Source organism: Daejeonella sp. (assembly GCF_030684675.1).
Classification (GTDB): Bacteria; Bacteroidota; Bacteroidia; order Sphingobacteriales; family Sphingobacteriaceae; genus Daejeonella.
On the sequence record NZ_JAUXXZ010000036.1, the window covers coordinates 1 to 57,671 of the forward strand.

Annotated in this window: 45 protein-coding genes (1 of these 45 running past the window's edge); 18 read left to right on the forward strand and 27 right to left on the reverse strand. The window is 40.7% G+C overall.

Translation table 11 applies throughout. The features are described 5' to 3' along the window. Nucleotides 1-724: 724 nt before the first annotated feature. The 15 genes from sprA to Q8M41_RS07680 form a co-directional block, all read right to left on the reverse strand. Nucleotides 725-7,705 carry a cell surface protein SprA gene (gene sprA, locus Q8M41_RS07610; protein ID WP_305364653.1) on the reverse strand — a complete coding sequence of 2,327 codons (6,981 nt, stop codon included), beginning with the start codon at nucleotides 7,703-7,705 and terminating at the stop codon, nucleotides 725-727. 93 nt (nucleotides 7,706-7,798) lie between these two features. Continuing rightward, nucleotides 7,799-8,383 (reverse strand): Holliday junction branch migration protein RuvA, encoded by a 585-nt coding sequence (gene ruvA, locus Q8M41_RS07615; protein WP_305364654.1) that lies wholly within the window; start codon nucleotides 8,381-8,383, stop codon nucleotides 7,799-7,801. 45 nt (nucleotides 8,384-8,428) lie between these two features. Next, on the reverse strand, nucleotides 8,429-10,759 hold the full coding sequence (locus Q8M41_RS07620) for an NADP-dependent malic enzyme (protein ID WP_305364655.1): 2,331 nt from the start codon (nucleotides 10,757-10,759) through the stop codon (nucleotides 8,429-8,431). Between the two features lie 91 nt (nucleotides 10,760-10,850). Continuing rightward, entirely contained in the window at nucleotides 10,851-12,074 is a 1,224-nt protein-coding gene (locus Q8M41_RS07625; RefSeq protein ID WP_305364656.1) for a lytic transglycosylase domain-containing protein, read from the reverse strand. Nucleotides 12,075-12,137: 63 nt separating this feature from the next. Then, nucleotides 12,138-13,577 (reverse strand): Asp-tRNA(Asn)/Glu-tRNA(Gln) amidotransferase subunit GatA, encoded by a 1,440-nt coding sequence (gene gatA, locus Q8M41_RS07630; RefSeq protein WP_305364657.1) that lies wholly within the window; start codon nucleotides 13,575-13,577, stop codon nucleotides 12,138-12,140. A 192-nt stretch (nucleotides 13,578-13,769) separates the two neighbouring features. Further along, nucleotides 13,770-13,973 carry a twin-arginine translocase TatA/TatE family subunit gene (gene tatA, locus Q8M41_RS07635; RefSeq protein WP_305364658.1) on the reverse strand — a complete coding sequence of 68 codons (204 nt, stop codon included), beginning with the start codon at nucleotides 13,971-13,973 and terminating at the stop codon, nucleotides 13,770-13,772. 10 nt (nucleotides 13,974-13,983) lie between these two features. Then, nucleotides 13,984-14,412: a twin-arginine translocase TatA/TatE family subunit gene (gene tatA, locus Q8M41_RS07640; protein WP_305364659.1), complete on the reverse strand. Its 429-nt coding sequence runs from the start codon at nucleotides 14,410-14,412 to the stop codon at nucleotides 13,984-13,986. Between the two features lie 75 nt (nucleotides 14,413-14,487). Next, nucleotides 14,488-15,753 carry a murein hydrolase activator EnvC gene (locus Q8M41_RS07645; RefSeq protein WP_305364660.1) on the reverse strand — a complete coding sequence of 422 codons (1,266 nt, stop codon included), beginning with the start codon at nucleotides 15,751-15,753 and terminating at the stop codon, nucleotides 14,488-14,490. Nucleotides 15,754-15,767: 14 nt separating this feature from the next. After that, on the reverse strand, nucleotides 15,768-16,571 hold the full coding sequence (locus Q8M41_RS07650; protein WP_305364661.1) for a DUF4292 domain-containing protein: 804 nt from the start codon (nucleotides 16,569-16,571) through the stop codon (nucleotides 15,768-15,770). Beyond that, nucleotides 16,549-18,285, reverse strand: coding sequence for a tetratricopeptide repeat protein (locus tag Q8M41_RS07655; protein WP_305364662.1), 1,737 nt, complete (start codon nucleotides 18,283-18,285; stop codon nucleotides 16,549-16,551). Before Q8M41_RS07655 ends, Q8M41_RS07650 begins: the two co-directional genes overlap by 23 nt. Before the next feature lie 4 nt (nucleotides 18,286-18,289). After that, on the reverse strand, nucleotides 18,290-18,721 hold the full coding sequence (gene dut, locus Q8M41_RS07660) for a dUTP diphosphatase (protein ID WP_305364663.1): 432 nt from the start codon (nucleotides 18,719-18,721) through the stop codon (nucleotides 18,290-18,292). A gap of 13 nt (nucleotides 18,722-18,734) precedes the next feature. Further along, nucleotides 18,735-20,219 (reverse strand): oligosaccharide flippase family protein, encoded by a 1,485-nt coding sequence (locus tag Q8M41_RS07665; protein WP_305364664.1) that lies wholly within the window; start codon nucleotides 20,217-20,219, stop codon nucleotides 18,735-18,737. 26 nt (nucleotides 20,220-20,245) lie between these two features. Beyond that, a complete protein-coding gene (locus Q8M41_RS07670; protein ID WP_305364665.1) occupies nucleotides 20,246-20,518 on the reverse strand; it encodes an acylphosphatase in 273 nt (90 codons plus the stop codon). A gap of 8 nt (nucleotides 20,519-20,526) precedes the next feature. Beyond that, a complete protein-coding gene (locus Q8M41_RS07675) occupies nucleotides 20,527-21,471 on the reverse strand; it encodes a nitronate monooxygenase family protein (protein WP_305364666.1) in 945 nt (314 codons plus the stop codon). Between the two features lie 43 nt (nucleotides 21,472-21,514). Beyond that, nucleotides 21,515-22,690: an amidohydrolase family protein gene (locus Q8M41_RS07680; protein ID WP_305364667.1), complete on the reverse strand. Its 1,176-nt coding sequence runs from the start codon at nucleotides 22,688-22,690 to the stop codon at nucleotides 21,515-21,517. A 208-nt stretch (nucleotides 22,691-22,898) separates the two neighbouring features. Here Q8M41_RS07680 and rlmN point away from each other — a divergent pair, with 208 nt between their 5' ends. From rlmN to Q8M41_RS07695, 3 genes are all read left to right on the forward strand, one after another. Beyond that, complete coding sequence (gene rlmN / locus Q8M41_RS07685) at nucleotides 22,899-23,942, forward strand: 23S rRNA (adenine(2503)-C(2))-methyltransferase RlmN (protein ID WP_305364668.1); 1,044 nt, start codon at nucleotides 22,899-22,901, stop codon at nucleotides 23,940-23,942. Between the two features lie 188 nt (nucleotides 23,943-24,130). Next, nucleotides 24,131-26,980 carry an excinuclease ABC subunit UvrA gene (gene uvrA / locus Q8M41_RS07690; RefSeq protein WP_305364669.1) on the forward strand — a complete coding sequence of 950 codons (2,850 nt, stop codon included), beginning with the start codon at nucleotides 24,131-24,133 and terminating at the stop codon, nucleotides 26,978-26,980. A 292-nt stretch (nucleotides 26,981-27,272) separates the two neighbouring features. Then, nucleotides 27,273-28,778 carry an NAD(P)H-hydrate dehydratase gene (locus tag Q8M41_RS07695; protein WP_305364670.1) on the forward strand — a complete coding sequence of 502 codons (1,506 nt, stop codon included), beginning with the start codon at nucleotides 27,273-27,275 and terminating at the stop codon, nucleotides 28,776-28,778. A gap of 702 nt (nucleotides 28,779-29,480) precedes the next feature. Here the strand turns inward: Q8M41_RS07695 and lipA are convergent. Further along, nucleotides 29,481-30,359 (reverse strand): lipoyl synthase, encoded by an 879-nt coding sequence (lipA, locus tag Q8M41_RS07700; protein ID WP_305364671.1) that lies wholly within the window; start codon nucleotides 30,357-30,359, stop codon nucleotides 29,481-29,483. A gap of 150 nt (nucleotides 30,360-30,509) precedes the next feature. Here lipA and Q8M41_RS07705 point away from each other — a divergent pair, with 150 nt between their 5' ends. Further along, entirely contained in the window at nucleotides 30,510-30,920 is a 411-nt protein-coding gene (locus tag Q8M41_RS07705) for an OsmC family protein (protein ID WP_305364672.1), read from the forward strand. 34 nt (nucleotides 30,921-30,954) lie between these two features. Here the strand turns inward: Q8M41_RS07705 and ytxJ are convergent, their stop codons facing one another. The 3 genes from ytxJ to Q8M41_RS07720 form a co-directional block, all read right to left on the reverse strand. Continuing rightward, nucleotides 30,955-31,290: a bacillithiol system redox-active protein YtxJ gene (gene ytxJ / locus Q8M41_RS07710; RefSeq protein ID WP_305364673.1), complete on the reverse strand. Its 336-nt coding sequence runs from the start codon at nucleotides 31,288-31,290 to the stop codon at nucleotides 30,955-30,957. A 265-nt stretch (nucleotides 31,291-31,555) separates the two neighbouring features. Next, nucleotides 31,556-32,050: a 6,7-dimethyl-8-ribityllumazine synthase gene (gene ribH / locus Q8M41_RS07715; protein ID WP_305364674.1), complete on the reverse strand. Its 495-nt coding sequence runs from the start codon at nucleotides 32,048-32,050 to the stop codon at nucleotides 31,556-31,558. A 64-nt stretch (nucleotides 32,051-32,114) separates the two neighbouring features. After that, nucleotides 32,115-32,795 carry a tetratricopeptide repeat protein gene (locus Q8M41_RS07720; protein WP_305364675.1) on the reverse strand — a complete coding sequence of 227 codons (681 nt, stop codon included), beginning with the start codon at nucleotides 32,793-32,795 and terminating at the stop codon, nucleotides 32,115-32,117. Nucleotides 32,796-32,965: 170 nt separating this feature from the next. Between Q8M41_RS07720 and Q8M41_RS07725 the strand changes: the two genes are divergently transcribed. Next, entirely contained in the window at nucleotides 32,966-34,066 is a 1,101-nt protein-coding gene (locus tag Q8M41_RS07725; protein ID WP_305364676.1) for a DNA replication/repair protein RecF, read from the forward strand. 64 nt (nucleotides 34,067-34,130) lie between these two features. Continuing rightward, a complete protein-coding gene (locus Q8M41_RS07730) occupies nucleotides 34,131-34,421 on the forward strand; it encodes a DUF721 domain-containing protein (protein WP_305364677.1) in 291 nt (96 codons plus the stop codon). Here the strand turns inward: Q8M41_RS07730 and Q8M41_RS07735 are convergent. Both Q8M41_RS07735 and Q8M41_RS07740 read right to left on the reverse strand, forming a co-directional pair. Then, entirely contained in the window at nucleotides 34,418-34,612 is a 195-nt protein-coding gene (locus Q8M41_RS07735; RefSeq protein WP_305364678.1) for a hypothetical protein, read from the reverse strand. The two genes, Q8M41_RS07730 and Q8M41_RS07735, sit on opposite strands and share 4 nt — an antisense overlap. Nucleotides 34,613-34,668: 56 nt before the next feature. Further along, nucleotides 34,669-35,088, reverse strand: coding sequence for a nucleoside-diphosphate kinase (locus tag Q8M41_RS07740; RefSeq protein ID WP_305364679.1), 420 nt, complete (start codon nucleotides 35,086-35,088; stop codon nucleotides 34,669-34,671). A gap of 116 nt (nucleotides 35,089-35,204) precedes the next feature. Between Q8M41_RS07740 and Q8M41_RS07745 the strand changes: the two genes are divergently transcribed. Together Q8M41_RS07745 and Q8M41_RS07750 are read left to right on the forward strand one after the other, a co-directional pair. Then, nucleotides 35,205-36,215: a bifunctional oligoribonuclease/PAP phosphatase NrnA gene (locus Q8M41_RS07745; RefSeq protein ID WP_305364680.1), complete on the forward strand. Its 1,011-nt coding sequence runs from the start codon at nucleotides 35,205-35,207 to the stop codon at nucleotides 36,213-36,215. A gap of 154 nt (nucleotides 36,216-36,369) precedes the next feature. Further along, the gene (locus Q8M41_RS07750) at nucleotides 36,370-37,311 is read left to right on the forward strand and encodes an FKBP-type peptidyl-prolyl cis-trans isomerase (RefSeq protein WP_305364681.1); all 942 of its coding nucleotides are present in this window, start codon (nucleotides 36,370-36,372) and stop codon (nucleotides 37,309-37,311) included. Nucleotides 37,312-37,693: 382 nt separating this feature from the next. On the opposite strand, the gene bshA is transcribed toward Q8M41_RS07750, so the two are convergent. The 3 genes from bshA to Q8M41_RS07765 all read right to left on the reverse strand — a co-directional run bounded on the left by bshA (nucleotide 37,694) and on the right by Q8M41_RS07765 (nucleotide 42,433). Beyond that, nucleotides 37,694-38,830: an N-acetyl-alpha-D-glucosaminyl L-malate synthase BshA gene (gene bshA, locus Q8M41_RS07755; RefSeq protein ID WP_305364682.1), complete on the reverse strand. Its 1,137-nt coding sequence runs from the start codon at nucleotides 38,828-38,830 to the stop codon at nucleotides 37,694-37,696. Between the two features lie 158 nt (nucleotides 38,831-38,988). Continuing rightward, complete coding sequence (locus Q8M41_RS07760; RefSeq protein WP_305364683.1) at nucleotides 38,989-40,764, reverse strand: serine hydrolase; 1,776 nt, start codon at nucleotides 40,762-40,764, stop codon at nucleotides 38,989-38,991. A gap of 40 nt (nucleotides 40,765-40,804) precedes the next feature. Next, entirely contained in the window at nucleotides 40,805-42,433 is a 1,629-nt protein-coding gene (locus tag Q8M41_RS07765; protein ID WP_305364684.1) for an amidohydrolase, read from the reverse strand. 259 nt (nucleotides 42,434-42,692) lie between these two features. Between Q8M41_RS07765 and Q8M41_RS07770 the strand changes: the two genes are divergently transcribed. The 8 genes from Q8M41_RS07770 to Q8M41_RS07805 all read left to right on the forward strand — a co-directional run bounded on the left by Q8M41_RS07770 (nucleotide 42,693) and on the right by Q8M41_RS07805 (nucleotide 51,695). Next, nucleotides 42,693-43,682 (forward strand): c-type cytochrome, encoded by a 990-nt coding sequence (locus Q8M41_RS07770; protein ID WP_305364685.1) that lies wholly within the window; start codon nucleotides 42,693-42,695, stop codon nucleotides 43,680-43,682. A gap of 257 nt (nucleotides 43,683-43,939) precedes the next feature. After that, nucleotides 43,940-45,796: a DNA mismatch repair endonuclease MutL gene (mutL, locus tag Q8M41_RS07775; protein ID WP_305364686.1), complete on the forward strand. Its 1,857-nt coding sequence runs from the start codon at nucleotides 43,940-43,942 to the stop codon at nucleotides 45,794-45,796. 17 nt (nucleotides 45,797-45,813) lie between these two features. Next, a complete protein-coding gene (locus Q8M41_RS07780) occupies nucleotides 45,814-46,563 on the forward strand; it encodes a rhomboid family intramembrane serine protease (RefSeq protein WP_305364687.1) in 750 nt (249 codons plus the stop codon). Further along, nucleotides 46,556-47,407: a rhomboid family intramembrane serine protease gene (locus Q8M41_RS07785; protein ID WP_305364688.1), complete on the forward strand. Its 852-nt coding sequence runs from the start codon at nucleotides 46,556-46,558 to the stop codon at nucleotides 47,405-47,407. The genes Q8M41_RS07780 and Q8M41_RS07785 overlap by 8 nt, the downstream gene beginning before the upstream one ends. Next, complete coding sequence (locus tag Q8M41_RS07790) at nucleotides 47,407-48,531, forward strand: endonuclease/exonuclease/phosphatase family protein (RefSeq protein ID WP_305364689.1); 1,125 nt, start codon at nucleotides 47,407-47,409, stop codon at nucleotides 48,529-48,531. Before Q8M41_RS07785 ends, Q8M41_RS07790 begins: the two co-directional genes overlap by 1 nt. A 50-nt stretch (nucleotides 48,532-48,581) precedes the next feature. Then, on the forward strand, nucleotides 48,582-50,042 hold the full coding sequence (gene cysS / locus Q8M41_RS07795) for a cysteine--tRNA ligase (RefSeq protein WP_305364690.1): 1,461 nt from the start codon (nucleotides 48,582-48,584) through the stop codon (nucleotides 50,040-50,042). Nucleotides 50,043-50,178: 136 nt separating this feature from the next. Beyond that, entirely contained in the window at nucleotides 50,179-51,051 is an 873-nt protein-coding gene (locus Q8M41_RS07800; protein WP_305364691.1) for a nuclear transport factor 2 family protein, read from the forward strand. 329 nt (nucleotides 51,052-51,380) lie between these two features. Next, on the forward strand, nucleotides 51,381-51,695 hold the full coding sequence (locus Q8M41_RS07805) for a phosphoribosylpyrophosphate synthetase (RefSeq protein ID WP_305364692.1): 315 nt from the start codon (nucleotides 51,381-51,383) through the stop codon (nucleotides 51,693-51,695). On the opposite strand, the gene Q8M41_RS07810 is transcribed toward Q8M41_RS07805, so the two are convergent. Next, nucleotides 51,692-52,657, reverse strand: a complete 966-nt coding sequence (locus tag Q8M41_RS07810; RefSeq protein WP_305364693.1) for a MoxR family ATPase — start codon at nucleotides 52,655-52,657, stop codon at nucleotides 51,692-51,694. The genes Q8M41_RS07805 and Q8M41_RS07810 overlap by 4 nt on opposite strands. 3 nt (nucleotides 52,658-52,660) lie before the next feature. Further along, nucleotides 52,661-54,025 (reverse strand): peptidylprolyl isomerase, encoded by a 1,365-nt coding sequence (locus Q8M41_RS07815; RefSeq protein WP_305364694.1) that lies wholly within the window; start codon nucleotides 54,023-54,025, stop codon nucleotides 52,661-52,663. Nucleotides 54,026-54,334: 309 nt separating this feature from the next. On the opposite strand from Q8M41_RS07815, the gene Q8M41_RS07820 reads away from it, so the two are divergent. Together Q8M41_RS07820 and Q8M41_RS07825 are read left to right on the forward strand one after the other, a co-directional pair. After that, nucleotides 54,335-54,943, forward strand: a complete 609-nt coding sequence (locus Q8M41_RS07820) for a hypothetical protein (RefSeq protein WP_305364695.1) — start codon at nucleotides 54,335-54,337, stop codon at nucleotides 54,941-54,943. Between the two features lies 1 nt (nucleotide 54,944). After that, entirely contained in the window at nucleotides 54,945-55,514 is a 570-nt protein-coding gene (locus tag Q8M41_RS07825) for a non-canonical purine NTP diphosphatase (RefSeq protein WP_305364696.1), read from the forward strand. Nucleotides 55,515-55,881: 367 nt separating this feature from the next. Here the strand turns inward: Q8M41_RS07825 and Q8M41_RS07830 are convergent, their stop codons facing one another. Then, nucleotides 55,882-57,671, reverse strand: partial view of an OstA-like protein gene (locus tag Q8M41_RS07830; protein WP_305364697.1) — the 3' portion only. It continues 238 nt past the right edge of the window; only the last 1,790 of its 2,028 coding nucleotides appear in the window; its start codon lies beyond the right edge, outside the window; the stop codon is at nucleotides 55,882-55,884.

Here is a 57,671-nt window from a genome sequence, read left to right on the forward strand (position 1 = left end):
CAAACGCTTAAAGGTTTCATTAAAATAACGCACCTTGCGTTGCTGAACTGTTAATCTTTCATATTCACTGACTGTTGCCATCTCATTTTGGTTTATTGTTTATAAACCTCTATTTTCGGTCAACATATTCAGGCAAGGACATGGAAAGCTTGAAATGGAATTTCCTAAAGATTCAAGAGGTTCCAACTTTCGGAATGACAAATCGTTGGATTGGTAAAGGAGATTCCAGCCTTCGCTGAAATCGGTCAGTTTAGTGCTAATTTAACTAACCAATCCGCAGCAAGATCATCCCTTTAGGGTTATGGTAGATTACACTTCTGCAGATGTTTATTAGTAAAACAATTTACAAAACGTGATAATATGTATTTTAAGTATAAAAACATACTATTTCAGCACTGCATAAAACAAAAAATGAGCAAAAGGAAACATCTATTATCATACAGTTCAGCACTGCGATTCCAAGGAAGGCTGGAATCTCCTCGCCCCCCCTCCCCAACAACAATGTGTGTCATTCTGCGAAAGCAGGAACCTCCTACAAGCATCATATACTTTCATATCAGCGTAGGCTTGAATCTGACAAAAACGCTTGTCAATCTGCAAAGGCAGTAACCCAAAGAGCCTGAGCGGACTCATGAACAATTGAATAGATTTCACTAGCTAATAAATATAATAACCAGTAGTAGAAAGGATGGAAAGGTGTGTGCAAAGCTTAGCTAAAACCCTATTACAGGTTAAACCTTAAATTAACTCCGAAATTGCTGAAGGACGTATTAAAAGTTTGCGAGGTATATGGTTTGGTAATATTGCCATCATAAAACAACCTCATAGTAAATCTCTGATTTAGTACATAATCAACTGATGGCCGGGCGGTGATGTTCTTCGCTCCTGATGAAACCTCTGCGTCTTCCACATCTGCCCGGTAAATCACCAGCTTACGGTCAGTTAAGGCAAAATCCATTTTAAAATTCATGTCATTATCAAGTTTCAATGACTTGAATAATCCAAAAGGGAAACGGAATTTAGTGGTACGGTAGCCCATCCCAAAAACTGCTCCGTCTTCTTTTTGTTGTGCTAATTGGCTGTTCGACAAACTAAAACTGAGAGCCCTTGATTTACGGTACTCCAGATTCAGCGTCATATTATTCTTCAGCCTTACATCCACCCCAAATAATGGCAGGAACTGCTCAAATAAGGTTATCTGTGAAAACTGATAAAAAGGAAGGAAGTTTCCGCTGGCATCTTTCACATAAGCTGCACCATTTGATTCCTGGTAACGTACCAGTGAATTAAATCCGTTCACGCTGTAAAGTGACCGATATGCATGATTAATATCAACAGAAGTAAAAATCTCATTGAAGAAAGAATATTTCGTAAGTCCGTTATAGCTAAATCTCCAGTTAGGAATTGGCACTTTGGGGAACCGATTGAGTGAAATTTTATTTGCATCCTTGCCGGTGTAGGCTGCCATGAAAGAGGCAATCAAAACATCCTGCGAGCTCTTGTTATAACCATCAGCAAAACCTCCGGCTGAGCCCGAAGAATTTGGATTCTGTGCTCCAAGGCGCTGTGAGATTATGGCTCTGTTCTCCTGAAATTGTTGGAACAGACGCGAAGAATTGTTTAACTTATTCTCCTTACTGAATGCGGTTTTCATCGAGAAAAAGGAAATATTAAAGTCTCCGGTAGTAACCGGACTCAAATTTTCGAAGCTATTACTTGAGGGAAGAAATTTGAAATTTGTTGAATAATTAAAACTCTGGCTTTTGGTGGCGGTCAGTTCAATTCTAAGGTCACGGATAGGCTCAATCAAGCCCCTGAAACTCATATCTTCTTTAATGGTATTAATGTATAGCTGGTTCAGTAATGAATCCCGGGTGATCCAGCCATTATCCAGCGAACGGGTTCTGATATCCCGCTGTCCACCGAAAATAAAATCATAACCCGGAGCATTTAAACTCAAATCCTGCCCAATGAAACCTGTTTTTGGAAGATATCCGGGTAGGAAGGTTCCCTCGGTTTTGGTATATGCCCCGCTGATATTTTTCAGACTGGTAATCAGATTAATCAGGAAGCCTGCCGCTTTGCTTTTATCAGCCTGGTTCATACTTCTGACAAAGCCGAATTTATTGTACAAAGCAACCATACTCAATGTAGGATTGAGCTGGACTGTGCGTGAATTCTGAATCGTATTTCCCACATTAATCCTTGGGTCATTCATCGTCAACAAGGGCTCTGTCTGCCAGTTAAAACCCGAACCATAACGGGCTGCCAGTGTAATCCAGTCCAGCCCCGGGATTTTATTAATAGGAACATTATAGGTCAGGTTCATGGTATGACCGTAATCTGTGGTCCGACCCAGCTTCATGAGGTTTTGCCAGAGTGTGTCGCGTTTTAACCCATTTATTCTGCCCTCAGGCTCATCAATAATAGAATAATTTGTTGCATTAAAATCTATCTGCATAGATCGGGTCAGGTTCCAGCTGATGCCGTAGAGACGTGACATCTGGAAGTTTTTATTAAAATTGGTATTGATCGGAAGGAAGTTATTGGGGTCATTATCCCGCAAAGTATTTTCAGAATACAATCGGTCAACATCTATCCGGAAATTCAGAATTGATGGTAAAAGACTGAAATTAAAATCCCTGATCAATGAAAGATTCTTTGATTTGATCAACTTCTCGAAAGGAGTAATACTTTTGGCTTGTTTGGAATAATTATACTGTAATCCGGCACGATAGGTCTTCTGAATGGTACTCTCATTGATGAAATCGCGGTGGTTAAACTCATTAAATGCATAACTGGCACTCAAATTTTCAATATCCCATAGTCGGGTTTTACTTTCAGGATTGGTTTTTATCTTTCTGACATCCGTAAAATTGATACTCTTCCTTGCCGTATAATCCTCAGTAATGAATTTCAATGAATCACGTACTTCTTTCGAAGAATTCTGGAGGGTGGTTTTAAACTCGGTATCCTGAATTCTTGGATCATATTGCGGTGATGCTACCTGTTTTGAGAAATTCACGTACATGGGTACTTTTAATCCGGTACGTTCTGGGAAGAATTTACCAAGTTCTACATTGCCGGAAAGATCAAAGAGCATATCGTCTTCCCTGTTTCGCTCGCTTACCCTGCGATCTATAGAACCGAAGCCAATAGTACTCTTGCTACCTGAGATCGTTACATCTGCGAAATCTGCAAGTTTTGCGTTCATCCTGGCGGTTGCAGCCCAGCCTCCACGTTCATCAAAATCGGTTAACCGCATCTCATTAAACCAGATCTGAGCTGATTTATCGAGTCCGTCATCAAGACCCGGACTTGCTAAATTTCGCAATGGATTACGAACACCGAGCATATAAACACGTACTTTACTTAGATCTGGCTGCCCTTTTACAGTGATGATATTCTGTCCATCCTGATAAACATAAGGGCGATTAATTGGCCATGGTTGGCCATTAAAAATAGCCTTGTTCCGAGCTGCTTTTGCTTCCAAAAACAATCTCAACTCCACATCTATTTTATTTTGGTCGGGCCAGATCAGACCTGGGGCACTGGTTCCCGGACTGGTAACTTTTAACGGTATCTCATAATCATAATAATTGTCCTGATTGTCAGTACCCACCCTTAGAAATGCCCGAAGGTCATTATCCCGTAACTGATCTCCCTCAGCATGAATGAACATTTCCAGACGCTTGTAGGAACGGAAATCATTCATCGTAGTTCTGAATGCAGCACGTCCGTATCCATCCCGCAAATTTCTGACACTTAATGCCAGTGATTGTTCATTCTTGCGGGATTCGCCTCTGAAATTTGTATAATCTATCTCTCTGGTAATTCCCGGAGGAAGCACATACGGTATCGGGGTACGTTTACCATTCTCCTCAATATTCACCGCACTGACATCAATTATTGAATTGTCGAGACCGGGATTGATTAGTGAAGGATCAGCGATAACCTTGGACGGGTTATTCTCGGAATTGTACCTTCTCCACTCTCCTCTAACCAATTGTAATTTTGCCAAACGCATTACAGTAGTGTCAGCAAAATCAGTCATGAACATCCTAATAAAGCGAATAGATTTGAAATCTTGAATATTTCCAACTTTTTGCAAATATTCTGCAATAGGAATTTTAAACTGAATCCACCTGACCGTTTCCTGTGTTCCATTAGCCAGTCTTACCGTTGCGGGAACGATGTCTGAAACATAATTAGTTCCTACCGAAAGCAGATCCTGAGGCCGGATAGAGACCTTGTACTGAAAATACTCATCTGCCTGTGTCGAATTGTTATCCCGGTTGATATCCTCTCCATCAGGAAATGATGTTGCTGCGGTATTCTCAATTCCTGTCTGATCAAGTGATTGCTGGGCGGTTTTTGAGTTTCCCTCGGAATTATTATATTTTTCATACCTCTTTAAAATACCTGCATTGGCCTGATCCAGGTTTGATCCCCTGTAATATTGATAATCATCTGATGCCGGATCACTTTCAATCGAAATTGCAGCCTGAGGATTAATACTGGCTTTTACCTGATTCAAAAAGGAACTGAATTGCTGTCTTTCGTCTGCAGTACTCAGTCCATCGATACCTATATCCTGAAACTGTCTTGCTGTAGGGTTATTGTCAAATGCCTGAATAACCGGTTGAAGTTTTGGAACCCTTCCCCAAATGGTGCTTTCTGTCTTTGCAGTATTCCCATCTATTGGTAAGCCATTTTCCATACTTTTCCTTCCATCTTTCAGAATATCTTCGGAAATATTACCCAGATTGAAATAGAGATCACCACCTGCACTGGTTGTATTGTAAATGAATGGATCAAGCATCCACATTTCGATGAACTCAATGTTCAGTGCTTCAAAGTCGTTCGTTTCTAATTTTCTGAATATCCCACCCCACCTGCTTCGCGGATTGGTGAGAGTACCTGAAGAAGTCAGGCCAGTGGTAGTGAAATTATATGGTCCCCTGATTGTAGGATAGAAAGCCAGATCGAAGGTTGGCAGAATGATTGCCTGACCGGTATTGGAATCCTTAAAAGGAAAAACCTCCCGTTCAAAAACCTGACGGACATAATGGTTTGATAATTCATTCTTATCCCGTCTGATATTATCAGGCGTAAGTGTATTTCCTGTCAGGAAAAATATCGGGTCGATATTATAAAAAGCAAGTCTGGCCCGGTTATAACCATATGCCAGGTCATTATTGAGCCTTGATTCAGGAAAAAATTGTGGGGTACCGGCGATTTGCCAGGATATTGCACTTTTTATGTCGATCATCGACCTGCTTGCCTCAAAATCGTCGAGGTAACTTGCCCCGTTCCTGCTTCCGGCAAAATTCAGTGCTCTTGGATGCCCCGGAACCAGACTGGCATATTCCCCATTAAATGTGATACTGGAAGGCTCCTTGGTATTGATGAACGGAATCTTATCTACCATCCGTGTCAGCCATCTGGAGGGAGAATTATAACTTGCATCTATACCCCATATCGTATTGGAAATGGCTTCCTCCCCAATATTCACTTTCTGAGTGAGCGGCTTTTCAGTCAGATTCATGAAGGTACCACCAAGATTCAGCTTATCATTTACACGATAATCAAAACGTGTACCTGTAAGCGAACGCTGCTGTAATCCAAAAAGTTCATTGTTTTCGAGTTTGATTCGTATTGGCTGACCTGAGCTCAAAAGAGCCGAATTTAAAATTCTGACCACACCAATATTATAATCAACCGTAAAGTCGACTCCTTCCTGCAATGGCATTGATCCTGCAACAACCTGTACCGAACCTTGTGGGATATTAATGGAGTTCAACTGAAATTCTGAACCACCCTGCGACTGATAGGTACCCCTGATCAGATATCTGTTCAATCTGGCAAATAGTTGCTGAGCGATCACTTTTGTGGAATCGTACAGAGGCTGATAAACATATTTATCAATCAGATTTCGCTCAGATACCGGATTAAAACGTTTAGCCAGGTCAGAACCAAAAGGTTCTACCAAAGGGAAGGTGATTCTACCATTCTGGGGGTCGATAGTAATACCCTCCAGAAAATCGAAATAACCATCCGGTTTACGATCGTTCTGCTGATTCAGATTATCCAGATTGGTCATCTGTATCCATAGTTTATTACTGGTATTCTGCCCCTCAGTGATCTGTGGTTTTTCTATGCCTGTTTCCTCATCAAGCCTGAAAATGTTTAGTTTAAAATCGTTGCGACTAACCTGATATGCCCCAAGAGTATAAATATTCTTCATCATCAGATCCCAGGTTGGCAAACTGGTTTTCAGAGTTTCATTCTTTAAAAGCTTAACATATAAAACTTCCGGAGTAGAGTTATTCACTGGATTATCCGTTGAAAACTCTCCTACCTGATATTCAACTCCATTGATTGTATATCGAAAAGCAACCGCAAGCACCTCATCAGCATTTAATTGGGTATTCAGGGAAATATATCCAAGGCGGGGATTTAATATATATTCCTTATCGGTAAGATTCCTGGCAAAAGTGAGTTTAGCGAAGTTATCAGTACCGCCGCCTGCTGCCTGAAAAAAGGAAATTGCATCATTGGAATTGGTCTGTCGTACTCCCGGCGGAAGAACCTGTAACAAATTATTTGACTGCTGACCGAAGCCCGGACCAGCAAAACCTGAAGGCAGAACCGAAAAACCCTGACCACCCTGAACCTGAAAAGTATTGTAAACCTTATTTTCACCCAAATCCAGTAAACCGAGAACATCTCTTGAATTTACGGTGCTGTTTGCCCGGTTGGTGATCCAGACTTCTATTTTTGTAATATTAATATTGGAGCTATTGAGCGGAATATTTTCAAGGGCTTTATTATAATTATCCCTGAAATACTGGGCCAGGAAATAATGCTTGTTGGTTTCATAATTATCCGCCGAAATACTGAATTCATTTTGCTGTGAACCATTGGTGATTGTAATTTCTTTCTGCTGTGATTTTTGCTGTGAAAAAATACTGGTTACATTTAATTTTCCGAATTGCAGTTGGGTCTTCAATCCAAACAAAGCCTGGCTGCCGCTGATGAGGGAAGAGCTTAATGGGAGACTTACGTTACCGGCCTCTATCTTTCTGATGATCTCATCATCTTTCCCTGTATAATCAAGCTTGACCTGATTCTCGAAATCAAACTGGGCTTCCGTATTATAATTGGTGCTGATCTTCATTTTTTCACCAATCTGCCCCACCACATTCATTTGTATCCGCTGGTCGAAATCAAAATTACCCTGCCTGCGCTGCCTTTCATTGAACAATGGATTCTCATTCCGGCTTAAACGACCAGAAAAAGTAAGATCAGCGGATCCCTGAGGGCGGATTTCTATTGTGTTTCCTCCAAATAATTTTTCAAAAGATTTACTGTTTACCATCACAGGCGGGATGAAACCTGGTTCACGAGCTTCCGAAAGTGGAAGATCCGCCAGTTCACGCCAGTAATTGCGCTTGATCAGTTCATTTTCATATCTCTGATACTCTTCTATACTCAGATACTGGGGAGCACGATAAAGCCGCTCTCCTATCTTTTCTCGTATGATATAACGTTTTGATACCGGATCAAATTCAACACTTCTCTGAATATTAGATGGGTTAGGAAGAATAATCCCTGTTTGCGGCTTGACCTGCAGTGTTTTGGAATCCTTAAAAGGATACATAAGTTTAACTGTGTCTTTTGCAGCAGGAGTATTCTGAGCCATTATCCGTCCTGCAAACAGAAGAAGGAAGACACAAAAAAAACTCTTCAGGCAAAAAGTAGCAGCACTTCTCAATTTAAAATGATATTGATTTAATTATAAGCTTTTAAGAGCAATTTTTATCAAAGCTTCGACAGATAAATTTTCTGCAGAAGCTTTGATTGCGCCTTCAAGCGACTTCTCAGCAATATTTTTGTTAAACCCTAACATAACCAAAGCTGATAACGCTTCATCCTTAGCCGTATTATGAACAGGCATAGAGATGAGTGAGTCAGGGCCTTCCTTTTTTAACTTATCCTGTAGTTCGAGTATCATCCTTTGTGCAGATTTGGGGCCGATACCTTTGATCCTTTGAATCAAAGGTACATCCCCTTTAACGATGGCTGCCTGGATCTCAGACGGTGTGATCGACGACAATATCATTCTGCCTGTATTGGGCCCGATTCCTGAAACAGAAATGAGGTGAAGGAACAAACGGCGCTCACCCTCCTCATAAAAGCCATACAAGGTATGTGCATCCTCCTTTACATGAAGCCAGGTATACAGCTTGCAATGTTCTTTCTCCTCCAACGCCGCATATGTATTCAGCGAAATATTAATGTGATAACCAATGCCACCTGTGTCTATGACCACATAGGTTGGGCATTTGAATACCAGTTTACCGTTTATATATGCGTACATCTTTTCAGATTAATATTAATTCAAAATAATTCAGCAGGTTAAAATCTATCCCTTTTTTAAAGCCCGTTTAAATATACCTTTTACCCGAGGATTGACAAGCACTGAGTTTTCCTGCTCCTTTGTCTGAACATCCACTACAGCTATCGTAACCATATTCACTATTTCACGCACCGAGCTACCCAACTGCAAAATATGTACTGGTTTATTCAGTCCCAGCAAGATTGGACCTACTGCCTCAGCACCACCTATTTCCTGCAATAATTTATAGGCAATATTGCCTGATTCAAGATTGGGGAATACTAATACATTGGCAGGCGCACCAACCAGGGTACTGAAAGGATAATTATCTTGAAGCAGGTCAGGATTCATCGCAAAATTTGCCTGCATATCTCCGTCAACGGTAATTTCTTTATACTTTTCATGCAATATTTTTACTGCCTGACGTACTTTTTCAGGGACTGCTCCATCATTCGATCCAAAATTTGAATAAGATAGCATTGCAACTCTTGGCTGAATGTTAAACTTCCTGACAGAATGATCAAGCAGGGCAGTAATGGCAACCAGTTCATCGACCGTTGGATTCTCATTCACTGTGGTATCTCCAAAAAATACAGGACCTTTTTTTGTCAGCATCATGTACATTCCTGCAACACGGTTAACTCCTTCTTCAATACCAATCACCTGAAGTGCAGGTTTGATGGTTGAAGGATAATCTTTGGTTAATCCTGAGATCAAAGCATCTGCTTCTCCGAACTGTACCATGGCAGCACCATAATAATTTCGGTCACGCATCAATTTTTTAGCCTCAAACAAGGTAATTCCACGACGCTGACGTTTTTTGTACAGGTATTCAGCAAATTTGGTGCTTTTTTCAAGTTCATCAAGCGGATCGATAATACTTACTCCATCCAGTTCCAGCTCATTCTCAAGCATGATCCGGCTAATCAGCCCTTTATTCCCAAGCAAAATCGGTATGGCAATACCTTCATCGCGAACAATTTGTGCTGCTTTTAGAATTTTATAATTATCTGCTTCTGCGAAAACAACACGCTTAGGTGCACTCTTAGCCTTATTCGTAATCGTCCGCATCAATTTATCATCAAGACCAAGACGGGCTTTCAATTCCTCATTGTAAGCTTCCCAGTCTTTTATCCCCTTGCGGGCGACACCTGAATCCATTGCTGCTTTGGCAACTGCGGGTGATACTGAAGTAATTAAGCGGAGGTCAATAGGCTTCGGAATGATATAATCTTTTCCGAATTTTATATTTTTTAAGTTATAAGCAAGATTAACCGATTCAGGAACCGTTTTCTTTGCCAGTTCAGCGATTGCGATAACTGCTGCCTTTTTCATTTCTTCATTGATTCCGGTAGCCCTTACGTCGAGTGCCCCTCTGAAGATATACGGAAAACCGAGAACATTATTTACCTGATTAGGATAATCAGACCGGCCGGTAGCCATGATAATGTCTTTACGGGTTTTAATTGCCAGTTCATAGGCAATCTCAGGATCGGGATTTGCCATCGCAAAAACAATTGGATTTTTTGCCATCGTTTTAAGCATCTCAGCAGTTAAGATATCCGGAGAAGAAAGCCCAATGAATACATCCGAATCTTTAACTGCTTCTGTAAGGGTATTAATCTTACGGGTAGTGGCGAATTCAGCTTTGGTACCTTCAAGATTCGCTCGGTCATTACGAATAACTCCTGAGCGATCTAGCATCACAATATTTTCTTTTCGGGCCCCAAGACTTACGTACAGGCGGGTACAGGAAATTGCTGCCGCACCGGCACCATTTACTACAATCTTAACTTTATCAAGTTTCTTTTTCTGCAATTCACAGGCATTGATTAGTGCGGCTGCAGAAATGATTGCGGTTCCATGCTGATCATCGTGCATAACCGGTATCGACATCACCTCCTTAAGACGACGCTCAATTTCAAAGCATTCAGGAGCCTTGATATCCTCCAGATTTATTCCACCGAAAGTCGGCTCAAGCGCTTTTACAATAGTCACAAATTCATCAATGTCCTGGGTATCCAGTTCGAGGTCAAACACATCGATATCAGCAAATATTTTAAAGAGTAATCCCTTACCCTCCATCACAGGTTTTCCGGCTTCCGGGCCAATATCTCCCAGACCAAGTACGGCTGAGCCATTACTGATTACCGCCACGAGATTCCCCTTTGCGGTGTACTTGTAGACATCTTCTTTATTTTCTGCAATCCGAAGGCAGGGTTCTGCTACACCGGGTGAATAGGCCAGTGATAAATCACGTTGAGAATTTGTTGGTTTGGTCGGTACAACCTGTATTTTTCCGGGACGGCCATGAGAATGGTAGTCCAATGCGTCTTGTTTACGGTTAGTTTTGCTCATTAAGTTTAGGAATTGGTCAGTTGGGCAAAATTACAATTCTTTTCGTTATGGCTGGAATAAACAAACACAAGCAGATATGAATCTCAGAAAATTAAGTTCTATTGATTTTAAGTCGCATTCCGGCACTTATTGACGACTTTTTAAGTCCGTTAAGGATTTTTATTTTACTTACCGTTGAACCCTTTTTTTCAGCTATCTCAGAAAGAGTATCCCCTGGTTTTACGGTATAGTATAAATATGGACTTGCTTTTTTTGACAGTTCAGTTCTTGAAGGAGCAGACTTTTTTACTGAAGCAACCAGAGGTGCCGGTTCAGCCATTTCAGCCGTTCCATTAAAAAGGTCATATAAAGATGTATATGTATTATTCTTTACTGAAGGAAGCACCAGTGGTACTGGTGTTGATGCAGACCCATTGACAATCTCCTTTTTAAAAGAAGGATTTAGAAGGAGTAACTCCTTTACATCCAGCTCTGTTGCGGCGGCTATACTGCTGATCGAAATCCTTTTATTAACCGGAATCACATCAGTCAATGTACTGAAGCCCGCAGGTTTAACAGAAATTTCATGATCCTTAAAAAACTTCATTGAATAAACGGTAGCTATAAAAGCAGGGACATAATTCTGAGTTTGAACGGGCAAAAACGGTCTTACCTTCCAAAAATCAGCTACTCCGCCGGATTTCGCAATGGCCCTGGTTACAGCACCGGTACCACAGTTAAATGCGGCAATGGTCAGAAGCCAGTCACCAATTCTGGCATGAGCATCAAACAGATATCTTGCTGCTGCATAACTTGCCTTCACCGGATCCTTACGCTCATCGGTATAATTATCCATGATCAATCCATAACCTCTTGCTGTTTGATACATAAACTGCCATGGGCCTACTGCTCCTGATCTGGAAACTGCCTGAGGGTTCAGTGCTGATTCTACAACCGTAAGGAACTTAAGTTCTTCGGGAATACCAGCCTCTTTCAATGCTTTTTCAAAAATTGGAAAGTAGTATTCAGATAAGCCGAGCATCTTCCCAATCTGTTCCTTTCTTCCCGTATAAATGTCAATATAGTGCTGAACATGCTCATTATAGCTCAATGAAACGTCCTTTTGGATAGACTCAAGTCTGTTTTTATAAACAAGGTTCTGATAGCTCAGGACTGGATCAGGTACAGTACTTGGGGTAAAAAAGGTATCTCTTTGGCTTACTAGATTACCGGAATGTTTCAGAAGAACCGAATCCTGTCTTAAACTGGCCGAGGCCTGGATAGAAAATATCAGGGATAATGTTGCAAAACATACAGTAATTATCGTTTTTCTCATATTTTAAAAATAGAGTACGGCAAATTTACCGGATTAAAAACCATTCCTATAGAAGCCAGAGCCTTATATTGCCTTCAGCAGGTTCTGAAATTTTTTTGAAAAAGCCAACAGATCAGCTTCCCCGAATCGCTTGCCTAAAAACTGCATTCCTAACGGCAAATTAGCAGTATTATTGCCCGCAGGTAAGGAAATTGCAGGAATACCTGCCAATGAAGCCTGTACAGTAAATATGTCTGCAAGATAATTCACCACCGGATCATCACTTTCCTCACCAATGTTAAAGGCTGGTGTTGGCGCGGTAGGTAGCATAATAAAATCATACTCTTCCAATATTTGATTAGTCTTGTCGCGAATCAATCTACGCACTTTTTGTGCTTTTGAATAGTAAGCATCATAATATCCGGCACTAAGAACAAAGGTTCCGAGAACAATTCTTCGCTTCACTTCAGCCCCGAACCCTTCTGAGCGGGAAGTCTTATAGGTTGATTCCAGATCAAAGGAACGTTTGCTGCGGTACCCATAATGTACCCCATCGTACCTTGCCAGATTAGAAGAAGCTTCAGCCATTGTCAGGATATAGTAGGTTGGAACAACATACTCCAGAAATTCAAAAGAAACAGGTTCGACTACATGACCGGCAGCTTTTAAAGAATTTATACTATTTTCAAAAGCAAGTTTAACTTCAGGATCAAGCCCTTTAGAATGCAGCGCTTCCGATAAATAAGCAATCTTTTCCTTTTTAACTTCCTTATTTTCTGAAGTATAAGATGGTACCGTCCTTTGGGAGGCTGTACTGTCGTAATTATCTGCACCGGCGATAATTTCAAGCAGAATAGCAGCATCTTCAACACAATTTGTGATTGGCCCAACCTGGTCGAAAGAGGAGGCATAAGAAATAATTCCATGTCTTGAAACCCTGCCATAGCTGGGTTTTAATCCCACAACCCCGCAAAATGCCGCTGGCTGGCGAACCGATCCGCCTGTATCTGTACCCAAAGCTGCAAGGCATAATCCAGCCTGAACAGCAACAGCAGCACCTCCTGAGGAACCGCCTGAAACCCTGGTTTTGTCGGCATTGTTTCTTACGGGACCATAATAAGAAGATTCATTGGAAGCCCCCATTGCAAATTCATCGCAATTAAGTCGCCCAATAATCAATGCATCTTCGGCAAGAAGCCGCTCAACAACCGTTGAAGAAAAAGGAGAAACATAATTTTCAAGTATTCTTGAACAGGCAGAGACTTTATGGCCCTTATAGCAAATATTGTCCTTTATGGCTATTACCATGCCTGCAAGTCTACCTGCCTGGCCGGAATTCAGCTTTTGATGAATCCGTAAGGCTTCAGAACGCACTTCATCTGTGAAGACCTCTACAAAAGCATTCAGCTCCCGCTTTTCGTCAATACGTTTTAAGTAATGTTCAACCAGAAGTGGTAATGTAAATTCTTTATCATGCTTTGCGAGAGCAGATTGAACTTTGGAAAGAGAAGAAATACCTTCCATGCCTCAAATATTGTGTTAATAGAAATCTAAATTTATGATTTTGCAACAAGATGTTAACAAAATTCATACCTGTTATTAAGCCAGGATTGGCTTTCTATCGTCTCTATAGATTCCAAATAAGGCAATTATTTTAAAATAGAAGTTTCCTCCGGCAAAGATATCACCGGAGGAAATATTTCCAGATTGATTATATTATTTAGTCTCCTGGTCTTTTGAAGTAGAAGCAGGAGTCTCACCTTCACCGTTTTGAGCAGTCTTGAATTCTTTAATTCCTTTACCCAATCCGCGCATAAGCTCAGGGATTTTTTTACCACCAAACATTAACAGCACTACCACGACAATTAAGATAACTTCAGTGGCTCCCAGTCCTGCGAATAATAAAATTGAATTTGACATAATAATTTATTTAATGTGCGATTTTTGTATGCTCAAGCCCCGTTTCATCGGGATTAGTTTGAATTTCTGAACCTGCATCAGCAGTATTATTTTCAGGTTCATATCCTGCAACAGGAGTGCTATTTTCCTGATCCAATTCTGTTTGGGATGCATAGCCATGCTCCAGAACAGCCTCATCAGGACTAGGATAGCCTGTTACAGCAGAGGTTTCAGTATCTACATAATCTGCTGCTGACTGAACTTCAGATTTTACCTGATCAGCAACCTCATTTACGCTATTGATATTATTATGGATTTCTCTTTTAATTCCATCAGATGCATCCTTAAACTCCCTGAGACCTTTACCCAATCCACGGGCAAGCTCCGGAAGTTTTTTACCCCCAAATAATAATAGAACAACGAGGAATATCAGGATCATCTCCGGCCCTCCGATATTCATAAACAATAACACAGAATTAAACATACTCATAATACTATTATACAAATATAGGCAAAAAATGCCTTTTTCTTAAAATTAATTCGCCAGCCAGCCGGCAGGATTCATTGGAGTTGCCCCTTTACGTACTTCAAAGTGAACTTCAGTGGTACCGTCAATAGCATCGGTAATCACCACACCGATATTTTGTTTTAACGTAACTTTCTGGCCTCTTGATACATTTACACTCTTTAAATTCGAATATACGGTAAAATATTCGCCATGCCTGATCAAAACAGCATAAGAACCTGAAATATTCTGAACTGCAGCGACCTCTCCGCCGAATACAGCACGAACCGCTGAACCCGGGGCTGTTTTAATATCAACCCCATTATTTTCGGTTGTTACATTTCGTCCGATGGTATGGTTTCCAAAATCTTCAATGATCATTCCATTCGTTACCGGCCATGGAAGACTCCCACGACTACCCAGAAAATCGGAAGATAGCTTTGCCGATTCAGGTGTTGCCGCCAGAATACTCGATCCGCTAGCAACTGGCTTATAATCAGGTGCATCTTTATTCTCTGCTTTCGCCTTGGCAGCTGCAGCTCTGGCTTCAGCCTCAGCCCGTTTCCTGGCTTCTTCAATTTCCCGGTTTATCGCATTCTGAATCGCCCGGTTTAATATAGCCGATTCCCTTTGTTTTTGGGTCAGTTCCTGCTTTAACTTTCTCTCCTGACTGGTAAGGCTGTTCAGAACCTTAGATTTACTATTCTTTTGAATTCCCAGTGTCCGCTTTTCTTTTTGCTGATCAGTTAAAATTTCGCTTTTCTCCTTTTTATTCCGGTCAAGTTCGCTGATCTTAACATTCAATTCTTTTTGAGTCCCTTCAATATACTGTGCCTGTTTCTTTCTGTATTCACTGAATTGCTGAAGGTATTTCAAACGTTTATAAGCCTGATTGAAATTCTGAGCGGCAAAAATGAACATGAGTTTACTATATGAACTCTGATTACGAAAAGCGAAAAGTACCATCGCCGCATATTCCTTCTTTAGTTTAAGCAATTGCGACTGAAGCGAACGTACTGTATTCGTATTATCTGAGATCTGATTATCCAATAATTTAACCTCTGAATTGATAATGCCTATCTTTTTCTCACGTAAGCGAATTTGGGCATTCAGAGCACGAATCTCCTTCAAGGAAAGGTTTTTATTATTAGCCGTCTGATTAAGGCTCTTATTCAAAGATTCTATTTCCCTTGTCAATGCTTCCTTACGCCTTCTCAGCTCTGAACTACTCTGAGCAAATACGGCACTTACAGAACAAAAAAATACAAGAAAAAGGATACACTTCAAACACTTCATTCTATCAAATATACTTAATTTTTAATCAAAAAACGCTCAGGAACCCTGAATGGAAGTTCTAAAGGGCCATCCAGATCTACTTTCAAAAACTTAAGATCCAGCAGAAACTTCTTGGCTTTAACTTTGGAATCCATGACCACTGTATGCGGAATTTGCTGCTGATTGACCAATATGAAATCAGAATAATTCGCAGTAAGTTCCTGCTTGGCTACCTGATCGTTCAGGTTCGTATACACTACTTTATTTTGTGAACTAAACCGTAAATTATAAGTCAATCCACCCAAAACACTTCTCAATTTAGCTTCATCACTCTCCATATTCAGCTCGGTTGAATCAGTGATGAATTCTGAAACAGTGTTTCCTACCAGGATAGATTGAAGGGTTCTGAAGTTGATCTGCTCGTTGGTAAACTCATAGATATAGCTGAATGGTTTCTTAATATAAACATTATCTAATCGATTCAGTATTTTGACACTATCCGGCGTGATCAGTGCCCTGGCCACCTCCAGTCCCGCAAGGGCCGTTACCGAAACCCATATCACCTCATTATTTTTGATACGGAAATTCATACTAACATCATTGCTTTTGTCATTGATGCTGAGCACCGCCTTTGATTTAACAGCGAGGGTATTGAAAACCATATCACTTTTATTAATGGATTTCAATTTATTCTTTCTGGTATTATCCTGCTCAGCAGGAACTGCAGGGCTCTCAGGAACTGCCGGAACTGGTAATATCACTTTTTTAGCCTTACAACTTGTTAAGGCCAGTAAAAGCATCATTATGTAAACCGCATTAATCAATATATTTTTTTTCATTTATCTTTTTATCCAGTGTCTCTGAGCGTGATCCAGTTTCTTTTGCCTTTTGCCATTGTATAAGAGCCTTCTCCCTTTCTCCAAGGAAATATAAAATATCTCCGTAATGTTCTATCTGTACTGCACTGTTCGAATTGTGCTCTAATGCTTTCTCAATCCATGTTCTTGCTTCAGCATATTTCTTAAGTTTAAACAAAATCCAGGCATAGGTGTCTTCTGATGATGCATTATCGGGATCCAGTTCGTTTGAACGCCTTGACATTTTTTCGGCTTCAAGCAGATTCTCCCCTCTTAACGATAAATAATAGGCATAATTATTTAAAACATAAGAATTTCTGGGATCAAGCCCGAGCGCTTTGGTGTAGGCTTGATCAGATTCCTTAAATTGCTTCAGGGAATTATATGAATCGCCCATAGTTGAATAGATCTGAATAAGTATCTCCTTGTCCTCAGTTTCCAGATCTAAAGCACTTTTTAAATAAGTTATTGCCTTCTCATGTTTTTGAGTCTGCGCGTATCCAATGCCCGTATATAAATAAAGTGCAGCCTGATTAGGGAAAATACTCAATGCATGGTCTCCATCAACAATTGCCTGTTGAAATTCACCACGACTAACTTCTATACGCAATAATTGCTCCCAAATCTGATAGACCTGATCATTAATTGCAAGCGCTTTCTTATAAGATTCCTGAGCCTGTGGGTATTTTCGCTCCTGAAACAGGACATCTCCATAAACGGCATGGGCTTTAGCCTCTTCTGGATGCACCCTCACCATGATTGATGCCAGCTCATTGGCGTATGCTCTGGCCTTCATATCCGCAAACATTGGGAAAAAGGAAAGTACTATCCTCACCTTCTCATCAATATTTAAATCAGGATCCTCAAAAGCCACCTTTAACTCAATAAATGTGTTTTCAAACTGCCTGAGTGCCTTATAATTATCGGCAAGGGCAAGTCTGACCATCGCATTTGCCGGTGATATCTCCTTTGCCCTGTTCAATATTTCAACCGCCCTCTGTCTTTCCCCTGCCTTGGCGTAAACCTCACCCAGATAAATATAATTTCTAAGGTCTTCTGGTTTTGACCGAATCTGTTTTTCCAGCTCATCAGTGAGTTTAGCCGATTTACCTTGCTGCATCAGAATACGTTGCCTGGCAGATACCAGATCTTCTGAAGAGCCAAATCTCTTTTCTATCTCTTCATAAGCATCTTCAGCATCCTCCACACGTCTTAGTATCAGTAGAGCATTTGCCCTGTCATAGTAATAGGCTTGATTCCTGGGTGATATTCTGGATAATTCCTCAAGCACAAAAACCAGATCATCAATTTTATTTGTTCTTTTATAAATATCAGAGAGCAATACCCAGTACCATTCATTTTCAGGGCTTACTGTAACAGCTTTTCTTATTAATCTTTCCGCATCCTCAGGCTTGTTATCTGCAAAACTGATAGTCGCCAGCTCATACAATGCCGCATCATTTGCCGGATCCAATTCAAGAACTTTTGAAAAACTTGATGCTGCCTGGGCATAATTCATTGAGAGCTTTTCCTGCAGTCCGTCAAAGAATAATTCCTTTACCCGAATACTGTCTCTCTGATTTAAACTCTTCCCAATAACAATTACAGGTTCAGTCTTTTCGGCTCTGTTCCGTTGGGCAGATACAGAAAATGCCCAAAGTACAAAAAACGATATAGCTATGCCCCCTTTAATCATGTCATTACAATCCAGTATGACCATAACCACCTGCTCCGCGAACAGTGTCGCTTAATATTTCAACCTGCTCCCAGCTTACCTGTTCGTGCCTTGAAATGATCATTTGAGCAATGCGGTCACCATTATTAATTTCGAAATCAGTATCAGAGAAATTGATCAGCAGGATTTTTATTTCTCCCCTGTAATCTGCATCAATCGTTCCCGGAGAATTCAGGATGCTGATACCATGCTTCAATGCAAGTCCACTTCTGGGTCTTATCTGAGCCTCAAACCCTATCGGTAATTCAATAAACAAACCGCTCGGAACCAACTTCCGCTCCAACGGTTTTAAAATCAGGGCTTCCGTTAAATTGGCTCTGAGATCCATCCCTGCTGATGCAGCAGTTTCGTAAGACGGCAATTGATGGGATGATTTGTTTATAATGCGGATATTCATTTCGTGCCGAGGATTAAATAATTTCCTTCCTTTCTGTGAAGAGAATCGTAACTGTAAATATAAGAAACAAGACATTTCCTACGATCAGATTACGTTTAAATACTACAAATGCTACAAAAACAATACAAATGGATGCCAAAAGGTAAATAATATTCTTTTTGAGCTTATATGGGATGGGATAATTTCGCTGACCCCATATATACGATAGAATCATCATCACAGTATATGCAGTAAGTGAGATCCAGGCAGAAGCCATATAACTGTACTGCGGGATGAAAATTATATTGAGGATGATTGTTAAGATTGCCCCGATCCCTGAAATATATAATCCATATCGTGTTTGATCGGACAATTTATACCAGATCGATAAATTGATATAGATCCCAAGACTTACATAACCGAATAATAAGATGGGAACTATCCTTAACCCCGACCAGTACAGCGCTTGCTCAGCAGCATCCTTACCCTTGATAAAATACTTCAGCAACTCAATATTTACCACCAGTAAAACGAAAATCAGGGAAATGGCGATCACAAAGAAATTCATGATCCGGGCATAAGTTTCGGAAGAGTTTTTGTTCTTAGAATGACTGAAAAAGAAGGGCTCAGCACCAAGGCGAAAGGCATTAATAAAGATGCTTAGAAATACAGCGATCTTATAGCATGCTGCATATATACCTACCTCCTGTTCTGCAATATCAGCAGGCAAAAGCTGCCCAAGAAATATCTTGTCAATATTCTCATTGATAATGAAGGAAATATTGGCGACAAGTACCGGCAGGCTATAAACGAACATTTCCTTCAGCATTCCGATATCATAGGTAAATGTCAATTTCAACAACTCTGGTATCAGTAACAGGAGAGTAATCAGACTGGCAATCAGGTTGGAAATAAACACATAGCCTACCCAACCTTCCCTGTACCAGCCGATCAAATATTCAGCACCAAACCAACTTTCCCTAATGACCATAGGAAATACAAATATGAAGAGCAGGTTCAAGCCGACAAAGGTTAAAATATTGACGAATTTAATAATGCTATAGCGTATAGGACGGCCATCAGCCCTTAATTTCGCAAATGGGATAACTGCCAGAGCATCGGCCGCGAGGATATAAATAAAATATTTAATGTAGCGGGCATAATCAGGATCATAAACGTCACCATTCTGCATCCAGGTAGCTATATCATCCACAAAAAGAACGGTAAAAAGCAGAAATATCAATGCCATAAACGAGACCGTAAAAAAAGTATTGTTATAGACTTTTTGCTTGTCGTTCTCGTATTTATTAAGGTATCTGAAATAGGTGGTTTCCATTCCGAATGCCAGTAAAGCATTGAGCATAGACGCCCAGCTGTACATCACAGAAAAAATACCGTAAACTTTCGGGGAGTAAAGCCCCACATAAACGGGCGTAAGAAAAAAATTTAAAAAACGGGCTATGACAGTACTTATCCCGTAAATAGCAGTCTGACCGGCAAATTTTTTAATTGCTGACAATGAGAGATAAGATTAGATCGTATAAATTATCTTTTTACTACTTCAAAATTAACATAGTTTTTCAATTGAGCTTCGCTATAGGATACATTTTCAACTACTGCCCTGTCCGAGCCCTTATTGCAAAATTCAAGAAAGAGTTCCAGTGAAAAATCGTCCCCTTCGGCTTCAATAAATACAGTTCCATCAGGTCGGTTGCGGGCTGTACCTTTGATTCCAAGCTGATCGGCAACTGCCTTACTCGTTGACCTGAAAAATACACCCTGCACTTTTCCAGTAATAATGATATCGAGATGTTTCATTGAATCCTCTAAAAACTTAATTTACTAATGCGTTCCTTTTCTTTGATAAATTCCTCCCATATTTCATTCAGAATCTGTGCGGCTGGCTTTATTTCATGTATATGGGAAGCCACTTGCCCGATTTCCAGTTCCCCTTCAATCATATCTCCTTCAAACATTCCCCTTTTTGCCCTGCCCCTGCCTAATAATTCCATCAATTCGGCCCGATTAGCCCCTTCAGCTTCCGCTTTTTCAACTGCCCTGTAGAAATCATTCTTGAGCAAACGTACCGGCATCAATGATTTCATACTCAGTTTGGTATCGCCCTCAGCTGCCTGAATTATAGCCTCTTTAAAGTTCTGATGTGCAGAAGACTCACTTGATGCTGCAAATACAGAACCGATTTGCACTCCCTCAGCCCCAAGAGCAAATGCAGCAAGCATAGTTTTTCCGCTCCCAATCCCTCCAGCGGCAATAACAGGTACAGATACTGCATCACAGATTTCTGGAATAAGGCATAAGGTAGTTGTTTCCTCCCGACCATTATGTCCACCGGCTTCAAAACCTTCTGCAACAATTGCATCAGCACCACTATCCTCAGCCTTTTTTGCAAATTTCTTATTGGCGATAACATGGACAACCTTGATATTATTTTCTTTCAGAAAGGGAGTCCATAGTGCCGGGTTACCGGCAGAGCTGAAAACGATTTCAACCTTTTCTTCCACAATTATTTCCATAATTTTTTCAATATCGGGATATAATAGTGGAACATTAACCCCAAATGGCATTGAGGTGGCAAGTCTGCATTTTTGAATATGCTCCCGCAATACCTCCGGATACATAGAACCCGCACCGATCAAACCGAGTCCGCCGGCATTTGAAACCGCCGAAGCCAGTCGCCAGCCACTGCACCAGACCATTCCAGCCTGAATGATCGGGTATTCAATATTGAAGAGTTTCTTAATACTGTTCATTTCAATCAGATCAGGACCATGGAGCAAGGTCAGTAAAATTGTCTTAAATGAGCTTCTTTATTGTTGAATGTGCGGTCAACTCAAGGCCACCCACATTTTCGATCAGGTTTAATCCCGGAGTTTTCCCCTTCTCAATCGAACCAAAACGTTTATCAATGCCTAAAAACTCAGCTCCATTAAGTGTAGCCCAGCGTATGGTTTGCGAAAAAGGCAATTCAGGAAAATACTCTTTTAATACCTTCAGTTCAGATAAAATACAAAGTTTATCATTTGATGCGAGGCTATCTGTTCCTACAGTGATCTTAAAATCATAAGCAAGAAACTTATCGATATCCGGTAGTCTCCCTTCAATATAAAGGTTGGCATTCGGACAAAAACACCAGGTAATTTCCTTGCCGGAAGCAGATGCAACACCAATATCCTCCGGGCTGGTATAGGTATTATGGACCAGCAATGTCCTTTGTTTTGCCGAAAACAGGGGTAAAATACACTGAATAGAGCTTTGATACCGGGCTTTGAAAAAGTTCAGATCCAGATTAAGCATCTTATAAAAATCAGGAAACCCCCCACTTTTATTCATGAAAAGATCAGTTTCCGCCCGGCTTTCCTGATTGTGCATACTGCATAGGTTTCGATGGCTTTCTGAATATTCACGAAGCAGTCCAAAAAGTTTTTCAGAAACAGAATAGGGTGCATGAGGTACGATAGATGCCGGCAGAGGCGCGAAATCGAATTTCAATTTGAGAGCTTTATTAAACACCGTTTCGGCTTTTTCGGGGTCAAAACCCAGCAACTCTACGAAGGTGTGGTAGTAAATTCTGCTGTTTTCCTTCACGGATTTTGAAAAATGATTATTTGAAATATCACCAACAGCCACAATTCCATTATCAGACATCAGCTGATCATTTGTTTTCATGGCTGTTAAAACCTCTTCTTCATCTGCTGTCCGTTGAGATATTACAGCTTTGACAAAGGTAACCAGCCCTGTACCTTGCGGAATTTTACCATGCAAATGCGAAAGCTCCAGATGACAGTGGGAATTTACAAAGCCTGGAACGATGATACCCTGATAATACTCGATTTTCCCTGGTGTCGTAAGACCCTGGTTTGGATCGAGAAGATCAATGACCTCTCCTGATTCATTTAGCACGACTACCCCGTCCTTGACTGGTTCAGAACTGGCCGGGAAAACATAGTCTGCGCTGAGGTATCTTAGCATGTGGCAAAAATAGGAGTTTTAGTGAGTATTGAGATAGATTCGCTTTCATTTCAAATAATGTGCTATTAATCAGAATCCCGTAAAAGAAACATACGGGCCCTGATATACTAATTTCAAATCAGCAGCCAATATTCTAGCCAAATACCTCTAACCAACTAACAACCAACCAACGAATCACTAACCTAAATTTCCGTACTTTTGCAAAGCAATGCCATTATCAGAGAAAAAAGACATTCGAAGCCTATCAATGGAGCAACTGAAGCAGGAGTTCATTGCAATGGGCGAACCATCATTCCGCGCTAAACAGGTTTATGAATGGTTGTGGGAAAAATCATGCACCGATTTTGATAAAATGAGCAATCTTTCGAAATCTTTGAGAGAGAAATTAAATCAAACTTTTACCATCAATAATGTTGAGATTCATCATTCGCAATTCAGTAATGACAAAACCATTAAAAGCACATTCAAACTGTTTGACAGCAATATTATTGAGGGAGTTCTGATTCCAGCTACCGACCGTATGACTGCATGTGTAAGCTCGCAGGTAGGATGCAGCCTGACCTGCAAGTTTTGTGCAACAGGGTATATGGATAGAAAACGTAACCTGAATGCCGACGAAATCTACGATCAGGTTGTGCTGATTGATAAGCAAGCAAAGGAAAATTACAATGTACCGCTGACCAATATCGTCTACATGGGTATGGGTGAGCCCTTGCTGAATTACGCTAATGTCATGAAATCCATTGAACGGATCACCGCTCCCGACGGACTGAATATGGCTGCCAAACGGATCACCGTTTCTACTGCCGGGATTGCAAAGATGATTAAGAAGCTTGGTGACGATGCCGTACGATTTAATCTTGCCCTTTCCCTGCATGCGGCAAATGATGAAAAGCGTAACACCATTATGCCCATCAATGAGCAAAATTCCCTCAAAGCATTGGCAGAGGCATTAAAATACTATTTCTCAAAAATCAAAAACCCGATTACATACGAATACATTGTTTTCAATGATTTCAATGATAATATTTCGGATGCCGAAGAGCTGGTAAAATTCTGCAGGCATATTCCGTGCAAAGTGAACATCATCGAATACAATCCAATCTCTTTTGCCGATTTTGAAAATGCCGGTGAAGATAAGATTGAAGCATTTGCTGCACATCTACGCAAAAATGGCGTCAATACCAATATCCGCCGAAGCAGAGGAAAAGATATTGATGCGGCTTGTGGGCAATTGGCGGTGAAAAGCTGAGAATCGATTTGCAGATGAGGGGATTTGTCTATTTGTCAATGACAATTAGCTACCCGATAGTACTATCGGGTAGGAAACTATCATAGGTGACTGACGAATTTATCTTGCATGGCGCTCAGGTAAATTCGTAAGTCGCTAGCAGAAAAAATCGCATATTTGCATAAAATTTTTGAGCGTGTATTCAATTTATGAATAAATCTAATCCTGACCTTGGAGAGCAAAGTGAAGTTGAAGTTTTCGGTGCCAGGGTACATAATTTAAAGAATATTGATGTTTCTTTCCCCCGGAATAAGCTGGTTGTAATAACCGGACTGAGTGGCAGCGGAAAATCATCGCTTGCTTTCGACACAATTTATGCCGAAGGACAGCGCCGATACATGGAAACTTTCAGCGCTTACTCCCGTCAGTTCCTTGGTGGTATGGAGCGCCCCGATGTTGATAAAATCTCAGGATTAAGTCCGGTAATTGCTATAGAACAAAAAACGACCAGCAAAAATCCACGCTCAACGGTTGGAACTATTACCGAAATCTATGATTTCATGCGTTTGCTATTCGCCAGAACAGGAGAAGCCTATTCTTATGTGAGCGGTGAGAAAATGGAACGCATGACTGAGGATCAGATCCTGAAAAGCATACTTGATAAATTTGAAGGGCAGGCAGTAAGTATTCTTGCGCCAGTGGTAAAAGGCCGTAAGGGGCATTACCGTGAACTTTTTGAACAAATCCGCAAGCAGGGCTATCTAAAAGTCAGGGTTGATGGAGAAATCCTGGATATCAGCCCTAAAATGCAGCTTGATCGTTATAAGATCCATGATATTGAAATGGTGATCGACCGGCTTCTGGTTAGTGCAGATGATAGAAAAAGGCTTTACGATTCCATTCAATCAGCTTTAAAAGTTTCAAAAGGAATTATAAAGGTCAGCGATAAGGAAAACAGGGAGTTCTTTTACAGCAAATTCCTGATGGATCCTGTTTCGGGGATTTCATATGATGAACCTCAACCAAATACTTTTTCCTTCAATTCACCCTATGGGGCGTGTGCGCGATGCAGTGGTTTGGGTTATATATTTGAGGTCGACCGGCATTCAGTAATCCCGAATCCGAAGCTGAGTATTATGCAGGGCGGACTTGCTCCTTTGGGCGAATACCGCGAGACCTGGGTCTTCCAGATATTAAAAGCACTCGCAAAAAAATATAATTTTTCACTCTCCACACCGCTTGAAAAATTTTCGGAAGAAATTCTGGATATTATTCTGAATGGCTCACATGATATTATTACCGTACCGGTTGAATACAATAAATGGAATGTTCAGAATTACCAGATCTCTTTTGATGGAATCATCAAAATGCTGGAGGAACAGACTGAGCGCCGTGGAGATGAGGTAGGCGAAGACCTCGAAAATTACCGGGTACTGAAAACCTGCCCCGAATGTCATGGTGCACGACTTAAAAAAGAGTCGCTTCACATCAAGGTGAACGAAAAAAATATTTATGAGCTGGCCTGCATGGATATTTCACAGCTCTTTGAATGGTTTGAAAATCTTGAATCACGATTAAATGAACGGCAGAATACCATTGCCCGTGAAATATTAAAGGAAATCCGTTCAAGAATAGGTTTCCTTCTTGATGTAGGGTTAAACTACCTTACTTTAGACCGGACAGCTAAAACATTATCGGGCGGCGAAGCCCAGCGTATCCGTCTGGCTACCCAAATCGGATCCCAGTTGGTAAATGTTCTTTATATTCTTGACGAACCAAGTATTGGATTGCATCAGCGGGATAATGCGCGACTGATATCAGCATTAAAAAACCTGAGGGATATAGGTAATACCGTACTGGTGGTTGAACATGATAAAGATATGATCATGCATGCCGACCACGTCATTGATATGGGGCCGGCAGCCGGAGAACATGGAGGTGAGGTTGTTGGCGAGGGAAGTCCGGAAGAGTTCGCCAAAGCTAAAACTCTAACAAATGACTACCTCAGCGGAAGAAAAGAGATCGCTATACCGGCCGAACGAAGAAAGGGTAATGGAAAATCTCTGATCATAAAGAATGCTACTGGCAATAACCTGAAAGATGTTTCTGTGGAATTTCCGCTTGGAAAATTGATCTGCGTGAGCGGAGTTTCGGGCAGCGGAAAATCAACTTTAATTGCTGAAACACTCTATCCTATTCTTAATCATCATTTTTTCAGGGCGAAGAAAAAACCAATGCCCTATAAAAAGATTGAAGGCCTTGAGCATATTGATAAGGTAATTGAGATCGATCAAACCCCTATCGGACGTACTCCGCGATCCAATCCATCAACTTATACCGGCGTATTCTCAGATATACGGAACCTGTTTGTGATGCTTCCGGAAGCAAAGATCAGGGGCTATAAGCCTGGTCGCTTCTCTTTCAATGTAAAAGGCGGACGCTGCGAAACCTGTCAGGGTGCCGGAATGAAGCTGATTGAGATGAATTTTCTGCCCGATGTTCAGGTGCCCTGTGAAGAATGCAGCGGCAAACGTTATAACCGTGAAACATTGGAAGTTCGCTACCGGGGTAAATCGATCAGCGATGTGCTGGATATGAGTATTGAAGATGCAGTTGCTTTTTTTGAACCAATTCCGGCTATTTATCGCAAGATCAAAACACTGCAGGAAGTCGGACTGGGATATATCCGCCTTGGTCAATCTTCTACAACCTTATCAGGAGGAGAAGCACAGCGTGTTAAATTAGCAACTGAACTTTCCAAAAAAGATACAGGAAATACATTTTACATTCTGGATGAGCCTACAACTGGTCTCCATTTTGAAGATATCAATGTGCTTCTGGGTGTATTGAACCGCCTGGTTGATCATGGAAATACCATTCTGGTGATCGAGCACAATCTGGATGTGATTAAAGTAGCCGACTGGGTGATCGATCTTGGGCCGGAAGGTGGTTCAGGTGGTGGGCAAATCCTCTTTGAAGGGAGTCCGGAAGAGTTGATTAAAGTAAAGAATAGCCATACCGGGAAATTTCTTGCTTTGGAGATGACAGCTGCTAAGTAACCCGCTATAAACCACCCGTTATTTACGAGTGTTTAAATCTAAATTCTGTCATCGAATTATCTGACTTCTGCAATTGCGAGGAGGACCTGTCATTGCGAGCGCAGCGAAGCAATCTCCTCACTATTGCTACTAAACTTCATGGGATTGCTTCGTCGTGCCTCCTCGCAAAGACATGCTATTGAGTATAATGCTGAGTTATAATTTCCCTGTGGTCGATGTTATCGCCGACCACTTAAAATTCCCTTTCTAGTAACTAATCATAAAATACCACCTCCTTTTACTAAATTTATACATGCTCCAATTGCTCACATCTCCCCAGATCCGCGAAGCGGATGCCTATACCATTAAAAGCAAGCCCATCAGCTCAATTGATCTAATGGAATCAGCTTCGGGAGCATTTGTTAAATCCTTTATGGATGAAGTTCCTGACCGCGATACCCTGATCACTGTTTATTGCGGCACCGGAAATAACGGCGGGGATGGATTGGCCATTGCACGCCTGTTAAAGGAGCAGGCCTACGATTCTATTTCAGTGAAAATCATGCGCTTCAGTCCGAAAGAAAGCCCTGACTTTAAAATAAACCTGGGTCGTCTGAAATTAACGGGGATTCCCTTTACAGAATTGTCTGACACCAAGCATTTACCCAAAGAAAATACTACTATTATTATTGATGCATTGATTGGCTCCGGACTTAATAAAGCTTTGAATGGTGATCTTCAGACCCTGATCAAGCATCTTAATAAATTAAAGAAGAGGGTAATTGCAGTCGATGTACCCAGCGGCTTCCCTACTGAGGGAATAATTGACCCAGACGCCACTGTACTTAAAGCAAAATTGACCATCACATTCCAGCGACCAAAAATCAATTTCTTCTTTCCTGAATCAACGCAAGCTACTGAACGGTTTGTTGTAGCAGATATAGGCCTGGATGAGACCTATATTCAATCCCAGCCAGGACCATGGAAACTTATTGAAGAAAAAGATCTTAAAGGCTTGATCAAAACCCGAAAACCCTTCAGTCATAAAGGCAGCCATGGCCATGCGCTAATAATTGCAGGTAATACCAGAACAATGGGAGCTGCGCTGCTCTGTGCCGATGCATGCCTGCATTCAGGAGCAGGACTAACCACCGCCTGCATCCCTGAACAAGGCATGCCTGCATTAAATGCCTATGCACCCGAAGTGATGACGCTGCCAAGATCAGAATTAGAATCTGAAGTAAACTCCGGTAAGTTTAACTCCATAGCTATCGGTCCCGGATTAGGAACGAATGCTCGCGCAACAGAACTGGTAAAACAAACATTCGAATTTAATATTCCCATGCTTATTGATGCGGATGCTTTGAATATTCTTGCTGCGAACCCGGCACTTCTGCATAAATTACCGGAACAGACTATTATTTGTCCGCATATGAAGGAGTTTGACCGTCTGTTCGGCACATCAGCAACCTGGTGGGATCGGGTAGCCTTAGCACTAAGAAAAGCTAAAGAATTAAATCTGATCATCCTTTTAAAAAACCAGTATACCTTTATTGCTTTGCCTGAGGGGGATATCCTGATCAATCCTACAGGCAACCCGGCTATGGCTGTTGGTGGGATGGGAGATGTATTAAGCGGGATGATTGCAGCGTTTTTAGCACAGGGATATACCGCAAAAGAATCGGCAATTCTGGCTACTTATATCCATGGGAAAACGGGTGATGTATTAAATCAGGAGATGGGAATGTATAGTATCCCACCCGGAGAGCTTACACTCCTTCTGCCTGAAATGATTCAGAGTTTCTGTGAGGCTTCTTAGGCTAATTGGGTTGAACTCCAGCGATTGTCGTCCCTGCCAAAAGGCTAGTATAATTTCACGCATTAATTGACGGATAGAGTTTCACAAATTTACGCTTGCATCGTCACAGGTAAACTGCCATTTTAGCTTCCTTGTATTCCAATGTATTAGTCAAAGTATGTATGAAATGACACCAATCCAGTCGTTCAATAGGCTCCAGCTTTAGCTGGAGTTAATGAGTTTGTTCGTTTTTGGGCCGGTCCGAACGGAGTTCATCCGGGCAGGCTTCAGCCCAACATTCAGCAACATATGATAAAAATTTGATTGCGCTTCAGCCCGATAGATAGAACATTAACAACCTCTAATTTGTTTGAAACCCAGCTTTTCAATAAAAGCCTTGTATTCTTCTTCAAATGATTTTTTATGATGATGCCTTTCCTGATTTTTAATGTATTCTCTTACCATTGCTAAATTGGATTCAGAAACAGAAATTGAAAGTTTTGGAATATTAAAAATTCGGGTTAGGGAATGTTAGATATGGATTATTTATCGGCATTTCGGTGCTAAAACACCAGTATTTGCACATTAAACTGCCATTATTTTAGCCTCCTAAATATTCAGATGGGTTAGTCAAAGTTTTATGACATGTCACTAGGCTGAACGATTAAAGAAACCTCATGAGGCTAAACTCATATTTGTGACCTGAGATCGGGATGACGGCAATTAAAATTCAAAAAGATGCTTTTCCGCATGGTATGAAGAGCGCACAAGCGGTCCACTTTCAATGTATTTGAAACCCATCTCAAGTCCGCGGACTTTGTATTTTGCAAATTGTTCAGGTGTGATCCAATCCACAACCGGATGATGAGTTCTACTCGGCTGAAGGTACTGACCCAGGGTAAGAATATGCACCCCGGCTTCAAGTAGGTCAGTCATGGCTTCATAAATATCCTCTTCTGTTTCTCCCAAACCAAGCATAATGCCTGATTTAGTACGTAAACCCGCTTCATTGATGCGACGAAGACACTCTAAACTGCGATCATATTTAGCCTGAATTCTTACCTCTTTTGTTAAGCGGCGAACTGTTTCGAGGTTATGAGAAACTACTTCAGGTCTTGTTGCCAGTACTCTATCCAGATTTTCCCAGATACCTCTGAAATCAGGAATCAGGGTTTCAAGGGTAGTTTCAGCGCTCTCTTTTCGGATTGTATTAATAGTTTCGGCCCATATTGTGGAACCTCCGTCCTTCAGGTCATCACGATCTACAGAAGTGATCACACAATGCTTTACCTGCATCAAGCGGACCGAATTGGCCACGCGATTAGGCTCATCTGTATCCACGGCAAGCGGCCTGCCGGTTGCAACTGCACAAAAAGAGCAGGAGCGGGTACAGATATTTCCCAGGATCATAAAAGTAGCAGTTCCTGCGCCCCAGCATTCGCCCATATTGGGGCAATTGCCGCTTTCGCAAATAGTATGAAGTTTATGGGTATCTACTAAGCCCCTTACATGTGCATATTCCTTCCCAACAGGAAGTTTAACACGCAGCCAGTCGGGTTTGCGCTGCATTTGATTCACTGGAATAACCGGTAGTTCGATCATACTGCAAAAGTAAAGAATTTTAACAAGAATTGTGGTGGGATAGACCTAATCCATTATTTTGACAATAGAAGTATTTAAATCCGGTAGCTCTTCAATCTTTGACAGGGATAATCAACAATTTAATTATTTTTGGGCATAAGAATCCGCAAAATGGCAACTATAGAAACTATTTACCAGGGAGACCTGAGAACCCAGGCAAGGCATGTTTATTCAGGCAACACAATCATAACTGATGCACCCCTTGATAATCAGGGTAAAGCAGAAGCATTTTCACCTACCGACCTGATGTCGGCTTCTTTGGGAAGCTGCATGTTTACAATCATGGGAATTGCCGCCAGAGAGCATGGGATAGATATTGATGGCAGCACATGTTCAATTACCAAAATCATGGCAGCAGAGCCAAGAAGGGTAAGTGAAATACAAATAACTTTCAACTTCCCGGAAATAATTTATACCGAGAAGCAGCGGACCATTTTGGAAAGATCAGCAAGAAATTGCCCGGTTGCCAAAAGTCTGCACCCTGATCTAATTCAAAATATTGTTTTCGATTTTAAAGATTAAACCAATTCAGCTTTTTGCTTTGGGCTTTAAGTCTTTAGCTTAGTTCTATCTGTTCTGAGAGATCTTCTGCAGATATCTCGCTATGTGAGGTTTCATAAATACATTCACCACCTTTTATAAGAAGAAGCTGTGGAGATTCGTGATGAACATTGAATGTGCTTGCAATAGCATTTGAAATATCCCTGTGGCTGATCAGATCGAGATAATATACAGGAGTTCCTTCTGGAATTTCAGCCCAATCGTGTTCAAACCTCCTTTTCGCCATCATGCTGACCGAACAACGGGTACTATGCTTGAAAATTACACTATAACCTTCGGCAGCAATGATATTCTGTAATTGTTCCTGACTATTGAGATCGATCCAGTTCATGATTGAAAATACTATGTTGATTGGCTTGCAAAAATACCACAAAATCGCGGGCAAGCCGTCAGAGTCGGGTCAAATTGAAGGATTCAGGAAAAAGAAGGATTAGCGCCTTGATTTTGGATAAGTGCCATAAGCCGGGCATAGTCTGGAAGAACATGCCTGTAATACAGTTGTGGCTATAAATAAGGCTATTACGCCTATAATTACTCTTTTCATGCTTACAGTTTTTTTAAAATTATTGATTTTAATTCAATAATCAATAAAATATTTATTGAGCGGCATTGGCCTGAACCTGTGCCATCATAATTGCGGTAACTGCTGCCTCTTCACCTTTGTTACCATGCTTTCCTCCGGCTCTGTCCTTTGCCTGCTGCTGATTGTCTGTCGTTAATACGCCAAATACCACAGGTTTGTTATGTTTAATTGAAACATTTACAAGTCCGTTTGCCACAGCATTACAAATAAAGGTAAAGTGCGGAGTTTCACCCTGTATTACACAGCCTAAACATATTACCGCATCCAGTTTTTTTGAAGAGAGCAAAATATCAGAACCACTCGTTAATTCGAAACTTCCCGGAACCTGAACTGTTAAAATGTTTTCTTCAAGCACCCCATTTTTTAAAAGTGCAGAACAAGCTCCATTATATAAGGCCCCTGTAATTTCAGCATTCCATTGTGCGACCACAATACCGATACGATAATCTTTACCGGAAGGGATCTCTATGTGAGAGAAATCTGACAGATTTTTAAATATGCTGGCCATGCTCTTAAATAATAAATGGCTGTTACCTGTAATATACGGTAACAACCATTATAAATGTTTTAAATTATAATCTTGCTTCAGCCCTTGCAATATAGGCATCTACTGAGGCAGCTTCAACACTTTCAGAATAATCAGTTTTGATTTTCTTATAAGTATCAACTGCAGATTTAAATTCCTTTTGCTCCTCATAAACCAAACCTAACTTTTTAAGGAAAAGCGGTGTGGTGAAGGTGTTTTTGTTCTCATCAGCAGCTTTCTTGTAGAAAGTAATAGCTCTACTGTAGTCTTTCAATTCACTGTACGCATCTCCAAGCATTCCCAATACAAGCGGATCTATTACGGGGCTACCTGTACTACTGTATTTGCCGAGTGCATCAACTGCCTTTTGATATTCACCTTTTTGAAGATAAAGACCTCCAAGGTATGCGTTTGCAAGATTCGCAGATTTAGTACTTGAATATTCATCTGCTATTTTTTCAAACCCGGGATATGAACCATCACCCTTAATTGCCCTGTCTTTCAGAGAGTCGATAGCTACATACTCTTCAGCCTTATACATTTCATTGGCTGCTTTTTCTGCCCTTGGGGCAAGGTAGAAATTTTGGTAACCGAAATATAATAGCACTAAAGCAATAATGGCAGCACCAATTACAGCTAAGCTTTTTGCATTTTCCTGAACAAATTTGCTTGTATTTCCAAGCTGATTGTCAGTTTCTGTTACGTTATCTTTTTGATCTTTTGACATTTGTATAATAAAAGTTGTAAACCGTTTCACTAAATCCAATTCCGCAAAAATACATTTTTCGCACTAAGTATCAACTTTTAAATCAGACAGATTGATTTTTTTTATTTGGACAGTAAAACAAGCTGAAAAGACTAAATTTGTAAAAGCGCTTCCCAGCACAGGCATCAACTATGTGGCTTCAAAAGTTATCCGTCATTAATTTTAAGAACTATTCTGAAGCCGAGTTAATTTTTTCGGATACTGTCAATGCATTTACCGGGAATAATGGTGCCGGAAAAACCAACCTGCTCGACGCAATTCATTACCTGTCGCTCTGCAAAAGTTATTTCAATCCTATTGACAGTCAGCAGATCAGACAGGGCGAAGATCTTTTTATGATCCAGGGAACATTCAGGAAAGATGATACAGATGAGGTGATCTACTGTGGATTAAAACGAAGCCAAAAAAAGAAATTCAAACGTAATAAGAAAGAATACCAGCGACTGGCCGATCATATCGGCCTCTTCCCACTGGTAATGATTTCTCCAAATGATATCAGCCTGATCATTGAAGGCAGCGAAGAACGTAGAAAGTTCATCGACAATGTAATCTCTCAAACCGATAGCCTGTATCTGGATGAACTGATCAATTATAACCGGAGTCTGATGAACAGAAATGCCCTGCTAAGGCAGATTGCAGTTTCGGGTAATTATGATGCGGCACTAATGGAGATCTATGATGATCAGCTTGTAATATCAGGTAATAAGATCTTCGAAAAACGCAAAGCCTTTATGGAGGTGTTTACAGAAATCTTCAATAACCATTATCAATATCTGAGTGAAGATGCTGAACAGGTTGAGCTGCTTTATGACTCACCCCTGCTTCAGGAAGATCTCTCAACTATTTTAAGCAGAAATCTGGAACGCGACCGGATACTGGAGCGCACCTCCAGCGGCATCCATAAAGATGAGCTGAATTTTAGTATCCATGGGATGGCGCTGAAAAAATTTGGCTCCCAGGGACAACAAAAGTCATTTCTTATTGCTTTAAAACTTGCACAATACACCTTTCTGCATCAGCAAAAGGGATTTGAACCCTTACTCCTTCTGGATGATATTTTTGATAAACTGGATGATGCCAGGACCACCAAACTAATGAAAATGGTATCCGATAAGGATTTTGGGCAGATATTTATTACCGACACCAGCAGGGACAGAATTGAGAATATTTTCCTTAAGCTGGATGTTCCGGTAACTGTTTTTGACATCGAAAAAGGGAATATTGCTGAATAAATAATCCTTTGAGTGTACCAGATTTTCTTAAATTTAAAAACAGGGATTCATTAATCTCCTAATTATGAGCCGTACAAACGACAAACCACTTAAGGATGCAATAGAACAGATGCTTCAGGTTTACAAACTGAGAAGGAAGTTCGATGAAACTGCTTTGGTTGTAGCATGGCCTGAAATGATGGGAAAGGCGATTGCTAACCGTACCAAGGATATCTTTATTCGCGACCGAAAGTTATTTATAAGGCTGGAATCTGCTGTGATTAAAAATGAACTGTTGATGATGCGCTCCAATATTATAGAAAAGATGAATGAACGTGCTGGGAGCAGTATTATTGATGAAATTATCTTCCTTTAACTACTCTTTTTTTTATTGTAGTTTTTTACCATCAGGTAATACAAAACTGTCATAAAAAAGGCAATTGAGAACGCCTTGAGAATAAATAAATAATCCACATTCCGATCCCAGCCCCCAAAGTAAGAAACAGCGGCGGGCACAATCAGCATCACCAGAAAAAATATCAGGAAGCGGGCTTGAAGAATTTTCATTGTTAGGATTTTATATTGTCACCCTGTAAAATTACAGGGTGACAATATAATGAGTACTAGAAACGCTCGAATGCGGTAAAGAAGAAACGTCCTTCTATTTCTGCATTATCGTCCGAATCAGATCCATGAATTGCGTTTGCATCAATAGATTTAGCATACTTATTACGGATAGTTCCGGCGTCTGCTTTGCTTGGGTCAGTTGCACCGATCAGCTTACGGAAATCCTCAACAGCATTATCCTTTTCAAGAATTGCGGCTACAATCGGGCCGGATGACATGAAATCCACCAAATCCTTATAAAAAGGGCGCTCGCTGTGCACTGCATAGAATTGCCCGGCAATATCTTTGCTCAAACGTGTATATTTTAAAGCAATCACTTTAAATCCACCCTTGATAATATCATCTAAAATTGCTCCGGTGTGGCCATTGGCTACAGCATCGGGCTTGATCATTGTAAAAGTTCTGTTTGTTGCCATCTTAATTTATCAAAATTGCTGCAAAAGTACTGCTAATAAATTAAAGGATAAAGGATTTTAAAAAATGAGCGGTTTTGAAGCTTTATTTTAATAACTTTGCATTTCTTTTTAAATAGATGTTAGAACTAGCCTCCCTAAAAGAGTTTTTAGCTGAACCAAAGCACATTGTCATTACCACACATCCTAAACCGGACGGTGATGCTATGGGATCTTCTTTAGGTTTATACAATTATCTGATCCTCAATGGGCATCAGGTAAGTGTAATCACTCCTACAGATTATCCAACTTTTTTACAATGGCTGCCCAACAATTCTGATGTAATCATTTATACTGAAAAACCAGATCAATCCCAGCAATTGGTTGCATCGGCTGACCTGATTTTTTGCCTCGACTTTAATTCCCTGGTGCGCATCAATGAAATGGGCCACTATGTGCGTGAATCGAAAGCAAAAAAAGTGTTAATTGATCATCATCTTGAACCCGAAGGTTTTGAGGATTATCGTCTCTGGACTACCAGCGCATGCGCCACTGCTCAATTAGTTTATGAGTTTATTGTGAATGTGATGGGTGAAAGACAGTTAATAAATAAAGATATTGCAAGCTGCCTCTACACTGGAATAATGACCGATACGGGGTCTTTTCGCTTCCGTTCGACTACATCCAATGTACATAGGATTGTAGCCGACCTGATTGATTGCGGTGCCGATAACACATTAATTCATCAACTTGTTTATGATGATTTCTCGGAAACCAGATTACGATTTCTTGGTCATTGCCTCCTGAATAAGCTGGAAGTGTTAAATGAGTATAATTCTGCAATTATTGTTATCACAAAACAGGAGCTTGAAGAATATAAAATTTCAACCGGCGATACAGAAGGTATTGTAAATTATGCTCTCTCGATTACCGGAATCCGTCTTGCAATCCTTATTATTGAGCGACAGGATGTCGTAAAGTTGTCAATACGTTCAACCGGCGATTTTCCTGCAAATGAAATATGTAAGAAATATTTTAATGGTGGCGGTCATAGAAATGCAGCGGGTGGCTTTTCGAATGAGAAAATAGAAACGGTAAGAGAAAAATTTGATCTGATATTACCAGAGTACAAATCGCAATTGATAAAATAATCGGAATTTTAAATAGAATTAATTTTATAACAGTAAAAAACAATAAATAAATACAAAAGAAGCTTTCAGGTGCTTTTAAGAAACATAGAAAATATTTCATCTCCTGATTGATTCAATTAAAAAACAATGTATATTTCAAAACAATAGAAAAAAAATGAAAAAATTAGTAATCGTATTAGGGCTTGCAGTTACGGGATTAACGGCTTGCAACAATTTTGACAAGGGTGAGGGGGATATGTTGTACAAGATCCACACTGACAAATCTGGTGAAACAATTAAAGAAGGTGATTTTGTAGCTTTTAAAGCAATCGAGAAAACTGAAGGTGATTCAGTTCTATACAGTTCTTACGATTATGATCGTCCGTCTTTATTAGTTAAGGAAAAATCTGTCTTCAAAGGCGATCTTTTTGCAGCTCTTGGCCTTTTAAGTGAAGGTGATAGTGCAACTTTTAAGATCAATATCGACTCAATGGTACAAAAGATGGGTCGTCCGCAGCCTTCTGATACCACTAAAAAATATCTGGTTTACACCATTAAAATTGACAAAGTAATTCCAAAAGGATCATTAAATGATAGTCTTTTCCGCGGAAAGATCGATGAGTTTCTGAAAGCAGAAATGGAGCAGGCTAAAACTGCGGAAGTTGCTAAAGTTAAGGCTTACGTTTCCTCAAAAAGTTTGAAACCGAAAGTTACTGCTTCAGGTTTGAATTACGTAGTATCTAAAGAAGGTAACGGAGCAAAAGCTAATCTTGGTGATACAGTAGTTGTAAACTATACCGGCATGTTTTTAAGCGGAAAAGTATTTGACAGTAGCTTACCTGATGTTGCGAAGAAAAATGGAACTTTTAACCCACAACGTCCATATGAGCCATTGAAACTTCCGGTTGGAATGGGTGGTTCGATCCCTGGATTTGAGGAAGGATTGATGCTTTTGAACAAAGGTACCAAAGCAACTCTAATCCTGCCTTCGAAACTGGCTTACGGTGAGCAGGGAAATCAGGGAATTCCACCATTCTCTCCACTTGTTTTTGAAGTGGATGTTGTAAACATCATCCCGGGAACAGCACCTGTTGCTGCTGCCGCTCCGAAGCAATAATTATTCTTTTCTAATAAAAAAAGCCCTTCCTGAAAATTCAGGAAGGGCTTTTTTATTAAGGCTGACAGGGTTTAAAACCCTGTCAGCCTTAATAATCAAATCCTGTGATCGGTGATAACACCGACCACAGGGAGATGTAGATAATAGTAGTACGTTTCACCGAGGGAAGCTCTGTAATTAAGCAGTATATTTAATAGTATGTCATTGCGAGGAGGTACGACGAAGCAATCTTATCACATTTCGTAATAATAGCGAGGGGATTGCTTCGTTACACTCGCAATGACAATACCACTGTCATTGCTGACAAACTCCTTACTAGTACTCTCTAAAATTACTGAAAATTTATTCTCTTAATTCCAGGGAAGCTTATACGGTACCTGAATTATTTAGAAGCAGCCTCTTTCAATACATCCATATAATACTGCTCATAAACCGGCAGTATCAGACTCAGGTCGAATTGCTGAGCACGTTTAAGTGCCCCTTCCTTGAATGCAGCAAGCTGTTTATCGTCTTTTAAGATAAATATTGAATGCTGAGCCATCGCATCGATATCACCAACATTATCCATAAATCCGGTTACGCCGTCAATATTCAGTTCAGGCAAACCACCTGCATTTGAAGTTATTACCGGAACCTTACAGGCCATTGCCTCCAAAGCTGCCAAGCCAAAACTTTCTGATTCAGATGGCATAATGAACAAATCTGAAACCGATAGAATCTCTTCCACCGCATCCTGCTTACCAAGAAACCTCACATTATCACATATTTCCAGATCGCGGCAAAGCTGTTCACAATAAACCCTTTCAGGTCCATCGCCAACCATTAACAATTTAGATGGAATTTCTTTTTGAATCTTCTCAAAGATATGAACCACATCCTGTGTCCGCTTTACTTTCCGAAAATTGGAGGTATGCACTATAATACGCTCATTATTTGGGGCAATAGCGAGTTTAAAATGATCTTTAGCCTTCAAACTAAAACGCTGCAAATCAATAAAATTCGGGATAACCTTGATGTCTTTAACTACATCAAAATGCTTGTAAGTATCTTCCTTCAGGTTTTCTGAAACAGCAGTAACACCATCCGACTGATTGATTGAAAACGTAACAACAGGCTTATAAGTTGGATCCTTTCCTACCAGTGTAATATCTGTACCGTGTAAAGTTGTAACGACAGGAATATGAATACCATAAGTTGCAAGAATCTGCTTTGCCATAAAAGCTGCCGAAGCATGAGGAATGGCGTAATGTACATGCAGCAGGTCAAGTTTCTCAAATCTGACAACATCTACCAGTTTACTTGCCAGGGCCAGTTCATAGGGAGGATAATCAAACAAAGGATAGTTTGAGACAGAAACCTCATGATAAAACAGGTTTTCGGAAAAGAAATCAAGGCGGGCAGGCTGCCTGTAGGTGATAAAATGGACCTGATGTCCATTATCAGCCAGGGCTTTACCTAATTCTGTGGCTACCACCCCACTACCCCCAAAGGTAGGATAACAAACTATTCCAATTTTCATTTTGAGATTTCTACCCGAAGCAAATTTACTAATTATGATAAGAAAAGCGTTTACAGGTAATTCTGTTAACCTGTAATATCTTACAAAGTAAATTCTTTAATAGGAGATTAATGTTAGTACAATGTAACAAAACAAAAGCCATGCCAGCAGCAGGATTCTTACCTGCCAATCGCTTCATAAATTACATCCTGAATACGACCCCTGATATTCAGGTCAATGAGTTTCGACGTAACTCCTGGATTTACCCTGTTCGATAAGAACACATAAACCAGATTGTATTTGGGATCCACCCAAACGCAGGTTCCTGTATAACCGGTATGTCCGAATGTAAGCGGAGATGCCAGCCTGGAAGGATAGCCTTTGGTACTCTCCTCATCCCAGCGATCGAAACCGAGTCCGCGGCGGCTAACGGCCGATTGTTTTGCAGTGAACATATTTACCGTTTCGGACTTGAAATATCGGGTTCCACCATATATCCCTCCGTTCAAAATCATCTGGTACAGTATCGCCAGATCATTTGCATTGGAAAAGAGTCCGGCATGACCCGATACTCCCCCAACCATTGCGGCACCCTGATCATGAACATAGCCTTCAAGTAGCGTCTTTCTGAATTCCTTATCATCCTCCGTTGGAATGATCTCCTCCTTTGGAAAGCGGAGACGCGGATTAAATCCCGCCCTGGTCATACCCAGTGGCTTATAAAACTGATCCATCACATAGCTTTCCATTGCCTTCCCGGATTGGCGTTCGACCATATCTTTCATAAAATACATGCTCAAATCACTGTAAACATACTTTCCCTGATTCGACAAAGCGGAGTTCAGCATAATTGGCCACATGACCTGTTTGAAATAATCTTTCCGTAAGTAATAGTTATCAGCAACCTTTACCGGATGTGTTTCTGATGAATCACGGCTATAATCAGTCTCCAGTAAATTTCTGTAAAATGGAATAAAAGGAATGAATCCGGCCTGATGAAGCATCACCTCACGTACAGGAATATCTTTTTTATTGGTGTTTCTCGATCTCGGAATATAGGCTCCGACATTCGTATCAAGTTTAAGTTTACCCTGTTCGTACAAACGCATCACCGCCATGGTTGTCGCCGAGATCTTTGTAACCGAAGCCAGATCATAGATGTCGGTAATCCGGGTTGGGGTCCGGTCGATATAAGTCCGGGTACCATAAGCTTTATTAAAAATTATTTTCCCATCCTTTACCACCAGAACAACTGCACTGGGAGTAGCTCTCTGGCGAATTGCTTCTTCAGCGATATCATCAATTCTACTCAGATCTGCGCTATTGATTCCAATTTCCTCAGGCACTGTATATTTTAAACGGATAGGAATAGTTGATGAGCCTGAGCCCGATGTATATCTGGCTGAAATTGCCTGATTCAACCGCGCATTGGCAGAAGCTCCACCGAATATCAATTGGGCTGCAAAATTCGCTGATACTGCTGATTTCTTTTCAGACCAGATAATTGCAGAATTCAAAGCCTCGAGAAGTTTCAGGCTTCCTGCATCACCCGATAAACTAATAATCAACCTCTTATTTAACTGAAGATCCAACAATAGTGGGATAGTCCTCAGATCATTTAATGACTGATCTGTAACCTGAACAATTATTGTATTAAAAAACTTCAGATCATCATTCAGATCATTGAAGCTTAGCATATCATGATTGTATAATGCAGACGCAAAGGATTGGACTTTGGTATACTTGTTTAGGATGCTGTCGAATTCTGAGGAATAGGCCGAGCCAATATTTACACTAGCTATGGTTAAGGGCATCAGATCTTTTAATGGAACCAGCCCATCTTCATTATTTAGTAATACCGTAGAACTTTCAACGCTTTTCCACTCAGTTAAAAAGGATTCATTTCTGAGGTGTTCTGCCATTTGTGCACAGGCAGACAGGGTAAAAAAGCTCATCAAACAGATTATAATTGGTAAGCTGCCGATTCTCAAAAATCTATTTACTATAAACATTCTCTCCATTAATGTAGGTTTTTAACACTTGAGCCTTAAACAACTGCTCAGCGTCAGCTTTCATAATATCCTGATCAAGGATCACGAAATCGGCGAACTTACCTGCTTCAATGCTGCCCTTTTCCTTCTCTTCAAATTGGCCCTTTGCTGCCCAGATCGTCATCCCGCGTAAAGCTTCTTCACGGCTCATTGCATTTTCCATCTGATAGCCGTCAGCCGGATATCCTTTCATATCTTTCCTCACTACTGCCGCATAAAACGTGTACATTGGGTTTATATTTTCGACAGGAAAATCAGTCCCCAAAACCAGCCAGCCATTCTGATCTAATAATTGTTTAAAAGCATAGGCGCCTTTAACCCGTTCAGTGCCTAAACGGTCGGTGGCCCAATACATATCAGATGTGGCATGAGTACTTTGTACCGAAGGGATAATATTATTTTCAGCAAATAATTTAAAATCTGTCTGATTCACCACCTGAGCGTGTTCAACCCGCCAGCGGAAATCATTTTTACCTTTTAAAACTTTAGCATAAACATTTAGAATCTCGCGGTTTGCCGAATCACCGATGGCATGGGTATTCATCTGGAAACCTGCATCGGCAATTTTCTGAGCTACTTCTGCAAAATGCTTTTTATCACTTAATAAGAAACCTGAATAGCCTGATTTATCAGAATAAGGTTCAAGAAGGCAAGCCCCTCTTGATCCAAGAGCCCCATCCATATAAACTTTAAAGGAACGAACATTTAAGCGACCCGTCTTTAGGGCACCATTTTTAAACAGGAAATCGTAATTCTCTTTATCATCACTAAGCATCGCATAGATACGCATCTTTAGCTGATTACTTTGATGAAGTTCAGTAATTACGGGCAGGAGATTATGATTGATTCCGCAATCAGTGACCGAGGTTAATCCCGCAGCAAAGCAATTCTTTTGAGCATCCAAAAGTGATTCTTTGATCTGTGCTAACGTTTGATCCGGAATTTTGGCGTAAACAGCCCCCTGGGCATTGTCAACCAGAATACCCGAAAGTTTTCCATTTATGGTTTCTACCTCCCCGCCGGTGATCTTCTGTCCGGGTTTCAGTCCTGCGAGGTCAAGCGCAGTTTTATTTGCAATTGCCGCATGACCGTCAATCCGAGTAAGTATAACTGGTCGGTTTGGAAAAAGCTCATTCAACTTAACATTATCCGGAAATTCTTTGTTAGCCCAGTCGTTCTGGTCCCATCCCCTGCCAATTATCCAGCCTTCAGAATTTTCCTTGCCAAACTGCTGCAGCTTCTCAAGGATTTCCTCCCAGCTTTTGGTTCCGACAAGATCAGCCTGCTGCAGCCCTTCTCCATATCCATAGAAATGCGAATGTCCATCAATGAAGCCCGGATAAACAGCCTTCCCCCCTGCATCAAGGATCTCGCCTTTATACTTCTTCAGAATATCTTCAGAACTTCCAGTCTCTAATATCTTCCCATCCTTTACAGCAAATGCCCCTGCGACTGAAAATTTATCATCCACTGTGTAAACCACTGCATTGTGAACAATCAGATCAGCCTGTTTTTGAGAATTACAGGAAAAAAACAGAACTGAGATGGCCAATAAAAAGAAGTATCTGATCATATATGATTTATTTGAGAAATGCTTTCAATCGGTAAATATAAATTATGATTAAGCAATTACCCTGCAAAAACTCAATTAAAAAGCTTGTCCGGGAGTTTAAAATGCAAAAATTGTAGAGCCACATAAATAATTGATATTCGGGCTATTGTTTTTTAATAAAAATAATTATTTTTATTAAAAGTTCTGAATTTGAAGCACTTAACTGTAACAATTTGAAATTTCAATTATGGAATATTCTAAAAAACAAAAATGAATAAAGATGAAACAGAACTTAAAAAAAGGTATTAAATACTTTGTTCTAATAGCCATTGTGGCTATTGTTGGATTGCTTAGCTATGTAAGTTTTGCACTTCCGGATGTCGGGGATCCCGAAAATATTACTGTTGAAATTACCACGGAGAGAATAGAAAGGGGCAAATACCTGGCTAATAGTGTGAATGCCTGTTTGGATTGTCATTCTAAAAGAGACTGGACAAAAACAGCGGGGCCGGTGATTGAAGGTACATTAGGGCAGGGAGGCGAAGAGTTTAACCAGGAATTTGGGCTTCCTGGTAAGTTTTTTGCCAAAAATATCACACCATATGCTCTGAAAGACTGGACTGACGGCGAAATATTCAGGGCTATAACCTCGGGAGTAAATAAAGATGGTAAAGCCTTATTTCCACTGATGCCGCATCCAAATTATGGCAAATCAGATCGTGAGGATATCTATTCAATTATAGCCTATATCCGTACGCTGAAACCAATTGAAAATGTCATTCCTGAATCAGAGCCAGAATTTCCAATGAACTTTATCATCAATACGATCCCGCAAAAAGCCCGGTTTACAAAAATACCTGACCAGAGTAATCCTGTCGCTTATGGTGCCTATATATTTAATTCGGCTGATTGTAGCGGATGCCACACACAAAAAGAGAAAGGAAATCCGATTCCGGGCCTCGAACTGGCAGGAGGATATGAATTTAACATGCCTACCGGCGGAGTAGTTCGTTCTGCAAATATTACCCCGGATATGGAAACCGGTATTGCCGGATGGACTGAAGAATTCTTTGTCAATCGCTTTAAATCCTATGCTGACAGCACTTTCAAACCGGCAGATATTAAGCCCGGAGAGTTTAATACTGTGATGCCATGGGCAATGTTCGGAACAATGAAGACTGAAGATCTTAAGGCTCTCTATGCCTATCTGCGTACTGTAAAGCCCGTTAAAAATAAAGTTGTAAAATTCAGTACGGTTCAGGCAGAGTAATTCCAAAGCCATTAGCCCCTGATAATTTCCCCCTGAGTATGCAGTGTTTAAATTGAATAATGCATACTTTAGCATTCCTCTCCCCCTTTATTCTAATTATACCTCCCTTAAGATTAAAACACCTTATCTTTGACTAAGGAAAACACAAAATATTCAGAACCCTGAAAGATTTCTGTTATATTACCAATTCGATTTTTAATTAAAGTACTTTGAGAATCCGGTGAGGAGTTCTCCTGAATACAATAAACTAAATTAATTTGTCTGATATAATACAGCTTTTACCTGATTCTGTTGCCAACCAGATCGCAGCGGGAGAAGTGGTGCAAAGACCAGCCTCCGCATTGAAGGAACTGATTGAAAACGCTATTGATTCGGGAGCGGATAAGATACAGGTTCTGATCAGGGATGCCGGAAAATCACTTATTCAGGTTATTGATAATGGATGTGGGATGAGCATGACCGATGCACGAATGTGTTTTGAGCGCCATGCAACTTCCAAGATCAGGAAAGCTGAAGATCTTTTTGCGATCCGAACCATGGGTTTCAGAGGTGAGGCCATGGCTTCAATTGCAGCTATTGCTCAGGTAGAATTAAAAACCCAAAGGCATGAAGATGAGCTCGGGACCTGCCTTCGCATTGAAGGATCAGAAATCATCAGTCAGGAACCCATTTCTTGTCCCCCGGGAACCAGCATCAGCGTAAAAAACTTATTTTACAATACTCCCGCCAGACGTAATTTTCTGAAAGGCAATTCGGTAGAAATGCGTCATATAAATGATGAATTTCAACGTGTTGCACTGGCAAATCCCGAAGTATTCTTTACCCTTCATCATGATGGGAATGAAGTTTTCCATTTGCCAAAAGGAAGCCTGAAACAACGAATCATCCACCTTTTTGGGAATGCTTATAATCAAAAGCTGGTTCCTGTTGAAGAAAACACTTCGATTATTGAGCTAAAAGGTTATATCGGTAAACCGGAATTCGCAAAAAAAACCCGGGGAGAGCAATTCTTTTTTGTGAATAATCGTTTCATCAAAGATCCTTACCTGAATCATGCGGTGATGAATGCCTTTGAAGAGGTTTTAAGTTCAGATAGTTTTCCGTTGTATGTTTTGTTCATCGACATCGACCCTTCAAAAATCGATATCAATGTACATCCTACAAAAACAGAGATCAAATACCAGGATGAAAAAGCAATTTATGCAATCATCCGTTCTGCAGTAAAGAGGTCATTGGGTAAGTACAATATCAGTCCGACACTCGATTTCAACCAGGAAACCGGTTTCAGCCAAATGATCACTCAGAAAGCACATGAAGATATCGTTCCTCCGGCAATTGCATTCAATCCTGATTTCAATCCTTTTAGTCCGGGAAGAACAGAACGGGAAATTCCCTTTCTTCGAAATACAGGTGAAGAAAGGACTAGTGTAAGCAAGAATTGGGGCTCCCTGTATGAAATAGTACAACCCGAGCAGTCCGGGCAAAGCGGAATGGAGCTGGAAGGCAATCGCCAAGTTGAAATTGATAACCAGGTCCTGAAGGTACTCGGGAAACAGATCTTTCAGTTGCATAACCGTTTCATTATTTCACAAATCAAGTCAGGATTTATGCTGATTGATCAGCAGGCCGCTCATGAGCGGATATTGTATGAACGATTTCTCCAGCATCTTGAGAGCCGTCAGGGTGCCTGCCAGCAAAGTCTGTTCCCGCAAACTGTTACGTTGAATACCAGTGATTTTGAGCTTGTTAAAGAACTTTTACCGGATATCCATGCACTGGGCTTCCAGATTCGTACATTCGGGAAAAACACCTTTATTATTGATGGTATCCCCGCAGATATCGGAACAAATATTAGTGAAGTTGAAATGCTGGAACACCTGATTGAAGGTTTTAAGAATAACCAAAGTTCCTTAAAATTAAACAAACGCGACAGTCTGGCCCGTGCCCTGGCACGCAATACCTCCATAAAATCAGGATTGGCTTTATCAGTTGATGAAATGAACCTGTTGATCGATGAATTATTTGCCTGCGAAATGCCGAATACCTCGCTGAGCGGGAAACCGGTAATCAGCACGTTTACCCTTGAAGAACTATTACTAAGATTTGAAAAATAATACCAGCATATTAGGCTATGAATGAAAGACTTTCCCCATTTGCGCATATTCCACCAGTAGTAAAGAACCTGCTGATCATCAATATCATTTTTTATGTCGCTACCCTGATGTTTGGTGGCCCGATGATGACCCAGGTTTTGGGAGTCCATTACTTTGATAGTCCTGATTTCAGGATCTGGCAAGTGATCACTTACATGTTCATGCATGATTATTCCTCCTTATTCCATATCCTGTTCAACATGTTCGCCCTCTATACCTTTGGATCTTCCATCGAATATATAATGGGTTCCAAAAGATTCCTGAATTTTTACCTGATCACAGGTTTGGGCGCACTGGCTCTGCAATTGCTGGTTCAAAGTTTTGAGGTTTACAGTATTACGGGCAGCGCCGTGAACAATGGCTCTTTTCTCGTAGATTCATTGAAAAGAACCATATCCTTCAATCCCGACCTGATTTCTAAAGATCAGGCTTCTACACTTTTGGGCATTTATCTCACTCCAATGGTTGGAGCTTCGGGTGCAATTTTTGGCCTTTTGATTGCCTTCGGCATGCTTTTTCCAAATGCTGAACTGTTCATTATGTTCATTCCAGTTCCTGTTAAAGCGAAGTATATCATCCCGGTTTATGTATTACTGGAGTTATTTCTGGGGGTTAAACAATTCTCGGGCGATTCGGTGGCACACTTTGCACATTTGGGAGGAGCCCTATTTGGTTTTATCTTAGTAAAAATGTGGCATCTAAAACGCCATGATAATTTTTATGAATAAGAATTTATTGAACGAATTATATTTTAAGGCATTCCGATCCGGGAATCCGCTTTATCTATTCGTCGGGATAAATATTCTTGTTTTTCTGGCAATCGGACTAATCACGGTGGCTGAATTTTTATTTGGGACGGGGACTTCCATTGCCGACTGGATCAGCCGGCAATTATCCATGCCGGCAAACCTGGAAACCCTTGCCTATAAACCATGGACCATCATCACTTATATGTTCCTGCAGCGAGAAATTTTCCATATTCTGTTCAATCTGCTCTGGTTGTATTGGATGGGAATGATCTTTCTTGATTTTCTGAACAAGCGACAGTTTATCTTCACCTATCTGGCAGGTGGAATTACAGGCGCCTTATTATACCTTCTGGCCTATAATACCCTACCTGCTTTTAACGGAATGGCACAAAATTCTATCCTTTTAGGATCATCCGCCAGTGTTATGGCAGTTGTTATTGCCACTGCAACTTTGGTTCCGGATTTTACCATTCGTCTTTTACTTTTTGGAACAGTTCGCTTAAAGTATCTGGCAGTTGCCTACTTCGTTCTTGATATAATTGGAATGGGTGGAGGAAATCCGGGTGGCAGTATCGCACATATCGGAGGTGCCATTTTAGGCTATGTATTTATAAAACAGCTAAATAGTGGAAGGGATTTGAGTAAGATCCTGAAGAAGAGATCCAGGCTTAAAGTTGTACAGAATAAGAGTAATACAAGATCAGAGACTATTCACAGCGATCAGGAAACTATTGACACGATTCTGGATAAGATCTCTAAATCAGGATATGATAGTCTGAATAAAACAGAAAAAGAAGCATTATTTAAAGCGAGTAAAAAATAATGGCAAAATTCAACAGAAAAAGGCCTCGTATACACTTGTTCAGTAAGTTTGTGCTTATTGCCAATATTTTTGCGGTAATATCATTGCTGATAAGCTATCTGGCATCTTACTCAGATCCCTCCTCTTTCTGGATAACTCCATTCTTCGGACTGGCATACCCTGCCATATTAATTATCAATGTCCTATTCGTTTTTTACTGGCTGATCCGCTGGCCAAGATTTGCACTGATTTCAGGCATAGCCATTCTTGCCGGATGGAGTGTGATTCTGAATTACATTGGATTCAGAGAAAACACGGCGATAATGGTTCCAAAATCTTCGGAGAGCTTCATAAGAATTATGACCTATAATGTTCATAATTTCAAACAATTCGGAGATAAGAACGATCAGTTCACCAAAGATCAGATACTGAATGTGATCCGGAACGAGCAGCCTGATGTGATCTGCTTCCAGGAATTCTTTAGCAGAAGGAAAGGAGAGTATAATTTCAGGAAATATATTCAGGAAATCCTTAATACCGAACATTATTATTTCAAGCCATCAACAGATAATGGCTATGAGGCTATTGGCATGGCAATCTTCTCAAAATTTCCGATAGTGAATCAGGGAAGCATCCAGTTTGCGAAAAAAATGAACTGGAATGAGGCAATCTGGGTAGATCTGAAAAAAGGAGATAAGACCTTCAGGGTTTATAATGTGCATTTCCAGTCGATCAGTTTTCAACCGGAGGATTACCAATACCTTCAAAAGGTAAGAAAGGAGATTGACACCGATGTGGAATCGTCCAAAAAGATTGGCAGCCGGTTAAAAAGAGCCTTTATTAAGCGCGGAAATCAGGTAAAAATGGTAAAAAGCCATACCGACTCCTGCAAGATACCTTATGTTGTTGCCGGGGATTTTAATGATACACCAATCTCATACACCGTAAAAACCATCTCTGCGGGGATGAATAACAGCTTTCGAGAGAAGGGAAGTGGTTTCGGAGTAACCTATAATGGTGACTTTCCAAATTTTCAGATTGACTATATTTTCACATCTCCTGAGTTCAGTGTTAAGAATTATCTGATCATTGACAAGAAACTATCAGATCATTTCCCTGTCAGAACTGATCTGGAATTAAAATAAAAGCGTTCAATATCCCCGAAAAATCGATTTTCAATTTTTAAGTTTGCAGCATGGATAGTAACCTGTACATATACAATACCCTTTCGAGAACTAAAGAAAAGTTTGAGCCGCTTCATCCGCCACTTGTGGGCCTTTATGTTTGTGGTCCGACAGTTTACAGTGATGTTCATTTGGGTAATTGCCGAACTTTCGTCATGTTCGACCTGATCTACCGCTACCTTCTGCATCTTGGATATAAAGTAAGGTATGTACGCAATATCACCGACGCAGGGCATCTGGAAGGAGACATGGATGAAGGTGATGATAAATTTGCAAAGAAAGCCCGACTTGAACAGCTCGAACCAATGGAGATCGTTCAGAAATACACCCTTGGTTTTCATGATGTAATGAGACTTTTTAATGCATTGCCTCCGGGAATTGAACCAACCGCTACCGGACACATCATTGAACAAATTGAAATGGTTAAGCAAATTCTGAATAATGGCTATGCTTATGAGGTAAATGGTACAGTTTATTTCGATGTAGAAAAATATTGCAAGGAATTCAATTATACTATTCTGACAAACAGGCAATTAGATGACCTTCTGGAAAATACAAGAGAACTTGGCGGACAGAATGAAAAACGCGGGCGACTTGATTTTGCCTTATGGATCAAGGCAAAGCCTGAGCACATTATGCAATGGCCTTCTCCATGGGGTACCGGTTTCCCGGGATGGCATATCGAATGTTCAGCAATGAGCAGTAAATATCTGGGAAATAGTTTTGACATACATGGTGGGGGTATGGATCTTGCCGCGACACACCATACCAATGAAATTGCACAATCACAGGCATGCAATCATGTTCAGCCTGCCAAATACTGGATGCATACGAATATGCTGACAGTAAACGGGACAAGAATGTCGAAGACCAAGGGGAATGGCTTTTTGCCTCATGAACTTTTTACCGGAAGCCATGAACTGCTGTCGAGGGGTTATTCACCAATGTCAGTTCGGTTTTTCATGCTTCAGGCACATTACCGGAGTACACTTGATTTCTCAAATGAAGCATTGGAAGCTTCAGATAAAGGATTTAAGCGTCTGATCAATGCCTACGGCTTGCTTGAGAAATTAAACCCTTCCCAGAAGTCTGATATTGATCTGAAAAGCCTCACAGAACGATGCTATGCTGCCATGAATGATGATTTCAATAGTCCGGTATTGATTGCTGAACTATTCGAAGCCGTTCACATCATCAATAGTGTTTATGATCGCAAAACTGCAGCAACTGCCGCCGACATTGAAGCTCTGAAAAAGTTGATGGACGATTTTGTTATCGGCGTTTTAGGTTTGAAAGAAGAAAGTAATCAATCGGATGATATGGGCAAACTGCTCGATTTCATTATCAATCTGCGTTCTGAAGCGAAAGTAAATAAAGATTATGCAACTTCGGATAAGATCCGCATTGGATTAAACTCAATCGGAATACAGCTGAAGGATAATAAGGAAGGTACTACCTGGAATAAGATCTGAGCAATTTCTCAACACCTTGCATTTTGAGCTTAGTTTAAATTTCTTTTAAAAAACTAAAAAAAATCAGGTTAAATCTGCCCTGTCGAATTTTATGGCATATTTTATGTTGAAGATCCTGGTCAAACATTAGAAACAAATGAAGCAATTTTCCATATTTCTCAGCCTGCTGATATTAAATTCATTAAATAGTTTCTGCCAGGAAAGTAATGGAAGCGTAAATTCTCTAGTGGCCGCAGAAAACTATTTTTCGGCATTAGCGAAAAAAAATGGCTCAAAAGAGGCTTTTTTGAAAGTTTCAGACGATGAATCGATAATCTTCCGACCAGATCCTGTAAAAGTTAAAGATTTTTATGAAAGGGGCACAGTGGATGGACCCGGTCAGCTTAGCTGGGTACCAGTTTATGCTAAAATATCCCAAAGTGGTGATTGGGGTTTCACTACAGGGCCCTATACATTCCTGAGCAGTCCGGATGCTGAACCTTCTTACGGTCAATATCTTTCAGTATGGAAAGCTGATTTTAAAGGTGTTTGGAAATTAGCCCTGGATCTGGGCATTTCGCATCAGAAACCTCTCAGAGAACCTGAGTTAAATTTTACAGAGCCAAAAAATATTAAATTCTACAAGCAAATTTCTCCGGCCAGGTTAAAGCAGCGGCAAGAGATCATCACAACAACCGACAGACTATTTTCAAATACCCTGATGAAAGATCAGAGTCTTGCCCATGATGTGTTCCTAGCAGAGAATGCCCGTTTATTATTCCCGGGAGAGGAACCAATTATCGGGAAAGCCAGAATCAATAATTTTGTAGGTAAGAATCAGATCAGTATTGAATCTGAACCCCTTCGTGCCGATCGTGCATTGGGCAGTGACCTTGCTTACTCTTATGGCATTGCCTATGTCACAAAGAATAAAGTAATAACCAAATACCATTATGTCAGGATCTGGGAATCACAGGAAGAACATAAGTGGAATGTGATACTGGAAATATATACACCGGCAGGGAATTGAGAGTGGAGAGTGGAGAGTGGAGAATGTACAATAATTCTGCGTTGTACTTCGTTGAGTTAGGAAATGGGGAATGGGGAATGGGGAATAGAATAAACCTTAAATTCATTGATTAATTCATTTTATATGAAGCAGGATTTTTGTCCCCCTTTAGAGGGGGGTGCGTAGGCCTTGAGCGATTGGCAGGGGGAGGTTTTGTAATCCTCCCCCTGCCCCCTCCAGAGGGGGACAAGCATGGTGCTTAGGATTGTGTCTAACATATTAAAATGAAGCAAGATATTTCTGACAACAGACAATCAGACAACTAACAACCAACAACTAGCAACTAACCCATGAGTGCAAGTCCATACAACTACCGAAATCTGCTTGAAGCAGTAAACGGCCTTCGTGAAAGAGGTTTTAACTATGATTTCAAGTACGAAGACTCCTGTCTTTTCTGTGAGAAAATCAGTGAGAAATTCCAGGCCAGTGATTTGAAGATTACCGAGTACTACCGCTTTGAGGGAATGAGTGATCCCGAAGACAGTTCTGTGATTTATGCGATAGAAAGCAATCAGGGCCATAAAGGCATCATCATTGATGCTTACGGTGCTTATTCAGACGAGCATATAGCAGCCTTTATTTCAAATATTGAGGTGATTGATTAGAGGAGCTTGCTAATAATCATTTCGGTGCTGATCCCTTCTGCTTCAGCCTTGTAATTCTTTACGATCCGGTGCCGAAGAATTGACTCGGCAACAGCCATGACATCCTCTTTATCAGGGGAGTATTTGCCGGTAATCGCCGCATGGCATTTAGCCCCAAGAACCAGGAATTGAGATGCTCTTGGACCTGCACCCCAGCTTAAGAACTTATTAACATCATCTGTAGCTGCAGCTGTTCCCGGACGGGTTCTGGCAGCAAGAGACACCGCATATTCAAGTACATTATCTGTTATCGGGATATTTCTGACAAGCTGCTGGAAATAGCTGATCTCCTGCGCATTCAATATCTTTTTCAATTCCACATTCCGGTTAGCCGTTGTATTTCTTACCACCTGAAGCTCTTCCTCAAATGAAGGATAAGTTAAAAACACATTGAACATAAAACGGTCCAGTTGTGCCTCTGGTAAAGGATAAGTTCCTTCCTGTTCAATCGGATTTTGAGTCGCCAGAACAAAGAATGGCTGCGGTAAGCGATGAGTTTGTCCGCCGACGGTTACGACCTTTTCCTGCATAGCCTCCAGCAAAGCGGCCTGAGTCTTTGGCGGGGTTCTGTTGATCTCATCAGCCAGAATGATATTGGAAAAAATAGGTCCGCGAATGAATTTAAATGTACGGTCCTCTCCCAGAATTTCTGATCCGATAATATCAGATGGCATCAGATCGGGGGTAAACTGAATCCGGTTATAGCTAAGATCCAGAACCTGAGCAACAGTTTGTACCAGGAGCGTTTTGGCAAGCCCGGGAACACCAACCAGCAAACAATGTCCGTTACTAAAAATAGAGATGAGTACTGATTTTACCACATCATCCTGACCAATAATAACCTGTGAAATTTCTTCCCTGATCCTCTTGTAAGAGAGGTGCAGGGCATCCACAGCTTCTACATCAGTCTGGTATGTTTTCATTTTCTAGTTTTTTGCGGTTGTCCAGCCAGAAAGTTCAGGGCAGGTCTGAAACTCAGCGTCAATCTTAATGAAAGTTATTTTACGACGTTTTTCAAACCATTCACTGATTGTCCTGTTATTTTTATCTTCGAAAGCAACATCCTTGATTTTTGGAAAATCCTGATTAAGATTTGCCTGATGCGGACCTGTCTTAGATTTAAGGCTTAGAAAACGATAACCGGTCTTTCCGTCGGCCTGTGTAAATATTGCGGGCTTTGAGATACTGCCCACCTTCATTGTATCTACCGTTAAAAATACCTGAGGGTCAAGCTTGTCTGTTGGTATAAAAGTGGTACGGCTCTGAACATTATCTGCGTTTAACATCATCCCACCATTGTATTTAGTTTCATTATTGTCGGAATAGAGAGATGCTGCTGCTCCGAAATCAACCTTCTTAGCCAATACCGATTGGTAGATACTGTCAATATGCGCCTTTGCCCGCTCAAGACTGGCCGGTGTTGGTTCAGTTTTGATCAGTATGTGCCTAACATTCACCTGCTCTCCACGTCTTTCAATGACCTGTAGTACATGGAATCCAAATTCAGTTTCGATAACCTGAGATAATTCACCAGATTTAAGTTTAAAAGCTGTAGCTGCAAATTCTTTCACCAGGCTGGTTCTGTCCATAAATCCAAGGTCACCACCCTCGCGTGCAGAACCAGGATCCTGAGAATACAATCTGGCAAGTGTTGCAAAATCTTCCCCACCCTTAATTCTCAAACGTAAAGCTTCTGCCTTATCATGAAAAGCTTCCTTTTCTGCTTTGTTGAGCTTTGGAAATACTACAATCTCTCCGATTTCCACTTCCGTATTGAAGAAAGGTAAACTGTCTTTCGGAATCGCATCAAAATATCGCTTAACATCCAGCGGAGTAACTGCAACATTCTCTGTGATCTTAGCCTGCATTTTCTGAGCAACCAGCATTTCCTTAATATCCGGTCTGATCTCATCCTTGTACTGGATCAATGAACGACCCAGAAATTCTTCAAGGCGTTCCTGTCCGCCGGCACGGCCTGACATTGCACGTAAACGTCTCTCGATCTCACCATCAATCTGATCTTCTGTTACAGTAACCGAATCGATAATCGCCTGCTGACCAAGAATTTTCTGCGAAAGTAATCCCTGCAAAATACTGCATTTCACATCCAGGTTTGGAGGATTTCCCTGTGCCAGATATTGTGAATATTGTAACTCAATTTCTGATTGTAAAATAATTGAACTTCCAACTACTGCGGCGACTTTATCAAGGGATTTTTTCTTATTCTGTGCATTTAGCTGCACAATGCTCACAAGTAACAGTATAGTTAATATCCCTAAGGTCTTTCTCATTTCTAAATTTCTTCTTTTATTGCGATTCAGGGCCGCAAAATACCCCTTTTAATAATCCAATCCCTATAAAAAACGGAAGCCTCCTACCAGAGACCCTATCCTGCAAAATTATCAGTAATTATTCATAAATCAATGATTTAAATGAACAGGTATTGAATATTCTGCAATTAATAACTTTAAATTCCCGACAGGAATCAATACCCGCAGGATTGCCTCTAAGTTAGGCTTTTGAAAAAGAAGCTGAGTGCTTTTAACTATTTTTAACAGATGCTTTACTAAGTTTGCAAACACAATCAGCAAAAAAAATAAATGATGTCAAACCTGCTTACACAGAATAGCAATGCCCTGCGGCTTTTAATGACAGAGGATCTGTATATTCTTCCTGAAAAGGAGCAGGTAATACCCACAAAAGCTGAGCAAGCTCCGGAAATTAATAGTCGGAAAGAAGCCGATGCGCCTGCAAAGCTTATTTCAGAAACTCCTGTTGAGCAAGCGGAAGAAGTTTTACCACAAAAACCTGCAGAACCTGAAAAAATCAGAGAGTTTAGCTATCTGGGTGAAAACAATAAATATTTTTTGATCCTCTTCAATGAGCCCAATCAAAAGGATATCAGCAGTATTCAGAAAGAAACCCTCCTCAAGATTATGGCTGCAAAAGGCCTGGAACTACGCGATCTGGCAGTTCTCAACCTCAATCGATATCCTGAAGTAAATTATACTGATCTTAAAGAATTCTTTAGTTTCAATAAAATAGTACTGTTCGGAATTGATCCCCATCAGATCTCCTTATCATCTCAAAGCTCAAACCAGATTGTAAAACTGGAAAGTGCAAAGATTCTTTGCACCTATAGCATCGATGAAATGATTAAGGATACGACGAAAAAAAGGGAATTCTGGAATGTTATGAAAGACTTTTAATATGGAACTGGTTTTTGCAAGCAGTAATGAGCATAAAGTAAATGAGATCCGGGCCATAGCCGGTTCAGCTATTAATTTGAAAAGCCTCAATGATATCGCTTGTTTTGATGACATTCCTGAAACAGGCAGCACATTTGAAGAAAATGCAGGTCAGAAAAGCAGGTATATTTTTGAAAGGTATCATTGTGATTGTTTTGCAGATGACTCCGGACTTGAGATCGATGCCCTGAATGGAGAACCGGGGGTCTATTCTGCCCGCTACTCAGGCAGCCGTGATTTTGAGCAGAACATGCAATTGGTTCTTGATCGGCTGGAGGGAAAGAATAACCGAACTGCGAGGTTCAGGACCGTTATTTCCCTGATTTTAAATGGCAAAGAGTATCTCTTTGAAGGAAGTATTGAAGGTAAGATTACATTGCAGCGATCAGGAAGCAAGGGTTTTGGCTATGATCCTATTTTTCAACCGGATGGTTATGAGCTCAGTTTTGCAGAAATGGATCCTGCAGAAAAGAACAGGATCAGCCATAGGGCCATTGCTGTTGCGAAACTGATTAATTTCCTTAATCAATAGTGTCCGGTCAAAATGGAATTTCAGATAAAATAGTCACTTATATGCAATATAGTATGTTTTTAATGTACGATAAAAAGCAAGCCCACATTCAGTATATTGTCAATTTTACCACATTCACTGACTTAAAATCTGCACTATTTTTGCCTATAATGACAGGATTGTTCATATGCTTTGGCCTAAGCACAAAATCTCCGTTAACTTTTTTTGTCTATTGTTTTTAAGGTACTCATGGTCTCGTCGTTCCTCCTCGGCATGTTACTTTTCTACCGCAGGAAAAGTAAAGAGAATAATTATAAGTTAGGAATAAGATCATAATTCCTACAATTTCAATTTTCTCCGGACACTATTGTTTCCTGAAAACCAAAATCTAATTCTGCTGTTTACGTAAAGGCTGCTTGGTAGTCGCTTTAGCCGGTTCTTTTGCTTTCTCAGGACTTTTGGCCTTTGTTTCCACTTTCACCGGAGTTTTTGTTGTAGTTTTTGCCGCTGTTTTACTCTTAGCATCCGGCTTTTTCTCAGCTTTTGCGAGTTGGGGTATGATCTCTTCCTTAGATTTTGGACGATCTCTTGGTTTCCAGATAAAGCCTTTCAGAACTCGTTCCTCCTCTTTAAGGTCTGCCATAGGAGTTATTGAGGCGTCAATAGCACGAATTGCGATAATACTCTGGAGTTTACTATCCTTTAACAGAATCTTTAAACGGCCACTCACCAGATGATTCAGTCCGGTGTAGGATGAATCCTCTTTTACATAATAAACACTCTCTGCATTACCATCAACATACATACTGCTCAGCTTATTATCCTTAAAATAACCGGTAATCACTTTGCCTTTTATCTGATTAAAGTTTGTTGAATCGGCATCTTCTGTGTTCACAATGAAGCTATTATGCTGCAGTAGCATATTGTCCATTTTCTTATTCTTCATCTGCAAATAGATCGTATCACCTGAAAGCTGCGAGCCCTGAGCCCAGATCATTGGGTTTACATAACATCTTACAGTCGAATCAGAATAGCTAAAAAACATAGAATCTGCCCGGGCCTGCAAATCCGACTTGAATATTTTTGCCCGATGATAGGCAATCACAATTCTGGTTTTTGCAGTATCAGTTGAAACTGAATCCGAAAGCAGTGCCGCTTTTTTTAAGGTATCTGATTTAGCCTTCTCAGATGAGGAATCAATTGTCTTTACATCCTTAGCATTCTTTGATTTAGGTGGGGGCTTCTGGTCGGGTTTTAACACCGGCTTTTCCTTGTCCGGAGGAGGAATCAGCTTTTCGGGCTCCTTTATTTTACCGGGTGTTTTAAGTGAGTCTGGTGCATCAGCGCTTTTATAGGGGACAATTACCGCCCGCATGTTTGCCGGATCACCCGGGACTTCCTGTGGCAGTGCTGCCGGTTCTTCTTTAGGGGCAAGCTGATCATCCGGGATCATTTCTTCCTTTTTGTATGGGATCAGGTCGCGGGCAAAAATCACCTTACTGAACAGAGTATCCGCAGTCATCCAGATGGAGTCAACCTTTGCAGAATCCGATTCGGAAATGATTACGACATAGGGATTTATCGTTACCAGAATGCTTTCTTCAGCCTTCTGATAAACCCCTATCCCTCCCCTAAGCTGAGCCTTTTCGGCAGTATCGATAAAGATAACATTGCCCAATGCCCTGCCATAACCTGCTTTACGATCGTAAAAAAGGCTGTCGCCGGTTAATGACTTACTGCCCTGAGTATACAGGTTATTCTTGCCGAAACGGGCCTGATCGCTTTGGGTATTATAGGTTCCATTCTCGGTATAAAGTGTATCATCCTTTCCGTAAATATTTGTAGGGCCATAGAAATAAGCAATTTTCGAAGTTGAATTATACCTGAGCGTATCGGTTTTGATCAATGCATCGGGTGTAGTTAGAACCACATCGTACCTGAAATAGGCATCCCTTGATGTTTCAAAATAATATCCGTTTTTGCTGGTCAGCACATTTTTACCATTCACAATCTTACCTCCGCCAACATAAGTACCAATCTTGGTTGTCATGTTATACGTTAAATGATCGGTGGTTAATGTCGCATCCCCATCAATTAATCTTACCTTGTTGGTCAGAACTGCCAGTTTGGTATTACCATCGTAGTTCAGATGGTCTGAATAGATAACGGTTCCGGATG

Excerpts from the sequence above, each read along its gene's own strand:
- Q8M41_RS07825 (WP_305364696.1), top strand. The coding sequence starts at position 54,945 with ATGGAACTGGTTTTTGCAAGCAGTAATGAGCATAAAGTAAATGAGATC.
- Q8M41_RS07650 (WP_305364661.1), bottom strand. The coding sequence starts at position 16,571 with ATGAAAAAAAATATATTGATTAATGCGGTTTACATAATGATGCTTTTA.
- Q8M41_RS07790 (WP_305364689.1), top strand. The coding sequence starts at position 47,407 with ATGGCAAAATTCAACAGAAAAAGGCCTCGTATACACTTGTTCAGTAAG.
- Q8M41_RS07785 (WP_305364688.1), top strand. The coding sequence starts at position 46,556 with ATGAATAAGAATTTATTGAACGAATTATATTTTAAGGCATTCCGATCC.
- cysS (WP_305364690.1), top strand. The coding sequence starts at position 48,582 with ATGGATAGTAACCTGTACATATACAATACCCTTTCGAGAACTAAAGAA.
- ruvA (WP_305364654.1), bottom strand. The coding sequence starts at position 8,383 with ATGTACGCATATATAAACGGTAAACTGGTATTCAAATGCCCAACCTAT.
- Q8M41_RS07705 (WP_305364672.1), top strand. The coding sequence starts at position 30,510 with ATGGCAACTATAGAAACTATTTACCAGGGAGACCTGAGAACCCAGGCA.
- Q8M41_RS07780 (WP_305364687.1), top strand. The coding sequence starts at position 45,814 with ATGAATGAAAGACTTTCCCCATTTGCGCATATTCCACCAGTAGTAAAG.
- Q8M41_RS07675 (WP_305364666.1), bottom strand. The coding sequence starts at position 21,471 with ATGAACAGTATTAAGAAACTCTTCAATATTGAATACCCGATCATTCAG.
- Q8M41_RS07810 (WP_305364693.1), bottom strand. The coding sequence starts at position 52,657 with ATGAAAACATACCAGACTGATGTAGAAGCTGTGGATGCCCTGCACCTC.
- Q8M41_RS07725 (WP_305364676.1), top strand. The coding sequence starts at position 32,966 with ATGTGGCTTCAAAAGTTATCCGTCATTAATTTTAAGAACTATTCTGAA.
- Q8M41_RS07760 (WP_305364683.1), bottom strand. The coding sequence starts at position 40,764 with ATGAGCTTTTTTACCCTGTCTGCCTGTGCACAAATGGCAGAACACCTC.
- dut (WP_305364663.1), bottom strand. The coding sequence starts at position 18,721 with ATGAATATCCGCATTATAAACAAATCATCCCATCAATTGCCGTCTTAC.
- ytxJ (WP_305364673.1), bottom strand. The coding sequence starts at position 31,290 with ATGAACTGGATCGATCTCAATAGTCAGGAACAATTACAGAATATCATT.
- Q8M41_RS07670 (WP_305364665.1), bottom strand. The coding sequence starts at position 20,518 with ATGAAACATCTCGATATCATTATTACTGGAAAAGTGCAGGGTGTATTT.
- Q8M41_RS07765 (WP_305364684.1), bottom strand. The coding sequence starts at position 42,433 with ATGATCAGATACTTCTTTTTATTGGCCATCTCAGTTCTGTTTTTTTCC.
- Q8M41_RS07815 (WP_305364694.1), bottom strand. The coding sequence starts at position 54,025 with ATGAGAAAGACCTTAGGGATATTAACTATACTGTTACTTGTGAGCATT.
- Q8M41_RS07730 (WP_305364677.1), top strand. The coding sequence starts at position 34,131 with ATGAGCCGTACAAACGACAAACCACTTAAGGATGCAATAGAACAGATG.
- uvrA (WP_305364669.1), top strand. The coding sequence starts at position 24,131 with ATGAATAAATCTAATCCTGACCTTGGAGAGCAAAGTGAAGTTGAAGTT.
- Q8M41_RS07770 (WP_305364685.1), top strand. The coding sequence starts at position 42,693 with ATGAAACAGAACTTAAAAAAAGGTATTAAATACTTTGTTCTAATAGCC.
- Q8M41_RS07720 (WP_305364675.1), bottom strand. The coding sequence starts at position 32,795 with ATGTCAAAAGATCAAAAAGATAACGTAACAGAAACTGACAATCAGCTT.
- bshA (WP_305364682.1), bottom strand. The coding sequence starts at position 38,830 with ATGAAAATTGGAATAGTTTGTTATCCTACCTTTGGGGGTAGTGGGGTG.
- Q8M41_RS07820 (WP_305364695.1), top strand. The coding sequence starts at position 54,335 with ATGATGTCAAACCTGCTTACACAGAATAGCAATGCCCTGCGGCTTTTA.
- rlmN (WP_305364668.1), top strand. The coding sequence starts at position 22,899 with ATGCCATTATCAGAGAAAAAAGACATTCGAAGCCTATCAATGGAGCAA.
- Q8M41_RS07745 (WP_305364680.1), top strand. The coding sequence starts at position 35,205 with ATGTTAGAACTAGCCTCCCTAAAAGAGTTTTTAGCTGAACCAAAGCAC.
- Q8M41_RS07645 (WP_305364660.1), bottom strand. The coding sequence starts at position 15,753 with ATGAAGTGTTTGAAGTGTATCCTTTTTCTTGTATTTTTTTGTTCTGTA.
- Q8M41_RS07620 (WP_305364655.1), bottom strand. The coding sequence starts at position 10,759 with ATGAGCAAAACTAACCGTAAACAAGACGCATTGGACTACCATTCTCAT.
- Q8M41_RS07800 (WP_305364691.1), top strand. The coding sequence starts at position 50,179 with ATGAAGCAATTTTCCATATTTCTCAGCCTGCTGATATTAAATTCATTA.
- ribH (WP_305364674.1), bottom strand. The coding sequence starts at position 32,050 with ATGGCCAGCATATTTAAAAATCTGTCAGATTTCTCTCACATAGAGATC.
- Q8M41_RS07750 (WP_305364681.1), top strand. The coding sequence starts at position 36,370 with ATGAAAAAATTAGTAATCGTATTAGGGCTTGCAGTTACGGGATTAACG.
- lipA (WP_305364671.1), bottom strand. The coding sequence starts at position 30,359 with ATGATCGAACTACCGGTTATTCCAGTGAATCAAATGCAGCGCAAACCC.
- Q8M41_RS07655 (WP_305364662.1), bottom strand. The coding sequence starts at position 18,285 with ATGATTAAAGGGGGCATAGCTATATCGTTTTTTGTACTTTGGGCATTT.
- sprA (WP_305364653.1), bottom strand. The coding sequence starts at position 7,705 with ATGGCTCAGAATACTCCTGCTGCAAAAGACACAGTTAAACTTATGTAT.
- Q8M41_RS07680 (WP_305364667.1), bottom strand. The coding sequence starts at position 22,690 with ATGCTAAGATACCTCAGCGCAGACTATGTTTTCCCGGCCAGTTCTGAA.
- Q8M41_RS07740 (WP_305364679.1), bottom strand. The coding sequence starts at position 35,088 with ATGGCAACAAACAGAACTTTTACAATGATCAAGCCCGATGCTGTAGCC.
- Q8M41_RS07695 (WP_305364670.1), top strand. The coding sequence starts at position 27,273 with ATGCTCCAATTGCTCACATCTCCCCAGATCCGCGAAGCGGATGCCTAT.
- tatA (WP_305364658.1), bottom strand. The coding sequence starts at position 13,973 with ATGTCAAATTCAATTTTATTATTCGCAGGACTGGGAGCCACTGAAGTT.
- Q8M41_RS07625 (WP_305364656.1), bottom strand. The coding sequence starts at position 12,074 with ATGAGAAAAACGATAATTACTGTATGTTTTGCAACATTATCCCTGATA.
- Q8M41_RS07805 (WP_305364692.1), top strand. The coding sequence starts at position 51,381 with ATGAGTGCAAGTCCATACAACTACCGAAATCTGCTTGAAGCAGTAAAC.
- tatA (WP_305364659.1), bottom strand. The coding sequence starts at position 14,412 with ATGAATATCGGAGGGCCGGAGATGATCCTGATATTCCTCGTTGTTCTA.
- Q8M41_RS07735 (WP_305364678.1), bottom strand. The coding sequence starts at position 34,612 with ATGAAAATTCTTCAAGCCCGCTTCCTGATATTTTTTCTGGTGATGCTG.
- gatA (WP_305364657.1), bottom strand. The coding sequence starts at position 13,577 with ATGGAAGGTATTTCTTCTCTTTCCAAAGTTCAATCTGCTCTCGCAAAG.